Origin of the sequence: Nocardia sp. GTS18 (assembly GCF_013839555.1) — a bacterium.
In the GTDB taxonomy this organism is placed as follows: Bacteria; Actinomycetota; Actinomycetes; order Mycobacteriales; family Mycobacteriaceae; genus Nocardia; species Nocardia rosealba.
In genome coordinates this window covers 112,022-167,711 of record NZ_JACBIU010000007.1, presented here as the reverse complement: position 1 = coordinate 167,711, position 55,690 = coordinate 112,022, and the positions used below count along the sequence as shown (strand labels likewise).

The window sequence follows — 55,690 nt, the reverse complement described above, 5'->3', positions numbered from 1 at the left end:
GCGTGATCAGGATCGAACCGACCGCGGCGATCATCCCGCCCGCGCGCCAGCTGATTCGTTGTGGGCTCACATTGGAGAAGTCGAACGCGGGCGAGATGAAGTTGGCGACGATATTGATGCCGATGGTGGCGATGGTGAAGGTGAGCGCGCCGAGCACGATCGCGAACGTGGAGTCGATGCGGGCGACGGTGGCAACCGGATCGGTGATGAGCTCGCCGTAGACGGGCACCGTCAGCGAGGCGGTGATCACCACGAGCAGGGAGAACAGCAGGAAGTTCACCGGCAGACCGAGCAGGTTGCCGGTCTTCACAGCCGGAAAGCTCTTGCCGTAGCGGGAGAAGTCACCGAAGTTGAGCATCGGACCCGAGAAGTACGACACCACGAGGGCGATCGCGCCGAGCATCACCGGCACCGACGCCCAGCCGGTGTGGGTCACCTCCCCCAGGTTCAGGTCGATGGCACTCCACCCGGCGCGCGAGATCAGGTAACCGCAGAGCACGAACATCACGACATACACGGCGGGACCACAGAAATCGATGAACTTGCGGATGGATTCCATGCCACGCCAGAACACGCACGCCTGCGCCACCCACAACAGCAGATAGCTGCCCCAGCCCAGCGCCGACAAACCGAGAAAGCCGTAGTCGGCGGTGACGGCATACGGCGCCAGACCCGGAAACAGTTTCACCAGAACCACATCCAGTGCGGCTGAGGCGAGGAAGGTCTGAATTCCGTACCAGGCCACCGCGATCAGTCCGCGAATGATCGCCGGGATATTGGCACCGAGCACTCCGAACGCGCTCCGGCAGATCACCGGATACGGAACACCGGTGACCTGGCTCGGTTTGGCGACCAGATTGCAGAAGAAGTAGACGATGACGATGCCGATCAGCAGGGCGACGAGAACCTGCCAACTCGCCAGACCTAGTGCGAAAAGGCTTCCCGCGGTGACATATCCGCCGACGCTGTGCACGTCCGACATCCAGAACGCGAAGATGTTGTAGGTGCCCCACGTCTGCTTGCGCAGCGGTGCGAGATCCTCGTTGGTCAATCGTGGATCGTAGGCGGGCGGATCAGTGGCGGGCGCACCGGTGGCGACGGTGATGGTATCGGTCATGGTCGTTCCCATCGGAAGGGTTCAGCTGCTGCGATGACCGTAGGTTTCAGCAGTTGCCCTGCGGTTTCCCGCGAATTTCGCCGCTATTGCGCCGAAGATATATTCTCCGGCGCAAGCAGACCGGTATCGGTGGGAAGGGTCGCGATCACCGATTCGAGTCGTCGATGGTGCTCCTCGGCCGCGACGAGCAGACGAGCCACATCTCGGGCGAGGAAGGCGTCGAGCATCGCGAGGTGGTCGGTGTGCAGGAGCTCACGGTCGGCGCGGTCGATGTGCACCATCGATTGCACCGGCTCGGTGACATTCCAGGCGGATTCGAGCATCTGCAACAGGCGGAACATGCGCGACGGTCGGGTCAGCGCCACGTGAAAACAGCGTGACTGGCGCTGATACGCCGCCGGGTCGTCGTCGAGGATCGCCTGCTCGAGCAGGTCGTTCACGGCGAGCAGTTCGGCGCGTTCGGCGTCGTCCGCCGACAGCGCGGCCGCGGCGAGCGACGCCGATTCCAGGGTGTCGCGCACGATGTACATCTCCCGCAGTTCACGCGCCGTCAGCTGCGCGACCTGGTACCCGCGCTGCGGGCGGTGGGTGACCAGCCCCTCCCCGATCAGGGTTTTCAGCGCTTCGCGCACCGGGATGTGACTCACTCCGAACAATACGGCCACCTCGCGCAGCGGGATCACGGTGCACGGCGGGACGGCACCGTCGAGGATCACGCGGCGCAGTTCGCCCAGGATCACCTGTGGCCTACCGGGTTCGTCCACCACAAGCCTCGCGAGCAGCGCCGATCGTCGTCTCGAGGACATGCGTGCACGCTATGACCCGAGTATTGCGCCCACGCTGCCGGATGTGACGGTCAGGAAAAGATCACCGTACCGACCGGTCCCATGGGTGATTTGGCATGCTCGGGTGATGGGAGTTTCGACAGCGCAGTCGGTGGATCGCCGTTTCGTCCGTCTGGTCACCGTGTTCGATCAATTGTTCCGTAAGCCTTCGCACGGGGGTGGCGCGCTGTGCGTGTACCTGCACGGCGAACCGGTGGTCGATGTCTGGGCCGGGTACGCGCGCCCGGGTGTGCCGTGGACGGCGGACTCGGTGGCGCTGGCCTTCTCCACCGGAAAAGGCGTGGCGTCCACGGTGATTCACCAGCTCGCCGAGCGTGGCGAGCTCGACTACGACACCCCGGTCGCCGAATACTGGCCCGAGTTCGCGGCGGCGGGCAAGGGCCGCATCACGGTCCGCGACGTGCTCACCCACCGAGCCGGGCTGCACCGATTGCGCGGCCTGATCTCCGGGCCGATCGACACCTTCCTCGACGACAAGGCGGTCACCGCCGCGCTCGCCGCCGCCACCCCGGACCCGCGTCATCTCGTCACCAGTGGTTACCACGGAATCAGCTACGGGCACCTGGCCGCCGAGCTGGTGCAGCGCGTCACTGGTCGCGAATTCGTCGACGTGGTTCGCACCGAACTCGCCGAACCTCTCGACGCGGAGGAACTCTGGTTCCGCGTGCCCACCGGGGAACGTCATCGCATCGCCACCACCTTCCCCCGCCTCACCGCCGCAGGCATGGATTGGGAGCGCGGTTCCGACCTGCTCACCCGCACCCGATTCGCGGCGGCGGCCGAAACCACCCCGCGCGGTTTCGCCGACCTCATCGTCGACCCGCGCGTGCACGACGCGGTGATGCCCGGCGTCAACGGTGTCTTCTCCGCCCGGGCTCTGGCCCGCGTCTACGGCGCCCTGGCCAACGGCGGCGAACTCGGCGGCACCCGCATCCTGTCCCCCGACACGATTCGCCGCGCCGCCACCCGGCAGGTCTTCACCCCCGACTATGTGCTCGCCTTCCGCATCCCGTGGGCGATGGGCTACCACGGCGTGCCCATGAAACCCTCACGCGCCGAGCCGATCTCGGCCTTCGGCCACTTCGGTCTCGGCGGCTCCGGTGCCTTCGCCGACCCGGAAACCGGCCTGTCTCTCGCCTTCGTCACCAACCGCCTCGGCGGCAAACTCACACCCCTCGGCGACGCTCGCCTCACCCGCCTCGGCACCATCGCCCACAACATCGCCAAGGCCGCCCTCCGCGCCTGACCTGGTCAGTGATCACCACGCTCTGGTAGCGGCATCGCCCGAGTGGCAAACGCCATCAGAGCGTGGTGATCGCGCGTCCAGGTCCGTGGGGAGGCGGCGGCTGGCACGATGGGGCGATGGAGAGCGTTGAGTTCGGGCAGGTGGAGGCCGCGGCGCGGGTGGTGGGGGCGGTGGTGCGGCGGACGCCGGTGGTCGGGTCGCGGGTGCTGTCGGAACGGGCCGGGGTGCCGGTGTGGTTGAAATGTGAGAATTTGCAGCGAACCGGGTCGTTCAAGCCGCGGGGCGCGTACAACCGGATCGCGAATCTGTCGCCCGCGGAACGGGCTCGCGGGGTGGTGGCGGCGAGCGCGGGCAATCACGCGCAGGGGGTGGCGTGGTCGGCAGCGGAGCTGGGAATCACCTCGACGGTGTTCATGCCGATCGGGGCGTCGTTGCCGAAGCTGGTCGCCACCCGGGCCTACGGGGCGGAAGTGCATCAGGTCGGCGAGACGATCGACGAATCGCTCGTGGCGGCAAAGGAATTCGCGGAGCGGACCGGAGCTACGCTCATTCACCCGTTCGATCATCCCGATATCGTGGCCGGACAGGCGAGTGTCGCCTTGGAGATTCTCGAGCAGGTGCCGGACGTACGGACCGTGGTGGTGCCGACCGGTGGCGGCGGGTTGCTCGCGGGCGTGGCCATCGCGATGAATCAGCTCGCGCCGCAGGTGGGCGTGATCGGTGTGCAGGCGGCGGAGGCGGCGGCGTGGCCGGATTCGCTGCGGGCAGGCACGCCGATTCGGGCGTCGCGGATGTCGACGATGGCGGACGGGATCGCGGTGGGGATGCCGGGCGCGGTGCCGTTCGATCATGTGTCGAAACTGGTGTCGCGGATCGTCACCGTCGACGAGGAATCGCTGTCCAAGGCCTTGCTGCTGTGCCTGGAACGGGCCAAACTCATTGTCGAACCGGCGGGTGCGGCGGGGGTCGCCGCCTTACTCGGCCCCGAATTGCGTGACCTGCCGGGGCCGATCGTGGTGATCCTGTCCGGCGGAAACATCGACCCACTGTTGCTCACCCGGGTGATCAATCACGGTCTGAGCGCGGCCGGGCGCTATCTGGCGATGCGCGTGACCATCTCGGACCGACCGGGCGCGTTGTCCGCGCTACTCGGAGTGGTCGGCAAGGCCGGGGCGAGTGTGGTCGATGTCGTCCACTCGAGGACCGGGACGTGGCTCGCGGTCGACGAGGTGGAGGTGTCACTCACCGTGGAGATGCGGGGACCCGCGCACCGCGACGACGTGCTGGACGCACTGCGCGACGCGGGATTCCGGGTCCGCGCCGAGTTGTGAGCCGAGCGGGATTCGCGTCGGCGCCGTCCGATGTCAATGCGCGCCACCGAGTTCCAGTGCCAGCACGCCGAGAATGACCAAGCCGATTCCACCGACCTGCACCAGTGACAGCCGCTCACCCAGGAACAGCACACCGATCAGGGCGATGGCGGCCACCCCGACGGCAGACCAGATCCCGTACGCGACACCGATACCCATCCCCCGCTTCAGCACCTGGGACAGGAAGTAGAAGGCCGCACCGTATCCGAGCACGACCACCACCGACGGCGCCGGTTTGGTGAATCCTTCCGACAGTTTCAGCGAAACGGTCGCGGTCACCTCGGATGCGATGGCCAGCGCCAGCAAGAGCAGGGTCATGGCGGCAGACTAACGGGCGCCGTGCTCGATCGGTCACGGACATCCAGCGCATCCGAACCGCGGGAAGGTGCGCGGTCGGCGGCGAACTGTCAGTCGCGCAACCGATCCGAGCAGCCCTCGGGAGGTCTGCGCGGCTGGCTGGTCAGTTCAGCCAGGCGCGGGCTTCGTCGGCGTTCTCGCGAACCTCGTCGAGTTGCTCGGCGACGCGGACGCCCGCGGTGCCACCACGCGCGTTGCGGGAGGCGATCGAGCCGGGCACGGTGAGTACTTCACGCACACCGGCGGTCAACGAGGGGTCGATCGCGGCGAATTCCTCGTCGGTGAGTTCGTCGAGGCCCACACCGCGGGCCTCGGCGGCGCGCACGCACGCACCGGCCGCCTCGTGGGCCACACGGAACGGAACACCTTGGCGCACCATCCATTCCGCGATGTCGGTGGCGAGCGTGAAACCGGCGGGGGCGAGTTCGGCCATGCGGTCGGTGTGGAAGGTGAGGGTGCCGACGAGGCCGGCGATGGCGGGCAGCAGCAGTTCGAGCTGGGCGACCGAGTCGAACAGGGGTTCCTTGTCCTCCTGCAGGTCCCGGTTGTACGCCAGCGGTTGGGCTTTCAAGGTGGCGAGCAGGCCGGTCAGGTTGCCGATCAAACGGCCCGCCTTGCCACGGGTGAGTTCCGAGACGTCGGGGTTCTTCTTCTGCGGCATGATCGACGAGCCGGTGGACCAGGCGTCGGCGAGGGTGACGTAGCCGAATTCCGGTGTGCTCCAGAGGATGATCTCCTCGGCCATGCGGCTCAGGTCGACACCGATCATGGCGAGGACGAACGCGGCCTCCGCGGCGAAGTCACGCGAAGAGGTGGCGTCGATCGAATTGGCCGCCGAGGCAGTGAAATTCAGTTCCTCGGCGATCTGCTCGGGATCGAGACCGAGCGAGGAGCCGGCGAGCGCACCCGAACCGTAGGGCGAGATCGCGGCGCGCTTGTCGAAGTCGCGCAGGCGTTCCAGGTCGCGCAGCAGCGGGTGCGCGTGGGCGAGCAGGTGATGGGCCAGCAGTACGGGCTGGGCGGCCTGCAGGTGAGTCTTGCCCGGCATCACCGCGTCCGGGTGCGCGGCGGCTTGGGCGACGAGCGCGTCGACCACGTCGAGCACACCAGCGGCCACGCGACGCACACCGTCACGCAGCCACATGCGGAACAGGGTGGCCACCTGGTCGTTTCGCGACCGGCCCGCCCGCAGCCTGCCACCGAGCTCGGTGCCGACCCGCTCGATCAGCCCCCGCTCCAGCGCGCCGTGCACGTCCTCGTCGGAATCGGCGGGACCGAATGCCCCCGAGGCCACGTCGGCGGCCAGTGCGTCCAGCCCGGCCAGCATGCCGGACAGATCCTCGTCGGACAGCAGCCCCGCCTTGTGCAGCACCCGGGCGTGCGCCTGCGAGGCGCGGATGTCGTAGGGCGCCAGCGCCCAGTCGAAGTGCGTCGACTTGCTCAGCGCCGCCATCGCCTCGGCGGGCCCGGACGCGAAGCGCCCACCCCAGAGCGCCCCTGCATTGGTGCTGCCGCTCTCCGTCATGGTGTGCTGTCTCCTCCGGGTCGTCGGGCGGTGAACAAATAGTGAGTCTTCAGCTGGTCGGCGGCCATATCGGTGACCGCGCGGCCGCGACTGCGCAGAACTTCGGCGGGATGGGCCCGCGAGACTGTCCAGCCGCGTTCGGTGAACCAGTCGATCGGATCGCTGCGGCCCTCGTCGGAGTACCACAACTGGCCGACATCGACAGTGACCTCCACACCGGCCGCGCGCGCGTCCGCCCGAGCCCGCGCGTCCGGGGCGGCGCCTGCCGAGCGATAGATCCCGACGTAGCTGCCGGGCGCGCTGGCGGCGACGACGTCGGCGAGCAGCGTGTCCTGGGCGTCGGCCGGCAGGTAGCGCAGCAGCCCTTCGGCCAGCCACACAGACGGCGCCGTCGGATCGAACCCGTTGTCCCGCAATGCCGCCGGCCAGTCGTGGCGCAGATCCACCGCGATCTCGCGCCGCTGCGTAGCCGGCGCGTGGCCGGCCAGCGCGCGGCGCTTGAACTCCAGCACCTTCGGCAGATCGAGCTCGAAAACCGTGGTACCGCTGGGCCATTCCAGCCGGTAGGCCCGCGCGTCAAGACCGGCCGCGAGGATGACGACCTGCCGGATACCGGCGGCGGTCGCCGAGCGGACGACCTCGTCGAGGTAGCAGGTGCGCGCGACCAGCGCGGGCACGATCGGGCCCATCGACGCCAGGGCGGCGTCCTCGAGTTCCGGCAGCTCCCCGTTGACCAGCTGGGTCCAGGACGGCGAACCGACCGCTGTCACCAGAACTTCGGCGTACGGGTCGTCGAACAGTGCGTCGGGACGGCGGCTCTCGGCGGCGCGCATCGCGGCGACGCCGAGCGCTGTCGCGCCCACGCTCGATTCGATGTCCCAGCTGTCGTCATCGGTTCGCACACTGCCCCCTTCGGGCCGACTACCGCAGCAGAGCCGACCCGTCGAGCCTAACGCCGCCGGTTACTTCTGGTTCAGGTCGCGACGTGCGGCGACCTTCGAGGACAGGCCGTGGATCTGGACGAAGCCCTTGGCCAGGGACTGGTCGAAGGTGTCGCCCTCGTCGTAGGTGGCCAGGTTGAAGTCGTAGAGCGACTGCTCGGAGCGGCGGCCGTTGACCACGGCGGAACCGCCGTGCAGCACCATCCGGATATCGCCGGAGACGTTCTGCTGGGTGTCCTGGACGAACGCGTCGAGTGCACGCTTGAGCGGGGAGTACCACAGGCCGTCGTAGGCCAGCTCGGCCCAGCGCTGCTCGACCTGACGCTTGTACCGGCCCAGCTCGCGCTCGACGGTGACGTTCTCCAGCGCCTGGTGCGCGGTGATCAGCGCGATGGCGCCCGGTGCCTCGTAGATCTCGCGGCTCTTGATGCCGACGAGGCGGTCCTCGACCATGTCGAGGCGGCCGACACCCTGGCGACCGGCGCGGGTGTTCATCTCCTCGATGGCCTGCAGCACGGTGACCTGGCGGCCGTCGATGGCGACCGGCACACCCTTGTCGAAGGTGATGATGACCTCGTCGGGCGCCTCGAAGTTCACCGTCGGGTCGGCGGTGTAGTCGTAGACGTCCTTGGTCGGCGCGTTCCACAGATCCTCGAGGAACCCGGTCTCGACCGCGCGGCCCCACACGTTCTGGTCGATCGAGAACGGCGACTTCTTGGTGACGTTGATCGGGAGCTTGTTCTCCTCGGCGAAGGCGATGGCCTTCTCCCGGGTCCAGGCGTAGTCGCGGACCGGGGCGATGACCTCCAGGTCGGGCGCGAGCGCGCCGATGCCGACCTCGAAGCGGACCTGGTCGTTGCCCTTGCCGGTGCAGCCGTGCGACACGGTGGTGGCGTTGTGGAACTTGGCGGCCTCGACGAGGTGCTTGACGATCAGCGGGCGGCTGATGGCCGAGACCAGCGGGTACTGGCCCATGTACATGGCGTTGGCCTGGATGGTGGGCAGGCAGTATTCGTCGGCGAACTCGTCGCGCGCGTCGACCACGATGGCCTCCACGGCGCCGCAGTCCAGGGCTCGCTGGCGCACCACGTTCATGTCCTCGCCGCCCTGGCCCAGGTCGATGGCGACGGCCACGACCTCGGAACCGGTCTCCTTCGCGATCCAGCTGATGGCGACGGAGGTGTCAAGCCCACCGGAGTAGGCGAGTACGACGCGATCGGACATGTTTGTTGCGCTCCTTGAACTGGTGTCTGTGGACGGCTCGCGCCGTTGCTGCAAATGATTATGCACGATGATGCAAGCTCATTCATCACCGGGGTGCGACTCCTCGACGGCCGACACCATCTGTGAGACGCTGGTCACAGTAGCTACTCATCCAGTCGGGGTCGAGGAGTAAACATGCAGCAATTACGTGATTTCGCTCAGGCCAACTACGACCTCATCGGGCTCGTCGTCATCGGCGTCGGGAATTTCGCCCTGACCGTCGGCAAGACCCTGTTCGACCTGAGCACCCCCATTCTCCAGGATTTCTTCGCCTGACCCTCGACACCGGAGGCCACCATGGAAGACGCCATCCTGCAATTTCTCATGGAGAACTACGAGCCCGGCGCGGCGGTCGGCCTGCACGTGGGCCGCGTACTGTTCGACCTCAGCTCACCACTGATCCTGGCCGTCCTGAATTTCCTCGCGTCCTGAACGCGGTCGTACCGGCTCGGCGGGCGGTTTGAAGGGTGCGAGATCGGGAAGCACCCTCGCAGGGTAGTGCGCCGTACACGGTGTACGGCACTCTGGGACAGCACTATTCGGCCCGCCAGAAGTGAGGACGAACAAGATGCTTCATTACATCGCGCAGGAATTCTCGACGCTCGGCAACGGTGTGCTCGATGTCGGCCGCGCCGTGGTCGAGCTGGTGCAAGACATCATCGATGTCGCCACACCGGGCCACAACGGTGGTGCGGGTGGCGGGGACTACCCGTTCAACTGATGTTCGCTCGGCGCGGGCTGCGCCGGATGACGCGCCCGCGCCGATAGTGTCCCCGGCATGAGCGACGACGTGCGGCTCAGCGCCGGTACCGCGACAGTCACCATCGCCCCCGACGACGGGGGTGCGATCCACAGCCTCACCGTGGCGGGCACGGAACTGCTGCGCCAGGACCCCGGGACCGGGTGTTTCGTGATGGCGCCATGGGCAGGCCGGCTCTGCTACGGCAAGCTCACCGTGGGTGATCGCACCTACCAGCTACCGATCGACAACCCGCCGCACAGCATTCACGGCACCGTCCGCGACCGTGCGTGGGAAGTCGTTTCCAGGACAGCGAACGAGGCGATACTTCGTTGCCGGTTGACGGCGCCGTGGCCGTTCGCGGGCACGGTCGTCCAGACCTTCACCCTCACCGAGTCGGGCCTGACCCTGGCGATGCGCATCACCACCGACCACGACCCGTTCCCCGCCCAAGGCGGCTGGCATCCGTGGTTCCTGCGCGACGTCGCCCCCGCGACCGGCCCACTCGAACTCGACTTCCACCCGGCCTGGCAGTACGAACGCGGCCCCGACTACCTCCCGACCGGCCGCCACATCCCACCGACTCCCCCGCCATGGGACGACTGCTTCGCCATGCCCGACGGCGTCCGTGCCCGCCTCACCTGGCCGGGATTCCTCGAGTTCACGATCACCAGCCCCGTCACCGACGTGGTCGTGTGGACATTGCCGGAGGAATCCCTCTCGGTCGAAGCACAATCCGGACCACCGGACGGCCTGAACACCGAGCCGAGGATGGTCACACCGAGCAACCCTCTCGATGTGCGAGTCGACTGGACCTGGCGGCAGCTGTCGGAAGACTGATCCTCAGGCCAGGCTTTCGATCTTGGCGGCGAGTTCGGCGCCGGTGAGGGGTTCGCGGGCGATGACGGCGATGGTGTCGTCGCCTGCGATGGTGCCGACGATGTAGGGCAGGGCGGCGCGGTCGAGGGCGCTGGCCAGGAAGTGGGCGGCGCCGGGTGGGGTGCGCAGGACGGCGAGGTTGCCGCTGAAATCGGTGGAGACGAGCAGGTCGGCCAGCAGTTTCGACAGGCGGCCGGTGCCGCCGGTGACGCCGCGGACGGGACTGCCGTCCTCGGGGACGATGTAGACCCCGGCGCCGCCGTCGGCGGCCCGCAGCTTCACCGCGCCGAGTTCGTCCAGGTCACGAGACAGGGTGGCCTGGGTGGTCTCGATGCCCTCGGCGGCCAGTAGTGCGGCCAGTTCGGTCTGGCTGCGCACCGAATGCGCCGAGAGCAATTCGACAATGCGTGACTGGCGGCCGGCGCGGGTGCGGGCGATGGCGGGTGTGCCCTTCTCGGGTGCGCTCATCGCCTGCCCTCCGCGCCGGCCCCGGATCGCGGTCTCACGCGGCGACTTTCGCGAGCAGCCACACCAGCAGCGCCTTCTGGGCGTGCAGCCGGTTCTCGGCTTCGTCCCACACCACACTGTGCGAACCGTCGAGCACCTCGTCGGTGATCTCCTCGCCACGGTGCGCCGGAAGGCAGTGCAGCACAATCGCTTCCGGGTTTGCGGCGGCCAGCAGTTCGGTGTTGAGCTGGAACGGGCGGAACGGGCCGACGCGATCGAGCCCGTCGTTCTCCTGACCCATCGAGGTCCAGGTGTCGGTGACGAGCACATCGGCGCCGGTGGCACCGGTGACGGGATCGCCCGTAACCGCCACTGTCGCACCGGTTTCGGCGGCACGCTTGGCGGCGGCCTCCATGATCCAGGGCAGCGGCTCGAAACCGGCGGGCGCGGCGACGGTCACGTTCATCCCCGCCGTGACACCACCGAGCAGCAGCGAGTGCGCCATGTTGTTGGCGCCGTCACCGAAGAAGGTGAGGTTGAGCCCGGCCAGCGAACCCTTGCGCTCGGCGATCGTCTGCAGATCGGCGAGAACCTGACACGGGTGGAACTCGTTGGACAGCGCGTTCACCACGGGAACCGTTGCGGTGGCGGTCATTTCGTCCAGCCGTGACTGCTCGAAGGTGCGCCACACGATCGCGTCGACATAGCGCGACAGCACGCTGCCGGTGTCGCCGAGGGTTTCCTCACGGCCGAGCTGGGTGTCGCGACCGTCGACGACCACGGCGTGCCCGCCGAGCTGGGCGATGCCGAGTTCGAAGGAGAACCGGGTGCGGGTGGAGTTCTTCTCGAAGATCACCCCGACTCCGCGCGGGCCTTCCAGCGGGCGGTGCGCGAAGGGGTTCTTCTTGAGTTCGGCGGCGAGCGCGAGGATTTCGGCCTGTTCGGCCTGGCTCACGTCGTCGTCGCGCAGGAAATGGCGCAGGGTCACTTGGTCGCTCCCTTGGCATCGGCGGCGGCCTTGTCGAGGATCTCGGGCAGGTCGGCGACGAAATTGTCGGCCTGGGTTTCGGTGAGCACCAGGGGCGGTGCCAACCGGATCACGTTGGGCTTGGCGGGATTCAGCAGGTATCCCGCCTCGCGCGCCCGTTCGTCCACGTGGGCGGAGATGTCGTTGCGCAGCACGATGCCGATCAGCAGACCCGCCCCACGCACGTGGTCGATCTCGGGGTGCTCGAGCAGGGCGATGCCGTCGCTGAGCTTCTTGCCGACCCATTCCACATGGCTCAGCAGGTCCTCGGAGTCGATGGTGCGCAGCACGGCCAGCGCCGCCGCGGCGCAGACCGGATTGCCACCGAAGGTGGTGCCGTGCAGACCCGGGGTGAGCAGCTCGGCCGCCCGTCCCTGCGCCAGCACGGCGCCGATCGGGAGGCCACCACCCAGACCCTTGGCGAGGGTGATCGCGTCGGGCACGATTCCGGCCGCCTGGTGTGCGAAAAATGTTCCGGTGCGGCCGATTCCGGTCTGCACCTCGTCCAGGATCAGCAAAGCCCCTGCCCGCGAGGTGATTTCGCGGGCCTTGGCGAGGTAGTCGAACGGCGGGACCACCACACCGCTCTCCCCCATCATCGGCTCCAGGAACACCGCGGCGGTGTCGGAGTCGACGACGGCTTCCAGGGCGGCGGCGTCACCATAGGGCACGTGCACGACGCCGGGCGGCATCGGCTCGAACGGCGCCCGCTTCGACGGCTGACCGGTGAGCGCGAGCGCACCCATGGTCCGCCCGTGGAACGCCTCCTCGGCGGCGACGATCTTGGACCGCCCGGTGAGCCGCGCGATCTTGAACGCGGCCTCGTTGGCCTCGGTGCCGGAGTTGCAGAAGAACGCCTTGCCCTCGCCGTCACCGAAGTGGGCGAGCAGCTTCTCGGCCAGCTCGATCACCGGTTCGCTGACATACAGGTTCGACACGTGGCCGAGGGTGCCGAGCTGCTGGGTGACCGCCTCGAGGATGGCCGGATGCCCGTGGCCGAGGCTGTTGACCGCGATACCACCGAGGAAATCGACGTAGCGTTTGCCGTCGGCGTCGTAGAGCACCGCCCCGGCGCCGCGCACCAGCGCCACCTTGGGGGTGCCGTAGTTGTTCATCATCGCGGCCGACCACCGCTGTTGCAGTTTCGCCACTTCGCTCATGATTGCGCTCCCGCCGGGGTCACCATGGTTCCGATTCCTTCTCCGGTGAACAGTTCCAGTAGTACCGAATGCGGGACGCGCCCGTCGATGACGTGGGCACTCGGCACACCGCCGCGCACCGCGCGCAGGCAGGCCTCCATCTTCGGCACCATGCCCGCGTCCAGGCTCGGCAGCAACGCGGCGAGAGCGTCGGCGTCGATCCGGCTGGTGAGCGAGGAGCGGTCCGGCCAGTCGGTGTAGAGGCCCTCGACATCGGTGAGGACGACGAGCTTCTCGGCGCCGATGCCCTCGGCCAGCGCGGCCGCGGCGGTGTCGGCGTTGATGTTGTGCACTACGCCGTCGGCGTCGGGGGCGATGGTGGAGACCACCGGGATGCGGCCCGCGTCGATCAGGTCGAGCACGGCGCCGGGGTTGACCTCGGTGACATCGCCGACCAGGCCGATATCGGTGGCCACCCCGTCGACGGCGACAGTGCGCCGGGTGGCGGTGAACAGGTGCGCGTCCTCACCGGAGATGCCGACCGCGTACGGCCCGTGCGCGTTGATCAGCCCGACCAGCTCGCGCCCGACCTGACCGAACAGCACCATCCGCACCACATCCATCACCTCGGGGGTGGTGACGCGGAAGCCGCCACGGAATTCGCCTTCCATACCGAGCTTCTTCAGCATGGCATTGATCTGCGGGCCGCCGCCGTGCACGACAACGGGGTGCACGCCGACGGTGCGCAGGAACGCCATGTCGGCGGCGAAGGCGGACTTGAGGTCGTCGTCGATCATGGCGTTGCCGCCGTACTTCACGACGACGATCTTGTCGCGGAATTTCTGCAGCCACGGCAGCGCGTCGGCCAGGACGTGCGCCTTGTCGAGGGCCGAAAGGCTGTGCAGGACACCGGCGTTCATGAGCTGTACGCCGAGTTCTCTTCGACGTAGCCGTGCGAGAGGTCGGTGGTGCGCACCATGGCGGTGCCCTCGCCCACGTTGAGCTCGATCAGCACGTCGATATCGGCACCGGACAGGTCGACCTCACGCGCGCCCGGAGCGCCGACACTGTCGACACAGACCGGGTTCCCGTTGAACGACACCGCGATCCGATGCGGGTCGAGGGTCACCGGGGCGATGCCGACGGCGGCGAGCACCCGGCCCCAGTTCGGGTCGGAGCCGAACAGCGCGGTCTTGACCAGGTTGTCGCGGGCGACGGCACGGGCGACGGTGAGCGCCTCGTCCTCGGTAGCCGCGCCGGTGACGGTGACTCGCACCCGCTTGGTGACGCCCTCGGCGTCGGCCATGAGCTGAGCGGCCAGGTCGTCGCACACGGTGAACACGGCGGCGTCGAGGTCGTCCTGGGATGGGGCGACGCCGCTCGCACCGTTGGCCAGCAGCAGCACAGTGTCGTTGGTGGAGCAGGAGCCGTCGACGTCGAGCCGGTCGAAGGTGTATTTCGTGGCCTTGCGCAGCGCCTCGTCGAGCTGTTCGGGGGTGGCCACCGCGTCGGTGGTGAGCACGACGAGCATGGTGGCCAGTGAGGGGGCGAGCATGCCCGCGCCCTTGGCCATGCCGCCGACGTTCCACTTGTCCTCGTGATGGAAGGCCGATTCCTTGGGAACCGTGTCGGTGGTCATGATGGCGTGGGCCGCGTCGGAGCCGCCGGTGAGACCACCGCCCATCTCGTGCACGATCTCGGTGATCGCGGGGACGAGTTTGTCCATCGGCAGCCGGTCACCGATCAGGCCGGTGGAACAGACCGCGATCTCACCGGCGCCGGTCTCGATGCCCCAATTGCTCAGTGCGGCAGCGAGTTCCTCGGCGGTCTTGTGGGTGTCCTGGAAACCACCGTGGCCGGTGCAGGCGTTGGCGCCACCGGAATTGAGGATGACCGCGCGCACGTGACCGGACTTCAGCACCTGCTGCGACCACAGCACCGGGGCGGCCTTCACCTGGTTGCGGGTGAACACGCCCGCCGCCGCGTATTCGGGGCCCTCGTTGAGCACCAGCGCGAGGTCGGGTTTGCCGCTGGCCTTGATGCCCGCCGCGATGCCCGCCGCGCGGAAGCCGAGCGGAGCCGTGACGCCCTGGGTGTGGATGAGTTTGCCGTGGTCCGGCGCGTGCGGATCAGGGGTTGTCACGGTGCCACTCCTACGGTGGAAAGTCCTGCGGTCTCGTCGAAACCGACGGCCAGATTCATCGATTGCACCGCGGCGCCCGCGGTGCCCTTGGTCAGATTGTCGATCGCACCGATCACCACGAGCAGGCCGGCGTCGGCGTCGACGGCGACCTGCAGGGTGATGGCGTTGGAGCCGAGCACCGAACCGGTCTGCGGCAGCATGCCTTCGGGCAGCAGGTGTACGAAAGGTTCGTCGGCGTAAGCCTTTTCATAGACCGCCCGGGCCTCGGCGGCGTCCACCTTCACCGGCGCGGTGCAGGTGGCGAGGATGCCGCGCGGCATCGGCGCGAGCACCGGCGTGAAGGACACCGAAACATCCACGCCGCCTGCGGCTTTGAGATTCTGCGCGATCTCGGGGGTGTGCCGGTGCGCACCCGCCACGCTGTAGGCGCGCACGCTGCCCATCACCTCGGAGCCGAGCAGGCCGATGTCGAGTTTGCGGCCCGCGCCGGAGGCGCCGCTCACCGCGACGACGTTGACGGTCGGCTCGATGATGCCCGCCGCCACGGCCGGGGCGAGCGCGACACTGGACACCGTCGGGTAGCAGCCGGGCACCGCGATGCGGCGGGCACCGGCGAGCCGGGCGCGGGCGCCGGGCAGTTCGGGCAGACCGTAGGGCCAGCTGCCCGCGTGGGCGCTGCCGTAGTACTTCTCCCAGGCGGCGGGGTCGGTGAGCCGGAAGTCGGCACCGCAGTCGATGACGACCGTCGATTCGGGCAGTGCCTGGGCGATCGCACCGGACTGGCCGTGCGGCAGGCCGAGGAACACGATGTCGTGCCCGGCCAGGGTTTCGGGGGTGGTTTCCTGCAGGATCCGGTCGGCCAGCGGCAGCAGCTGCGGCTGCAGCGCGCCGAGGGCGGTGCCCGCGTTGGATCCGGCGGTCAGCGCCCCGATCTCGAGGCGCCCGGCTCGGTATTCGGGATGGCCGAGCAGCAGACGCAACACCTCGCCACCGGCGTACCCACTGGCACCGGCAACCGCCACCCGCAATACGGGTCCTCCGGACGTTTCCACCATGTGATGATTATGCACGAGTATGCAAGCTCATTCATGCGCGGGTGTGACCGATTCGGCGCCGCGTGCCCCGAGCAGGCGCGCGACCAGCGGGAACACCAGCACCGTCGTGGCGCCCGCGGCCACCAGTATCGAGGCTACCTCGCTACTCAGCAGGCCGGTGCGGGTCGCGACCTGGGTCACCGCGACGATGATCGGCAGACCGGTTGCCGCGTAGAGGGCCAACTGAACCCGCTCACGACCAGTGGGAAGGTTCAGCCCGTGCGACACGAAACGCTCGCTCAGCCACACCGGCAGACCGCGTGCGATCGCGATGGTGACCACGAACCACACCCACAGCGCCGGGTTACCCGCGACGGCGGACACGTCGATGCCCATTCCGGAGACCACGAAGAACACCGGGATCAGCAGGCCGTAGCCGATGGCCTCGAGCGAGGCGTCCACGTCGGGGTGGCCCGCGGCGATGAGTTTGCGCAGGATCATGCCCGCGGCGAAGGCGCCGAGTACCACGTCGAGGTCGAATTCCTCGGCGATCACCATGAGGACGAGGAGTAGCAGCACGACCCCGCGCACCGGGAGCTGCGAGGTGCCGCCGTCGAGCCGGCCGAGCGCCGATCCGAGGTCGGGCATGCGGTCGAGCATGCGCACCGGGATCAGGCCGACGAGCATCGCCGCGACCACGAACATCAGCACGGTGACGAGCGCCGACATGGAGTCGCGGCTGCTCAGCAGCACCGACATCGCGACGATGGGCCCGAGTTCACCCACCGCGCCGTGCGTCATCACCGCGCGACCGAGCGGCGAGTCGGCGATGCCGGCTTGTTTCAGAATCGGCAGGAGCGTGCCGAGCGCGGTGGAGGTGAGCGCGATGGCCACGGCGATGCGGGTGCCCGTCGACCGATCGGTGGCCAGGGTGACGATCCCGAACGCGAAGACCAGGCACACCAGCCAGACCAGCCAGGCCGTTCGCCCCGACTTCCCCCGCAGCAGCGCCGGGTCGAGTTCGTAACCCGCCAGCAGGAACAACATCCCGAGCCCGAGCTCGCTGACGAGGTCGACGCCACCCCCGGTGCCCGCCCACCCGAGCACGTACGGGCCGAGCACCGCACCCGCGACCAGCAGGATCACCACATCGGGCAGATATCCGCGCAGCAGGCGCGACACCACCGGCGCGATCACCGCGACCAGCGCGATCCAGAACAGCGACACGATCGGCGTCGGCCCGTCGGCACCGGCGGAAGCGAGCAGCTCCATGCGGGTCATCGTGGCACAGCCCACCACCCGATCCCCGGCACCGCGCGCGGGCGATCCGTCACCTTGCCTGCGGTGAACCGGGTTGTAGGTGCGCGAGGAGGAGTTTGATCAGCAGTACCGGGCCGAACCAGAGCAGGGAGGTGGGCACTGTGAGCATTGTCGTGGTGATCGCGACGCCGAATACTGTGGCGGCGAAGGCGATCGGCACGCGCAGCTGATCAGGCACCGAGAGCACGACGACGGCCGCCGCGAGGACGAGGCTGTAGATGGCCGCCGCGACCCACCAACCGAAACCCGGGACCACCAACGCCAGCAGGAACGGTTGGCCGTGGACGGCGACGAACGTGAGGTGATGGCGGGTGGTTCGGCCGGGCCGGTGGAACCAGCTTTTGGCCGATGCTGTCGCATTGACCACGGCGCCGCCGAAGAGGTCGAAGCCGATCAGGGCGACAACCGCGACGATCAGCGCGGAGCCGCCTGCGTTTCGCGCGAGCAGCGCAGCCGTCACCCCACCGATGACCGCGGACGAATAGCACAGGGCTGCTTCGCTTCTCGTCGCTCCCGGCGCGATCAGCCGGTCGGTGATCGTCATCGCCGGATACCTTCCACGCACACTTGCACGAGGGGTTCGGTCAAATCGGTGAGCGCGACGCGGTCGTCGGCCAGCCACTGCACCAGGCACCCTTCGATGGCGCCGACGATCACCGCCGCGTGCGCGTCGCCGATGCCCGCCCGCAATTGCCCCTCGGCGTCGGCCGCGCGCAGCAATTCCGCGACGGCCGCCCGGTAGCCCTCGTAGACAGCGGCCATGTCCAACGGTGTCCTGGCCGACCACACGTCCAGCAACACGCGCGCGTAATCCGGGTGGGCCGCCAGCATCGCCACGGTCGACCGGATCAACTGAGCCAGCCGATCCAACGCGGGCCCGGTTCCCGGCGCGGCGAGTTGTTGTTCCGCGCGCGCCCGGTATTGGTCGAACGCGGCTGTGAGCAGCTCCTCCCGGCTGCTGACCGCGAGGTAGACACTCCCTTTCGCGACCCCGGCCTCCGCCGCCACATCCTCGATCCGCGATGCGGCGAACCCTTTTCTGGCGAAGACCCGGACGGCCGCCTCCAGAATTTCGGTCCGCCGCGCATCCACATCCACTCGCTTCGGCATGGGCTAATAATGACTGACCAGTCAGCCATAGTCCAGAGTCAGTCGGACGCGCGATCACCACGCCGTGGTGGCGGCTCTCGGACAATGCCGCTACCAGCGCGTGGTGATCGGCTGACCAGCGGCGGTCGGTGGCGAGATTCAGCGTTTGGTGACGACTCGTTCGCCCTCGCCGGGTTTCCAGATGGTGATGGCGAGCTGGTCGTCGGCGACTTCGACCGTGGAGGCGCTGGTGAGGTCGGCGATGTAGAAGTGGTCGAATTTCTGGCCGCGGATGTCGAAACCGCTGTCGTCGTAGAGTTTCTGCGCGAAGCGGGCGTGGACGGATTCGTCCGTCAGGTCGGTGACGGTGCCGAAGAGTTTGGCGTCGCCCTCGGTGACATTGGTGTCGACGGTTGCGGTGTGCAGGCAGAAGCGGGGGTCGCGGGCGAGGTCGTCGAACTTGCGCGTGTCCGGCATGCCCGCCAGCACCAGCATGTCCTCGAAGACCATCGGCTCGATCGGGCTGATCCGTGGCCATCCGTCGGCGCGGAGGGTGCCGAGCATGCACAGATTGCCGGTGGCTCGGTGTCTGCGCAGGAACAGCTCGGCGATGCGCGGCGCTTCCTCGGTGAACTGGCTCCAAGTGGTCATACGCCCACGCTACGACGCAACCTTGACATCCTGTGTCAAGGTTCGCGGCTAGTCTCGGGGTATGCGAGCGAGCAGGCTGGTGCAGCTGCTGCTCCTGCTGCAAGCCAACGGCGGGGCAACGGCCGGGGAGCTCGCGCGGGAGCTGGAGGTGTCGGTGCGCACGGTGTACCGGGATGTGGAGGCGCTGTCGGCGGCGGGCGTGCCGGTGTACAGCGAACCCGGGCGCGGCGGTGGGGTGCGACTGGTCGACGGATACCGAACCCGGCTCACCGGCCTCACCTCCGACGAGGCAGACGCCGTGTTGCTGGCCGGCCTACCGGGCGCCGCCGCCGACCTCGGCCTCGGCACCGTCCTCGCCACCGCACAGCTGAAAATGCTGGCCGCGCTGCCACCGGAACTGCGCGGCCGGGCCACCCGCATCGCCGAACGCGTCCACATCGATATGCCCGGCTGGTTCCACCGCCCCGACGAAACCCCCACCCTCGCAACCATCGCCGACGCCGTCTGGCACGACCGCCGCCTCGCGATCACCTACCGGCGGGGTGACGACGTCGTCGAACGCACGGTCGACCCATTGGGCCTGGTGATGAAGGCGGGCACCTGGTATCTCGTCGCGCGCGTCCGCTCCGATATCCGCTCCTACCGGGCAAGCCGAATCGCCACGGCCGCCCCCACCGGCGAAACATTCGACCGCCCACCCGATTTCGACCTCGCCGCCCACTGGCAGGCAGCGGCGGTCGACTTCGGGCGGTCCATGCTGAAAGTCAGCGCACAATGCCGGATCGCCACCGAGCACCTCGGCCTCCTGCGCCTCATGAACGACCCAGCAGCCGTCCACGCCGCACTGGCCTCCCTCGGCCCCACCGCCCCCGACGGCTGGGCCGACATCACCATCCCCTCCGAATCCTACGAAGTACTGACCCACGCCCTACTCCCCCTGGCCGACCACATCGAAGTCCTCGCTCCACCCGAGTTCCGCGCCCACCTACGGACGATCTCCGAGGCCATGGCCGCCCGCTACCGCACCACCTAAATCCGCCATGACCGCCCTCCCAACCCCGCACGACCCGACCTCGAGGAGGGTCCGCCGCGAAGCGGCGCAGCGGCCCGGCCGCGCGAACAGCGCTCGAAGCGCATGCGCCGCAGGCGCGAGTCTCGAGCGCTGTTCGCGCGGCCCCTCAGGGGCCGCGCTCGAGCGCGCCAGCGCTCCAAAAACACAGCCCAATACCGTTGTGGTGCACAAAACACCGCAGTGGTTCCGCACGGGCGAGAGTGCGGCAGGTACACCTACCAGCACCGCCCGAAACAACGACCACTCCCCCAACCCAACCTCACGGCACCCAATCCAAAACCTTTCCCAGCGAACGAAACTGAGCACTGGCCGGAGTCATCCGCAAAGCCGCATCACGAACCGCGACCAACGGCCGCGCGGACAGCTGAGCGACAACCCCGATCGCTCCCGACCGCCGAGCGATCATCTGCGTACGAGGCCGACGCTCGAAGTCATAGCGCCTCAACCCATCAGTCGTACCGGCCAACCGCGAAAGAACAACCGCATCCTCGAGCGCCTGACACCCGCCCTGCCCGAGATTCGGCGTCATAGCGTGAGCGGCATCGCCGAGCAGCGCGAGACGACCTGCGGTGAAGGTCGTCAGCGCAGGCAGTTCATAGATATCGTTGTGCAGCACCGTATTCGGGTCGGCAGCCGCGAGCAACGCCGGGATGGGATGATGCCAGCCGGCGAAGCGAGCACGTACCTCAGCGAAACTGCCGCCGACACCTTCCTCCGCGTCGTAGACCGCGAAGCAGTAGATGCGCCCATCGGGCAACGGCGCCATGCCGAAACGCGCACCCCGACCCCACGTTTCACCGAATTCGGTCAGTGGCTCGGCGATACCGACCACCGCACGCCACACCGTGTACCCGGCATAACGCGGCGCGACCTCCCCGCATACGGCCCGCCGCACGACGCTGCGAATACCGTCGGCGCCGACAACCAGATCTGCAGTGACCTCGCTCATGTCTCGCCCCGAGCCGGCCGAATACACGACCGTCCCGTCCAGATCGGCCCGCTCCACCGAAATCCCTGTCTCCACAACCCCTTCCGGCAGAGCCTCTCGGAGAATATCCAGCAGCGCCGCCCGATGGATCATCACCGGCGCCCCGAATCGACGCCGCATGGTCGCCACATCGGTCCGCGACAGCCATCTCCCACGCTCGTCCCGAATCCCCGCCGACACATCGTCCAACCCCTGCGCCCGCACCGCCTCGCCGACACCGAGTGCGTCCAGCGCCCGCAGGGCATTGGGCCACAGCGAGATTCCCGCCCCGACCTCGGTGTACCGCGCCGCCCGTTCGAGCACCCGCACCGACCAGCCGCGTTCGATCAACCCGAGGGCGACCGCCGTCCCCCCGATTCCACCGCCGACAACAATCGCTGTAGCCATTCCGAACCCTTCGTATCGAGTGACGATCCCTGTCCGGGTACCACTTGCGGAGCGGGAGGGTTCCACACGACGCCCTTCCCGGTGCGATGCCACCGTACTACAGCTGTAGTGAACAATACTACGGATGTAGTGTCCATCACTACGCCCGTAGTATCGATGTGTGGCAACCAAACGCGAACAGATCCTCGACGCGGCCATCGAGGTATTGGGCACGCGCGGCTCACGTGGCATTACCCATCGCGCCGTAGACCAAGCCGCCGACCTACCCGCCGGCTCCACGTCGAACTACTTCCGCACCAGGGAAGCGCTGCTGTGCGGAGTAGCCGAGCGTCTCGAGCAGCGCGATCACGCCGACTGGAGCACCCTGCACCGCGTTCTCGGGCCGCCCACCGTCGACCACCTCGTCGACGCATTGGCCCGGTTCATCACCCACGCGACGACCGCCGACCGCATCCGCACCCAGGCCCGCCTCGCCCTCTTCGGCGAATCCCAAGCGATGCCGACCGTTGCCGAATCGCTGCGACGCGGGCACGGCCGACTACGCGAGCAGGCGGTCGAGCTCGCCGCTCAGGCGGGCATCGGCCCGGTCGATGCCGGAATCCTGGTCGACTACATGGACGGCGCGGTCATCCATCGCCTCACCGGCGCGGAGCACGGCAAAGACCCCCGCGAGGCGCTCGAACGGCTGACTCGAACCCTCTCGTCGCCTGCCCGAAAGGCGCGCTGACGCACCTCGCGACCGATGCACCCGGCTACCCGAACAACGCGCCGATGCGTTTCGCCGTATCCTCGCGACTGAACCCGACGCACTCCGGACATTCATCGACGATCGGGTGTGTACAGCGCAGGACGTGGGCGAGGAAATCGATGGTGCGCGTGAGATCACGCACGCGCGCACCGAGTTCGGCCTGCTTGCCCGCGAAGAGTTCGACCCGCTCCGCACGGGACCGAGCCGCGAACAGGTCCTTGATCTCGGCCAGCGAAAGCCCGGCGCGCTGACAGAGCAGCACCAGACGAGCCCGCACCACCAGGTCATCGCTGTAGACCCGGTGACCGCCCGGCGCGCGGGGCGGAACGAGCACCCCGACGTCCTCCCAATGACGGAGCACATGGGCAGCGACACCCAGTTCGACGGCGACATCACCGATTCGGCGCGGTCCGGCGGTATCGGTCACGTTCGCCTCTTTACTTCAGGTCGACCTGAAGTTTTAGCGTAGCTCCATGACAACCGAACACAGGGGCGAGCGAGTAGCGACGCCGGATATCTGGCAATGCTGCCGCGCCGCGACGACGGCGATCACCGGCGCTGTACTGCCGCGCCGAACCGATCGCCGATTCCTCTCCACACTGCGCGACAACGGATTACCGCGTGGCTCGATAACGGTCGAACTGGTCGCCTTGGCGCAGAATGCCCGCAGCGTGCCCACCGCCGCCGTCGTCGAAGGTGTGTTCACTCCGCGCCGGATCGAATCCGCGATGACGGCCTTCGTTGTGCGGCACCCCCGGGCGACCTTCCTCGTCGACCCGGGCATCTGCGTCGACGTGCGGCGCCGGGCGATAGCCGAACTACCGCGGGTGCTGCGAGTCGCGGTGAACCCACCGAGCGATGTGCTCGACATCCGAGAGTCTTTGCAGCGCAGCGGAATCGATGCCGACGACATCGCCTTCGCGCTGCCCACACACCTGCACTGGGACCATGTCGCCGGACTGCTCGATCTGCCGGACCTGCCGTTGCGGCTGCATCGACCCGAGCACCGGTGGGCGATGACCGGCCCGGGCGCCCCCGTCGGCGGCGTGCGGCAGGCCGTCCGCGATCGCCCGCTCGATTGCTACGAACTCGACGGCCCGCCCGTCCTCACCTTCGCCGCGAGCCACGATGTGTTCGGCGACGGCGCGGTGGTACTGGTCGATCTGGCCGGGCACACACCGGGCAGCATCGGAATTCTGCTCCGCACCGCACGCGGGCCCGTCCTGCTGGCAGGTGATGCCGTCTGGCACAACCTCCAGACCACCGAGCTGCGGCAGAAGTCGGGCTACCCCGGTGCGCTGGCCGACGACGACCGCACCGGGGCCTGGCGAACGATCCATCGCCTGCACGCTGTTCGCGATGCGGTCCGCATCGTCCCCAGCCACGACCACCAGGCCGCGTGCGCATGGACCGAAGACAGCGCAACCGGGCTGCCCACGCAGGACAGCCCGGTTGCCGCCGAACCGCTACACGATCGAGAACAGCAGCGCCGCGACCGCGAAACTCACCACTGACAACACGGTTTCGAGCACCGTCCACGTCTGCAGTGTCTGTTTCACCGTCATGTTGAAGTACTTCGCAATGATCCAGAAACCGCCGTCGTTCACGTGGCTGAGGATGATCGAGCCCGCGGCGATCGCCATGGCGATCAGGGCGATCGACATCTGCGAGTAGTTCTGCTCGGCGACCAGCGGGGCGACGATGCCGCCGGTGGTGACGATGGCGACCGTGGCCGAACCCTGGGCGATCCGCAGGCCGCAGCTGATGAGGTAGGCGAGCACGATGACGGGCAGGCCGGCCGCCGACATCGTGTCGGCCAGGGCGGTGCCGATACCGGTGGCCGAGATGACCTTGCCGAAGAACGCGCCCGCACCGACGACCAGCAGCACCATGCCGACCGGTTTGAGCGATTCGGCCGTGATGACGCTGAGTTCCTGCACGGTGGAGCCACGCCGGATACCGAGCAGATAGAACGCCACGAGCACGGTGATGAGCAGCGCCACGGCGGGCGTGCCGAAGAAGGTGAGCACCTGCAGCAGGGACGAATCCTTGTCCAGCAGTTGGTATCCGAAGGTGGCGCCGAGGATCAGTACCAGCGGGATGGCGATGATGGCGCCGATCAATGCCACCGAGGGTGGCGCCTTGGTGACCACGCCGGTGGCGACGATGCCGCCCTCCTCGTCGTCGGTGTCGGGTTCGAGCGGAACGAATTCCTCGGGAACCGGTACGAAGACGCGCTTGCCGATATAGGTGCCCCACAGGATGCCCGCCGCGATGAAACCCGGTATGCCGCAGACGAATCCCATCACGATCAACCAACCGAGACTCACCCCGAGCAGCCCGCCGAGCGCGACCGGGCCAGGATGCGGCGGCAGGAACGCGTGCGTCATGGACAGACCGGCCAGCATGGGCATGGCGTAGAGCACCAGCGATCGCCCACCGCGCTTGGCCGCGACGTAGATCAGGGGTGCCAGGACGAAGATGCCGATGTCGAAGAACACCGGGATGCCGAAGATGAGACCGAGGATGCCCATCGCGACAGGCGCGCCCTTCTCACCGAACACCCGCAGCAGCTTGTCGGTGAGAACATCGGCACCACCCGATCTTTCGAGGATCGCACCGAGCACGGTGCCGAGCCCGATGATCACCGCGATGTGTCCGAGAATATTGCCGAAGCCGGTCTCGAGCAGCGACTCACCCGCCTTGAGCGGGGTGCCGACGATCTCGGAGACCGGTAGCCCGGCGGCCAACGCCAATAACAGACCGGTGAGCAGCAGCGCGACGAACGGCTCCAGTTTGATCTTGATAATGGCGATGAGCAGTACGGCGATCGCGAGACCGCACAGCACCAGCAACCCGGGGGTGGTGGTGCGCAACCAGTCGACTGTGGCGCCCATGGACAAACCTCTCAATCCAGCGAATGAACGAAACGTGCGGCCCGCGAGCCGATCTCGGACCAGCGCGAGCTCGCGACGTCCAAGGGCGCGACCACCTCGGTGCCCGCGGTGACGGCGATGGCGCCCGCCTGCAGGTATTCCCGCGCGTTGTGCGCGTTGACGCCGCCGGAGGGAATCAGGAACACGTGCGGGAACGGGCCGAGCAGGTCTTTGAGGTAGGCGGGGCCGAGCGAGCGGGCGGGGAAGATCTTCACCGCTGCCGCGCCCAGGTCGACCGCCGCCAGCACCTCCGTGGGTGTGAAAGCCCCCATGATGACCGGAATCTGGTTCGCCACAGCGACTTCGGCAACCTCCGGGCGCACCGCGGGGGTGACGAGGAACTGTGCGCCGACGTCGACGGCCGCCGCCGCCTGGTCGCGGGTGGTGACGGTACCCACGCCGATCACCGCGTCGGCGGCACTGCACGCCTTCGCGATCGCGTCGAGCACACCGAGGGTGGTGAAGGTGAATTCGACGGCACGCAACCCCGCGCCGGCCAGTGCCTCGGCCAGTGCGACGGGATCGGGGACGGCGGGTGCGCGGACGACGGTGAGCGCCCGGTCTGCCCGGATCACCTCCATCGCCCGTGACGACGAGCTCAGCAGCGGATTCATCGGGTCTCCTCTCGCGTGGCGTCCATCCGCAGGGCACGACCGGCGCGGACCCCGGTCGCGGTGCCGTTCTCCACGGCGAATTCGCCGTTGACCAGCACATGCTGGATACCACGCGCCTGCTGACGTGGCTGCTCGAACGTGGCCGTGTCGTGGATCGTCGCCGGATCGAACACCACCAGGTCGGCGGCGAAACCGGGCCGGATCAGTCCGCGCTCGGCCAGCCGCAGCCGGGCGGCGGGACGGCCGGTGAGGTGATGCACGCAGTCCTCGAGACCGAGGACGCCGAGCTCACGGACATAGCGCGACAGGTAGCGCGGGAAGGTGCCCCACGCGCGCGGGTGCGGGCGGGCGCCGACGAGCAAACCGTCGCTGCCGCCCATGTGCCCGGCGTCGACCATGATCGCGCGCACGTTCTCCTCGTGGCCCACGTGCTGCAGGATGGTGGTGGCCAGCTGGTCGCGGACCAGCAGCTCGAAGAACACCTCGACGGGCGCGGTGCCGCGCTCGGCGGCGATCTCGGCGACGGTGCGGCCGACGTGCTCGGCGAGTTCGTCGTTGCCGACACCGCTGATCTGGATGGTCTCCCACTCGACGGTGACACCGTGACACCCGTCGGACCCGTGCACGTCTACATCGGTGGCGATGCGGCTGCGCGCGGCCGGGTCGCCGAGCCGGTCCAGCGCGGCGTCGGGACCGCCCGACATCGCCCAGCTGGGCAGCAATGCCGACAGCGTCGTCGAGCCCGGCAGGTACGGATAGGTGTCGAGCGTGATGTCGCAGCCGTCGGCACGGGCCTGGGCGATCATGGCGAGCAATTCCGGTGCGCGACCGCGATTCACGCCGAAGTTCATGGTGGCGTGGGTGAGGTGCAGGGCGCAGCCGGTGGCCTTCGCCAGACCGATCATCTCGGCGTAGGCCTCCAGCGCGCCCGCACCGTAGGAGCGGGTGTGCGGAGCGTAGAAGCCACCGTAGGAGGCGACGACGGCGCACAGGGCGGCGAGTTCACCGGTGTCGGCATACATTCCGGGCGTGTAGGTGAGCCCGCTCGACATACCGACCGCGCCCTCGTCGAGTCCCTGTGCGAGCAGTGCGCACATCCGGTCGATTTCGGCGGTGGTGGCCGCACGCTGGTCGGCGCCCACGACGAGCAGACGCAGCGTGCCCTGCGGCACCAGGTAGGCCGCGTTGGGCGTGATGCCCTGGTCGAGCCGGTCCAGGTACTGCCCGACGGTGCGCCAGGAGAAGTCGAAATCGGCGGGATTGCCGTTCCAGCCGGCGATCTGCTTGCGCACCAGGGCGAGTGCGGCGTCGTCGATCGGCGCGTAGGACAGCCCGTCCTGCCCGATCACCTCGGTGGTGACGCCCTGGGTGATCTTCGGGATGTGCTCGGGGTGGGTGAGCAGGTACAGATCCGAATGGGCGTGCATATCGATGAAGCCCGGCGCGAGGACCGAGCCCGGCCGCACACCGATCACGCGGGCGTCGGTGTGGATCGAGTCGGCGATCTCGGCGATGCGGCCGTCGCGGACGAGGACGTCACCGTGGGTACGTGGTCCGCCGGTGCCGTCGACGATATCGATGTCACGAAAGAGCAAGGAGGTCATGGTCGTCCGTCAGAAGTAGGTGCGGATGAGGTCGACCACGCGCGGGTGCGCCGTCTCGGCGGAGTCGATCACGGGAATCAGCCGCCACTTGTCGAAGGCGGTACAGGGGTGCGAAAGACCCAACCGAACAACACTTCCCACGGGAAGATCCGCGAACGTGGCACCGGGCAGACGCAGGAAGGTGTGCTGGTCGTTGAGCGCGCTCACATGCGCGCCCGACGGGAGTGCCGCCCCGCCGACCACGAGTTGCGGTGTCGGCAGGCCCTCGTCGAAGGGGAAATCGCGTTTGCCGCCGTCGAGCAGGGCGAGTTCCGGCTCCGGACGCGAGACGACCCGAGCCCAGCCGTGCATCGCCGAACGCAAGCCGGGGTCGGCGGCGGGGGCGCTCAGCGGGGAGATGCCCGCGTAGAAGCCGTCGTCGTGGACGAGGTATGCCCCGCTACGCAACACCACGGTGGTTGATCCCGGCGCGGTGGGCAGCTGATCCGATCCCAGACCGGCCAGTTCCTCCACGACCAGTTCGGGATAGGCACTGCCACCCGCCGAGACGACAGCGGGCCCGGAATACAGCTCGCCGAGTTCGATGTGCAGGGAGGCGAGTTCGCGCAGATAGCCACGAACCGCGGTCAGCGCCGCGGGGGTGCGATCGTGGGCGAGCGCGCCTTCGTATCCACCCACGCCCGCCAGCACGAGACGTTCACTGCCCACCAGGGCGTGCGCGACCGCGAGCGCCTCGGCACGGGTCCGCGCACCGGTACGGCCATGCGCGCCACCCAGTTCGACGAGCACGCGGACCGGCGGACCGGGCGCGGTGTCGCGCAGGATCTTGTCCATCAGTTCGACGGTGGCGACGCTGTCGGCCCAGCAGTAGAACTCGAAATTCTCGTCGCGTGCCGACTCCTCGGCCACCCAGGCCAGCCCGATCGGGTCGACCAGCGCGTTGGCGAGCAGGATCCGGCCGACTCCGAAGGAGCGGGCGAGCTGTGCCTGCCAGGCGGTGGCCAGGGTGATCCCCCAGGCGCCTGCCCGCAGCTGTTCGCGCCACAGCTGCGGCGCCATGGTGGTCTTGCCGTGAGGGGCGAGCGCGACACCACCTGCACTGCTCCAGTCGGCCATCAGCGCTCGGTTGTCGTCGAGGGCAGCACGATCGAGGGTGAGCAGCGGCGTCTGCCAGTGCGTGAGTCGCGGTGTGCCCGTCAAGTATTCGCGGACCATGTGGCCCCACGCGGCGGGTGGGGCGCTCTTGATGTGCGGGCCGAGCAGCTCGGCGGCCAGCGCGTCGACGACATCGTTGTCGATGGTCACAGCATCCCTTTCCCGGCGGGTACACAGCACGATCGGACATGTCCGACGGCTATTGCACTATGTGCAACGTGAGTTGCACCGAATGTTTCTGCTCGTTATTGTGCATGCAGACAGCAGTGACCGCAACCACGAAAGGTCCGACGAGGTGACCCACGTAACAAAGGCGCAGCCCAGGGCGGTCACCGTGGGCGAGGGATTGGCGGTGCTCGTCGCCGAGCCAGGTCCGCTCGAACGCTCCGGAATGTTCGAGCGCTGCGCCGGTGGCGCCGAGGCGAACGTGGCCTCGGTGCTGGCCCAGCTCGGGATATCGGCGGCGTGGCTGTCGCGGGTCGGTGACGACGGGTTCGGGCGCTACCTGACGGCCGAACTGGCCCGTGCGGGGGTGGACGTGGCAGCGGTCGCGGTCGACCCGATGCGGCCGACCGGCATCTACATCAAGGAACGCGGCGGCGGCTCGGACGCGGCACACGACCTACCCCGGAGCGAGAGCCGTATGCACTACTACCGGTCGGGGTCGGCCGCCAGCGCGCTCTCGCCCGCCGACCTCGACGCACCGCCACTGGCACGAGCCGACCTCGTGCACTTCACCGGCATCACCCCGGCACTGTCCGAGTCGGCGTGCGCGCTCACCCGTGGCCTGCTCGACCGTCCACGACACGGTTCACTGGTCAGCTTCGACCTGAATTACCGTCCGGCCGTGTGGGGTTCACGTATCGGCGAAGCAGCCGACGAACTCGCCGCGCACGTGCGTGGCGGCGATGTCGTGTTCCTCGGCGCCGACGAGGCCACCGAGATCTTCGGTACCGGTGATCCGGCGGCCCTACGTGGCCTGTTCCCCGAACCCGGGCAGCTGATCGTCAAGAACGACAAGCACACCGCGATCGGTTTCGACGGTGATCACGTGGTGGAAGTTCCCGCGCTGAACCTCACCGTCACCGAACGTATTGGCGCCGGTGACGCTTTCGCCGGCGGCTACCTCGCGGCGCTGCTGCACGGCGCCGACCTGCGCACCCGCCTGCGCTACGGGCACCTGTGCGCGGCCGCGACCCTCACCGCCTCGGGCGATTCGGCGAAACTTCCACCGTCCCAGGAACTCCGGCGACTGGCCGCGCTTCCCGACGACGCCTGGACGGGGCTCACCTATCCACCGCGAGCAGATGGGACGATCGGGCCATGAGTCAAAGCGTGTCGCGAGCCCTGTCCATTCTGATCGCGCTCGGCGAGGACTCCCAGTCCCTCGACGAACTGGCGGGTCGGCTCGGGGTGCACAAGTCGACCGTGCTGCGGCTGCTGCAGACCATGCAGGCCGAACGATTCGTGGTCCGCGACGCCGTGCACCGCTACTCACTGGGCAGCCGCATGTTCGAATTGGCAAGCCACGCACTGGAAAACCGGGATGTGCGCACGGTCGCCAGGCCGCATCTGAGCGCCCTCGGCACGACCACGGGCCAGACGGTGCACCTGGCCGCCTACGAGTCCGGCGACGCGGTCTACATCGACAAGGTCGATGCCGAACAGTCGGTGCGGATGTACTCGCGCATCGGCAGGCCCGCTCCCCTGCATTGCACGGCCGTCGGCAAGGTTCTCGTCGCCGCGCTACCTCGACCCGAATGGGCCACGGTGGCAGCACGTTTGGACTACCACCCGTTCACCCCACGCACCCTGCGAACGCCGGAGCGATATCTCGCCGAGCTGGAAAGGGTGGCCGCCCAAGGCTTCGCCGAGGACCACGAGGAACACGAGAGTTTCGTCAACTGCATCGGGGTTCCTGTGCGCGACGGCATCGGCAATGTCGTTGCCGCCGTATCGGTCTCGGTGCCCGATGTGCTGCTCGATCACGACCAGGTGCTCGCACTGCTGCCCCAGGTGCGTGCGTGCGCCGATGCCATCTCCACCGAACTCGGCTGGGATCCCCGCCGAGCCGTCCCCGCGAGGAAAGGCTGAACCAATGTCCGACAAGATCGCCGTCCGCACCGCCGACGCTCCCGCCCCCGCCCACACCTTCTCCCAGGGCGTGCGCAAGGGACCGTTCGTCCAGGTCTCCGGGCAGGGTCCGGTCGACCCGGAAACCAACGAGTACCTGCACCAGGGTGACGTGGCCGCCCAGACCACCCGCACCCTGATGAACGTGAAAGCCATCATCGACGCGTCCGGCGCCACCTTCGACGACGTGGTGATGTTGCGCGTGTACCTCACCAAGCGCGAGGACTTCGCGATCATGAACGAGGCGTACGGCGAGTTCGTCACCAAGCACACCACCGACGGAGTGCTGCCGTCACGCACCACCGTGTTCACCGGTTTGCCGCGCGCCGAGATGCTCGTGGAGATCGATGCCGTGGCGATCGTGACCGATTGAGCGACTGCGTTTCCCGCGATGCGAAGGACACCGGAGCGGGGCTCGTGTTGAGATGGGGCGGGCCCCGCCTGGGGCCTGTTCGACCCGTCCTACCCGAGGATCAGCCTATGTTCGTCAAGACCGCCCGTCCGCTCGCCGTCGCCGCACTCGCCCTGTTCGTCACCGCCACCGGTGCGGGCACCGCCTCGGCCGCCACCGCGACGCCCGTCGTCGGTTCGGTGTCGATCTGCACCAGCATCCCGGTCGGGCCGCTCACCATCAGCGTCTGCCTGTGACCTAGGCCTGTCGAAGTAGTAGGTGGGGTGGTGCCGCACAGCGGTGCCACCCCACTTGCGTTCCGGCTCATCGTTCCGCGTCGCGAACCAACAGTGCGATCTGTACTCGATTGGCGAGGCCGAGTTTGGTGAACAGATTGCTGGTGTGCGCCTTGACGGTGGCGACGGTGACCTGTAACCGCGCGGCGATCTCCGGGTTGCCGAGCCCGTCCGCGATGGCTCGGGCGGTGTCGAGTTCGCGTTCCGACAGGGCGGCCAGCCGTTTCCGCGCGGCGTCGCGGGAGTCGCTGCGGGCTTCGGCGGAACCAGGCCCGGTCGCCGCGGCGATCACCCGCGCCGTGACCGTGGGAGACAGCACGGGGTTGCCGGCCGCGACGGTGCGCACCGCGTCGGCGATCCGGGCGGGCGGGGTGTCCTTGAGCACGAAGCCGAGTGCTCCGGCGCGGAGTGCACGGAGTACCAGTTCGTCGGAGTCGAAGGTGGTCAGCATGAGCACCGCGGGCGCGGCCGGTTCCGTGCGCAGGGACCGGGTGGTGTCGACGCCGTCGCGGCCGGGCATCCGCACATCCATCAGCACGACGTCGGGTCGCTGTTCTCGCACCGCCTCGATCGCGGCGTCACCGTCGGCGGCCTCCGCGACGACGGTCAGATCCGGTTCGCCGTCGATGACGAGTCGTAGCGCCATCCGCACCAGCTGGTCGTCGTCGACGATGACGACGCGCACCGGCTCCTGATCACTGTGCACTCATGCTCTTTTCTCGTGGTCGTGCTCCGGCCAGGGAAGTTGCGCGGTGAGAACGTACCCGTTGTCGGAGGTGTGGTGGTGGTCGAGTGTTCCGCCTGCGAGGGTGATGCGTTCGGCGAGGCCGAGGAGCCCGAAGCCCGAGGCCGGTGGCCGGGCGACGGCGGCGACGCCCGCCGAATTCCGGACGCTGACGTTCAGTTCGCCGCCCGGTGTCCCGTCAACGGTGATGCGGACCTCCGCGTCCGGGGCATGCTTGGCCGCATTCGTCAGCCCTTCCTGGATCACCCGGTAGCCCGTCCGCCCCACGGTCTCGGGTGGGGTGTCGGTCACCGTGCTGGCGAGCGTCACGTCCAGGCCCGACGACCGGGCGTCGGCCACGAGTTCCGGGATCCGGTCCAAGGTGGGTTGCGGTGGTTCGGGGCGGTCGGGGTCGGCACGGAGGACGCCGAGGACATCCCGAAGTTCTTCCAGCGCTTGGCGGGAACCGTCGGCGATCCCGCGGATCAGCGTGCGCTTCTCCTCGGCCGAGAGGTCTGCACGATGGTCGAGGACGCCGGCTTGCATGGCGACCAGCGAGATCCGGTGGGCGAGCACATCGTGCATTTCGCGGGCGATCCGGTTGCGTTCGGTGGCCCGGGCCTGGGCCGCCCGGGCACCCTGTTCGCGTTCCGCGCTGTCGGCGCGTTCGCGCAGCGATCGCACTTCGGCGCGGCGGGCGTCGATGGCCACGCCGGTGGCCACAGCGATCCCCGCGGTCGAGACCGTCAGTGCGAGTTGCAGCCAGACCGGGGCGGGCGGGGTGTCGACCGGGTAGAGACCCTGAGCGAACTGCGCCGCCGTCACATACGCCGCAACGACCACGGCGATCTCGACCGGACGGCGACGGGTGGACAGCGAACACAGTGCAAGCAGCGCGGCACCGGTGGCGAGCGCCGACGCGGCCGAGGCGATCACGACCACCAGGGCGATGGCGAACGGGAACCGGCGCCGCAACGGCAGCACCGCCAGGCAGCCGAGTGCGATCAGCGGATCGCCGGTCACCAGCCAGGAACATGTGTCGGCCGTACAGCCTGCGGGCAGTACGGCGGCGACGGAGAACCAGAGGGCGGCGCCGATTGCCGCGGCCGCCGTCAGCCGCCAGGTCTGCTGCCATACCCCGAGTCGTGCCGGGCTGTCGGTGTCCACCCGGCCATTATCGCGACGACGACCGGCTTGGAGCGCCCATCCAGCGGCTGAGATGTGCTCGACCCGGGGCGAATAGCCGACTCGACTTTCGTCGAACACGATCGCCGCCGCCGGGGCGATGTGCCTGCGGCGCGGACTCGACAGACTCGGTCATGTACCAGCCGGACACGAGCCCCCGCTGACGGTCTGCTCGTGGTAGGCGCCATTTCGTCGGGGAGTAGCAACAGATGAATCGACACCGGACCCGGAGCTTGCTTGCCGTGCTCGGCCTCACCGGAGCACTGGTCGGGGCGCCCATCGTGGCCGCGCAGCCGACCGAAGACCTCTCAGCGCAGGTGCGCTGGGGCCCATGTCCGGAGGGGGTCGAAGATCCGGCGGCCGGGCCTGCCCAGTTGCAGTGCGCCATCGTGCCGGTGCCCTCGAACTACAGCGAGCCCGACGGCGCGCACCTCGAGATCATGATCTCGCGGCTGGCGAGTAAGAACCCGGACAAGCGTCGCGGAGTGTTGTTGCTCAACCCCGGCGGTCCGGGTGGTGCGGGCTTGGACCAACCCAAGTTCCTTGCTGCTCATGGGCTGCCGGCCGAAGTGCTGGACAGCTACGACGTGATCGGCATGGATACGCGCGGGGTAGGGCATTCGGCGCCGGTGAGCTGCGGGTTCACCGATGATCAGACGTACTTCGGCAATATCCCGCCGTATGCGGTGAACGACGCGGCGGTCACCGAGCGGGCCATTGTCGCCCAGGGGGTCGCCGAGCAGTGCGCGGCCAACGACGACCAGGGCCGGTTGCGCTCCCTCTCGACGGCGAATATGGCCCGTGACCTCGACCGCATCCGGGCAGCACTGGGTGAGGACAAGGCCAGCTTCCTCGGCTACTCCTACGGCACCGCATTGGGCGCCGCCTACGCCTCGATGTTCCCGCAGCGAGCCGACCGCATCGTGCTCGACAGCAATATCGGCGACACCCACCTCGACCACGACGGGATCCGCCGGTACGGCCGCGGCATGGAGGAGACCTTTCCCGACTTCGCGAAATGGGCCGCCGACCGCCACGACACGTACGGCCTCGGCCGCACACCGGAAGAGGTGCGGCGCACGTACTTCACCCTCGCCGAGCGACTCGACGCGAACCCGGTGGACGGGATGGACGGCAATCTCTTCCGGTTCGGCACCTTCTTCACGCTCTATGGCCCGGCGCTGTACGCGTCGGCGGCCGAGAGCTGGCAATCGCTGCTCGAAACCGGACGTCCAGGTCCGGCGGGCAGCCGCCCGCCGGGCACGGGCGCGCCTTCGCCGTACGACAACGCCTGGTCGGTCTTTCTGGCCGTGACGTGCAACGACGTCGAATGGCCCGAGGACATCGGGGTCTACCAGCGTGCCGTCGCCGAGGACCGGGAACGGCACCCGCTCTACGGCGCGGCCGCCGCGAACGTGATGCCCTGCGCCTACTGGAAGCTCGGGCCCTCCGAACCGCCGGTGCGGATCGACAGCACCGGCCCGGCCGATGTGTTGATCGTGCAGAACCAGCGCGACCCGGTCACCCCGCTACGCGGCGGCGAACTGCTCGACGAGAAGTTCGGTCAGCGGTCCCGGTTGGTCACCGTCGACGGGAGTGGGCACGGGGTCTACGTTCTCGGCGCCAACCCCTGCGCGACCGACATCGTCACCGGCTACCTGGTGGACGGCACCATGCCCGAACACGACACGACCTGTCACGCGGGCTAAGGCCTAGCCCGAATTGCGCAGGGCAGTGGCAAGACCGTTCATGGTGAGCAGGATGCCCCGCTTCACCAGTTCGGAATCGTCACCCCCGCGCAGCCGGCGCAGCAGATCGACCTGGAGCTGATTGAGCGGTTCCAGGTAGGGGAAACGATTGTGGATCGACTCCGCCAGCGACGGGTTGTCGCTGAGGAGTTCCTCGTGCCCGGTGACCGCCTTGTACATGCGGATGGTTCGCGCGTGTTCCTCGCGGATCATCCCGAAGATCGTGTCGCGCAGGTGCTCGTCGTCGACGAGGTCGGCGTAGCGGGCGGCGATGTCGAGGTCGCTCTTGGCCATCACCTGCGCCAGATTCGACAGCACGGTGCGCAGGAATGGCCAGCGCTGGTACAGGTCGGTGAGCCGGGCCAGACGCGCCGGATCGTCACCCACCCAGCCCTCGAGCGCGGTGCCGGTGCCGTACCAGCCCGGCAGCATGACGCGGGCCTGGCTCCAGGCCATCACCCACGGGATCGCCCGCAGGTCCGACACCGAATTGGTGGGTTTGCGCGAGGCCGGGCGGCTGCCGATATTGAGGTCGCCGACCTCGGCGACCGGGGTGGACTGCCGGAAGTACTCCACGAAGCCGGGGGTGTCGTGCACGAGGTGCGCGTAGGCGGCGCGGGCCCGGGTCGCCAGGTCGTCGAGCAGTTCGTAGGCGGGTTCGGCGTCGTCGCCGAGGCCCTCCACGTCGAGCAGGGTGGATTCGAGGGTGCCCGCGATGAGTGATTCCAGATTGCGGTGTGCCGCACCGGATTCGGAGTACTTCGCGGCGATCACCTCGCCCTGTTCGGTGAGCCGCAACGACCCGCGCACGGCGCCGGCCGGCTGGGCGAGGATCGCGTCGTAGCTGCGACCACCACCACGTCCGACGGTTCCGCCGCGACCGTGGAAGAGCCGCAACCGGATTCCCGATTTGCGCGCCACCTCGACCAGGTCCAGTTCGGCGCGGTAGAGCGCCCAGTTCGCCGCCAGGTACCCGCCGTCCTTGTTGGAATCGGAGTACCCGAGCATCACTTCCTGTCGCATCCCGGCGGCGGCGACGAGATCGCGGTACACCGGAACCTCCAGTGCGGCCGCGAGAGTCGCCGCGCCCGCACCGAGGTCCTCGATGGTCTCGAACAGCGGGACGATCCCGACCGGGCTCTGCGGTGAGCCGTCCGGCGTGCCGGGGTCGAGAATCCCCGCCTCCTTGAGCAGCAGGGCGGCCTCGAGCATGTCGCTCACCGAGGTGCACATGCTGATGATGTAGTTCGGGACGGCGGCGGCACCGAAGGTGTCGATCACGTCCTTGGCCGCGCGCAGCACACCGAGTTCCTTGGCCGCCAGCTCGCTCAGCCGCGCGTTCGGGCCGAGAAGTGGCCTGCGCGTGAGCAATTCGGACGCCAGCAGGTCGACCCGTTCGGCTTCACCCAGGCTTGCGTAGTCCGGGTGCACACCGGACCAGGCGAGCAGTTCGGCGACGACCTGTTCGTGCACCTCGGAGTTCTGGCGCATGTCGAGACCCTGCAGGTGGAACCCGAAGGTCTCCACGGCGTGGCGCAGGGCGGCGAGGCGATCGTCGGCGAGCAGGGCGTCACCGCTGTCACGCAGGGAGGCATCGATCGCGTCCAGGTCGTCGAGCACGGCCTGCGGAGTGGGGTACGGCTCGGCGTCGGTGGTGAGACCGTTGTCCGGGAGGCGGTCGAGCGCGCGTCGCGCGGTGGCACTGAGGCGTGCCCGGATGGCATGCAGCGCACGACGATACGGTTCGTCGGCGAACACGGCCGGGTCGTCGTAACCGGCCTCCGCGAGCGCGGTGACCGCTGGGCTCACCCGCACCAGCCGCGCCGACTGCGACAGCGACTTCTCCAGTTCCACCAGCTCGCCCAGATAGCGGCCGAAGGCATAGGCGGCGGCCTGCTCGGCGGCGGTGTGCACGACTTCGGCTGTCACATAGGGGTTTCCGTCACGGTCACCACCGATCCAGGACCCGGGGCGCAGGATCGGTCGCTCGAGCAGGTCGACATCAGGCCAGCGGGAACGCAGGGCCGCACGGACCTCGGCGTTGATCGCGGGGATCACGTCGTAGAGGGTCAGGTCGTAGTAGCGCAGACCCACCGAGATCTCGTCCTGAATCCGCAAGCGCGCCAAGCGGATCAGCGCGGTGCGCCACAGGGTGAGCACTTCACGGCGGATACGGAGTTCGGTGTCGTCCAAACCGGGATCGCCGGGCTCGAGCCTGCGCCGCAGCCGCATCAGGGCGGTGATCTTGGCCTGCACGTCGAAGACCGTGCGCCTGCGGGTCTCGGTGGGGTGCGCGGTGATCACCGGGGACACCAGGGCGTCGGTGAGCTGTTCGGCCACGCTCGCGCCGTCGAGGTCGGCGGCGTCGAGCTTGGCGTAGGTCGCGGCCAGCGAGGAGTCCTGCGGTGGTTCACCCGCCGCCACGTGCGCGGCGCGGCGGCGGTCGCGCTGGATGTCCTCGGCCAGATTGGCCAGCAGCACGAAGTAGCTGAACGCCCGGATCAGTGGCAGCGCCACCTCGGTGGGGGTGCCGTCGAGCATGTCGGCGACGGCACTGCGCTCCACTTCCTCGCGACGCACCCGGAACGCCTCGATGCGGACCCGCTCGATGAGGTCGAACACCTCGGGTCCTTCGTGGTCACGGATGGTTTCACCGAGGATGCCGCCGAGGAACCGGATGTCCTCGCGCAACGGCCGGGTGGCTTCCTGCTCCTGCACGACTCGCGATTGGCCCATGAACAGACAGTATTGCCGCCGACCCACCGAACGCGACCCGGCGACGCGCGGATCACACCTACAGCGCCCGGATCACCCTGGCCGGGTTGCCCGCCGCGAACACGCGGTCGGGCAAGTCGCGGGTGACCACGCTGCCCGCACCGACCACCACGTCGTCGCCGATGGTGACCCCGGGACACACGATGACTCCGCCGCCGAACCACACGTTGTTCCCGATCCGGATGGGAGCCGCCGATTCCCAGCGCTGCCTGCGCTTTTCGTGATCCTGCATCGGATGAAGGGCGGTGAGCAGCTGACAGCGGGGCCCGATCGAACAGTCGTTCCCGATGGTGATCGGCGCGCAATCGAGCAGGATCGCGTCGTAATTGAGGAAGCTGTTGGCGCCGATCTCGATCAGATAGCCGTAGTCGCACTGGAATCGCGGCATGATCCACGACCCCTCACCCAGTTTTCCGAGGAGATCACCAAGGAGCTCGGTCCGCCGGTCGGTTTCGTCGGGCCCGGTGCGATTGAACTCGTCGCACAACCGTTGCGCCCGTTGCCGTTCGGCCACGAGTTCCGGATCGTTGTCCTTGTACAGGTCCCCCGCCAGCATGCGCTGCTTCTGTTCGCCCACCCCGCCGAGTGTAGGGGTGGGCGCACAGGAAGCTCCGCGCCTACTTCGCCGGGTCGACCCCGAAGGTCGCGGCGATGTCGTCGAGTACCGCGTGCGCGCCGGTGAGACCGACCGATGTCAGCCAGACCAGGTCGTCGACCGGGGTGATCTTGCCGCGCAGCTGGTTCCACAGCGGGTTGGCCTCGGCGGCCGCCTTACGCTGTGTCGCGGCGTCCTCGCCGCTGCTGGTGAGGAAGACGTAGTCGGCGTCGGCGTCGAGCAGACGCTCCGGGCTCAGCGTGATCGCGAAGTCGTTCTTCGGATCGGCGGACTTGTCGGGCTGGTTCAGGCCGGTGTCGGCGAAGATGTCACCGATGAAGCTGACCCGCTGCATGAGCCGGTCCTCCTTGCCCATGAAGCGCAGCAGCGACACAGTGGGCGCGCTCCCCCCGTTCTTGGCCTTGATCGCCGCGCCGATCGCGGCGGCCCGGTCCTGATAGGCGGTGAGTTTGGCCTTGGCGAGGTTCTCCTTGTCGACCGCCTTCGCGAGCAACAGCAGGTTCTCCTTCCAGGTGGCGCCGGTGGTCTGGCTGAACACCACCGGCACCGTGCCCGAACCGAGCTTGATGCCACGGAACTGCTCGTACTGCTTCTCGTGACGCACCTTGGCCGACACGATCAGGTCCGGGCGGGCGCCGGCCAGTTTCTCGATGTCGGGGGTCTGGACGCTGCCGATGTTGACCGCGCGGCTGCCGCAGGTCTGCGCCGACGTACCGAGGAACGCGGGCAGTTTGTCGCCCATCGACTGGTAAGTCGTGTACGCGACGAGTTCGGTGTTCAGCACCAGGGCCGCGTCGACGAACGTCTGATCGAGCGCGGCGACGCGAACCGGGCGGGTGGCGATGGTCGCCGGGTCGACGACGGTGCCGACATCCGCGCCCGCCGCGTCCTTGACCGCGCCCTTCTCGATGGTGCGCGGGTAGGCGCCGCCGTCGAGATTGCTCGCGGTGTCGCAGTCGCTGCCCGCGGCGCCGGGGTTCGCGCGTTCTTGGCCGCACGCGGAAAGACTCAGTACAGCGGCGGCGACTGCCGCGGCGGCGGCGAGCCGACGGCTCAGTGGGGTATTCATCGACGTCTCCCGGGTGGTTCGGTTGTCCTCAGGGTTGCTAACGTAGCGAAGCCTTACCTAATTACCAACTACGAAGAGGAAAAGTGACCGCATCGCCGCCCGGAGCCGTGTTCGCCGACACGCGGTCTCGCCGGTTGCTACTCATCGCGGGTCTGCTGGTCGCGGTGCTCGCGGCCGTGCTGCTCAGCATGGCCGTCGGCTCGAAATTCATCGCTCCCCTCGAGGTTCTGCGAGCGCTCGGTGGCACCACCGATACCGAGACCGGTGCCATCGTCAACGGCCTTCGGCTGCCGCGCACCCTGCTGGGGATCCTGGCCGGGCTCGCGCTCGGCATCGCGGGCGCCGTGATCCAGGGCCACACCAGGAACCCGCTCGCGGATCCGGCGCTGCTCGGCATCACCCAGGGTGCGGCGCTCGGCATCGTCGCGGCGGTGATGGTCGGCGGCATCTCGAGCCTGTTCGGCTATGTGTGGTTCGGTTTCGCGGGTGCCTTGATCGCCACCGTCACAGTGTTCGTCATCGGGACGACGGGGCGGGGCGGGCCGACCCCGGTGACGCTCGCGCTGGCCGGCGCCGCCGTCAGCTATCTGCTGCAGGGGCTGATCTCGGCGGTGGTGCTGTTCGACACCGACGTCACCGACATCTACCGCTTCTGGAAGGCCGGGTCGCTGGCCGGAACCAGTCTCGACTTGCTCGGTAAGGCAACACCTTTCGTCATAGCCGGGATCGTGCTCGCCCTGGCCAACACCTCCGCGCTCAACGCGCTCGGCCTGGGTGAGGACACCGCTCGCGCGCTAGGTCATCGCGTCACCCTGGCCCGCACCGTCGGCATCGGCTCGATCGTGCTGCTCACCGGCGCGGTGGTGGCGATCGCGGGGCCGCTCGGATTCGTCGGACTCGTCGTTCCGCACCTCGCGCGCGGCATCACCGGACCCGACTACCGCTGGCTGGTTCCGGTCGCCGGGCTGCTCGGTGTGATCCTGGTGCTGGTCGCCGACATCGCGGGACGAGTGGTGCTGGACAAGGGCGAACTGCCCGCGGGCATCATGCTCGCCTTCGTCGGCGTGCCGTTCTTCATCGTGCTGGTCCGTCGCCGGAAGCTGGTGACCGTATGAGTACCGTGCGGGCGGTCCGGCTGGGGCCGGTGTCCTGGCAGTTGCGGTTGCGCACCACGGCGGTCCTGTTGCTCGGCGTGGCGATGCTCGGTGTCACGAGTTGTGTCGCGCTCGCACTCGGCACCTACACGATGCCCGACGGCGGCCCGGTCACGCCGCTGGATGTGCTCGCGGTGCTCACCGGTGGCGGCGACGACGGGCTGGCATACGTGGTGTGGGATCTGCGGCTGCCGAGGATTCTCACCGGTGCGCTGGTCGGCGCGGCGCTCGCGTTGTCCGGTGCGATCACCCAGGGCATCGCGCGAAACCCGTTGTCCAGTCCCGATATTCTCGGTGTCACCGCGGGCGCGAGCGTCGCCGCGGTCGCGGTGATCGCGCTGTCGGGCAGCCGGGGGCAGGTCAGCGGGGCGGTGGCAGAGGTCGGGGTGCCGGTGGCATCCATGCTCGGCGGATTACTCGCGGCGCTGGGAGTTTTCGTGCTGGCCTGGCGCGGCGGGATCGAAGGGTATCGACTCGTGCTGGTCGGCCTCGGCGCCGGTTCGCTGCTGTCGAGTGTGACGTTCTGGCTGCTCAGTGTCGGTGAAGTCGATGTCGCGACGCGGGCGGTGACCTGGCTGACCGGCAGCCTCAACGGCAGCGGCTGGATCCAGGTGACACCGGTCGCCATCGCCCTGGCAGTGCTGGTGCCGGTGGTCCTCGCGGGCACCCACCTGCTCGGCGCCCTGCACTTCGGCGACGACACCGCCCGCTCGCTCGGCATCCGGCTCAATACCGCCCGCCTGACCCTGCTGGTGCTCGCGGTGCTGCTCGCCGGGGTCGCGACCGCCTCGGCGGGGGCCGTCATCTTCATCGCCCTCGCGGTGCCGCAGGTGGCGCTGCGGCTCACCGGCTCGGCCCAGCCACCGCTGCTCACCTCGGCGATACTCGGCGCGGCCTTCACCGTCGCCGCCGACCTGGTTGCCCGCACGCTGCTGCCCTCGGGCGAGCTGCCCGTCGGAGTGGTCACCGCCGTGCTCGGCGCCCCCTATCTGATCTATCTGTTGATGCGGCGCAATCGCGCCGGGAAAGCGGGCGTGTGATGACCGTTCGGCTCCAGGCCGATGCCTTGACCCTCGGTTACGGGACGACCACCGTCGTCGACGGGCTGGATCTCGAAGTCACCGGCGGCACGATCACCGCGGTGATCGGACCCAACGGGTGCGGAAAATCCACGCTCCTGCGCGCGATGGCCCGGCTCCTGCGGCCCACCGGTGGTCATGTGCACCTCGACGGCAAACGCATCGACCGGATGTCGACCAGGGACGTGGCGCGCGTACTCGGCATCCTGCCCCAATCACCGCTGGCCCCGGACGGTCTCACCGTCGCCGACCTCGTCGCGCGGGGCAGGCACCCGCACCAGCGGTGGTACCGCCAGTGGTCCCAGGACGACGAATCCGCCGTCACCGAGGCGCTGACCTGGACCGACATGGTCGAGTTCGCCGACCGCTCGCTCGACGAACTGTCCGGCGGGCAACGCCAGCGCGCCTGGATCTCGATGGCGCTGGCCCAGAACACCGACCTGCTGCTGCTCGACGAACCGACCACCTTCCTCGACCTCGCCCACCAGATCGAGGTGCTCGACCTGGTCCGGCGGCTGCACGTCGAGGCGAACCGCACGGTGGTGATGGTGCTGCACGATCTCAATCTCGCCGCACGCTATGCCCATCGGCTGGTCGCGATGCGAGCCGGACGCGTGGTTGCCGCGGGCACGCCCGCCGAAGTGCTCACCGAGGACGTGGTGGCGCAGGTGTTCGGGCTACGCGCCAAGGTGATCGAGGACCCGGTCACCGGCACCCCGCTGGTGGTCCCGATCGGACCCGTCGAGGCCCCCACCTCGTAGGGTCGTGGGGTGACATCTGGGCGCACTCGGCACAATTACACCGGCACTTCGGTCGCCGAGCGGCAGGTCGAGCGCCGTGCGCTGTTCATCGAGGCCGGGCTGACCGTCTTCGCGGAGAAGTCGTACGCCAACAGTTCGCTCACCGATGTGTGCGCGGCGGCGGGGCTGTCGCGGCGGCAGTTCTACGAGCAGTTCGCCGGTCGCGAGGAACTGCTCGTCGCGGTGTACGACGTGGTGCAGGGCCGGGCGCGCGAGGCCGTGATCGCGGCGCTCGCGGCGGTCGGCACCGACGATCTGCGCACCCTCATCGAGGCCGCGCTGCGGGCCTACACGACCGCCATCACCGACGACATCCGGGCGGCCAAGGTGGCGTTCGTCGAGATCGTCGGTGTCAGCCCCTCGGTCGAGGAACACCGGGCGCGGGTCCGGGATCAGTGGGGCGAGGTGGTCGCCACCGTCGCAGCCGCCCGCGATGGTGTGCGCACGCCGCCGGGGGGTTGGCGGATGGCGATGGCGGCCTTCATCGGCGCTGTCAACGGCGCCGTGCACCAGTGGAGTCTCGACGATCCGCGCCCGCCCGTCGACGATCTGGTCGATGTCTTCACCACCCTGCTCAATGCCCTGACCTCGCCCACGTAACCCGCGGCTGATTGCGATCCACACCACACTCGTGCCATAGTAGCCGCCATTGAGACGAAGGCGTCTCAATTCCTGTGAGGACTGTGCACGATGAGATCTCCCCTGATTCCGCGCTGGCTCGCCCTGGCCACCAGCGTGCTCGCGGCGGCAACGGTGGTGGCGGCCGGTCCGGTCGCGGCCGAGCCGACGGCGATCCCGCCCGCCCCGGTGATTCCGCTGCCGCCCGAGCTCGACCCGGGCTTCTACCTCCCGCCCGCGGACGTGGTCGCGGCGACCGCACCCGGTGAGATCATCGCGGTCAGGCAGGTCACCATCGCCGACTTCGGGGTGCTGCCGGTCGACGTCGACGCGTGGCAGGTGTCCTACCGCTCCAACAACAGCCGCGACGAAGCGATCCCGGCCGTGGCTACGCTGATCAAGCCACGCGGACAGGCGATCTCACCTCGCAAGCTGCTCTCGGTCCAGCTGGCCGAGGACTCGACCGCCGGCTATTGCGCGCCGTCCTATGCGCTGCAACATCTTTCGGTCGCCCCGGTTGCCGGACAGATCGTGGTGCCCGCCGAATTCCTGTTCGCGCAGGCGGCACTGGCGCAGGGCTGGGCGGTCGTCGTGCCCGACCATCAGGGTCCGCACTCGGCCTACGCCGCCGGACCGCTGGCGGGGCGGATCACCCTCGACGGCATTCGCGCCGCGACCGGCTTCGCGCCGCTCGAGGTAGGGCCCGACGCACCGGTCGGCCTCTACGGGTACTCCGGCGGTTCGATCGCGACCGGGCACGCCGCCGAGCTGCACGCGAGTTACGCACCCGAACTGAACATCGTCGGCGCGGCCGAGGGTGGCGTCGGCGCCGATCTCGGTGCCGCACTGAGCATGGCGAACAACCAGCTCACCTCGGGTCTGGTCTTCGCCGCCGTCCTGGGCCTCACTCGCGAATACCCTGAATTCGCAACCTATCTCGATCAGCGCCTGAACCCGCTCGGCAGGGGGCTGGTGGCGGTCAAGTCGCCGCTGTGTGTGCAGTACCAGTCGGCGCTGCTGCCGTTCCTCGACCTCACCGGCATGATCGGTTCCGACGGCAATCCGCTCGACGACCCACCGGTGGCGGCCATGCTGGACGACACACGCATGGGCAAGTCCGTCCCCGATATGCCACTGTTCCTGTGGCACTCCGCCTGGGACGAGATCCTCCCCCTCGCCGCGACCGACACCCTGGTCGACACCTACTGCCGGGACCCGAACACCTCCCTGACCTACACCCGCGACCACGCCAGCGAACACATCGTCGCCGAGGTCGTCGGCGGCCCCGCCGCCCTGCTCTGGCTGCGTGACCGGCTCGACGGCATCCCCGCCGCACAGGGCTGCACCACCTCCGACGCAGGCACTATGGCCGCCACGCCGGGTGCCCTCGCATTCCTCGGTGACTCACTGGCCGACAAATTCGCGAGCTTCTTCGGCGCCCCACTGGGTAGCCGCTGAAGCATCGGATGTCGTTGCGGCGCGTGCTATTACGCGCAGCGAGACGCCCTGCCCACCGATCCGCGGACCCTGCTCAGCTGACTTCCCGGTGGCGGGGCAGGGCGCGGTGCAGGAGGACCTGCTCGAGGAGCGCTACGAGGACGTCGCGCACGGAGTCACGGTCGCGGGCGTCGCAGTCCAGGACGGGGATCCAGTCGTCGAGGCCGAGAGCTTCGCGGACTTCGGACAGGTCGAAGTGGGGTGTGTCCGGGAAGCGGTTGACCACGACGACGAAGGGAGTGTTGTGGTCTTCGAAGTAGTCGAGGACGGGATAGCAGTCTTCGACGCGGGCGGTGTCGACCACGATCACGGCACCGAGGGCGCCGTCGACGAGGTCGTCCCACAGGAAGACGAAGCGGTCCTGGCCGGGGGTGCCGAACAGGTACAGGATCAGGGAGTGGTCGAGGGTGATGCGGCCGAAGTCCAGTGCGACCGTGGTCGCGGTCTTCTCGGCGTGGCGGCCGGGGTTGTCGACGCCGATCGATACCTCGGTCATCGCGGCCTCGGTGACCAGTGGCTCGATCTCGGAGATGGCGCCGATGAAGGTGGTCTTGCCGACGCCGAAACCGCCGCTGACCACGATCTTCACCGATGACGGCGGCGACGCTGCGCCGCGGATTTCAGAGTGCGCGGACAAGGTCGGTGATCCTTTCGATGGCGGCGGTCGTCAGCTCGGGCGCGTCGCGCACGGTCACCTGACCGGCTGCGGCCAGATCGCTGACGATCACCTTGGCGATACCGGCAGGAACCCGCAGCGCGGCGCCGATTTCGGCGATGGAGTGGGGCTGCTGACACAACCGGACCACGGTGTGTTCCTCGAACCGCAACGGCGCCGACAGCGCGGAAGGTGGGGCGAGAACCAGGGTTTCGAGCCGCAGGCCGTCGAGAACCGGGACGGTGCGGCCCGCGGTGACGACGAACGGGCGAACGAAACGATCGTCGTCGGCTTCGTCGGCCCGCCGGACGACCGGTTGCCCGGCGCTCCAGCTCGCCGGCCGACTCAGCGGGACCATCCGAGGATCTGGCAGGCGGTGGCGGTCGGAATCTCTCATCGGCGCAACGTCTCTCGCAGCTCACCGATCAGCATCGGGTCGAGCAGCGCGCCCGCGCGTTCGGCGAGCACGGCCATCTCGTAGCCGACCAGGCCCACATCGCAGCCACCGTCGGCGATCACGCCGAGGCAGCTCCCGTCACCCAGCGCCGAGACGAGCAGGAAGCCGCGTTTCATCTCGATCAGGATCAACTTCAGACCGTCGAAGTCGTAACTGCGCGAGGCACTTCGGGCCAGGCTCGACAATCCCGACACCATGGCGGCGAGCCGGTCGGCACCGGTGCGGTCCAAGCCTTCGGACATGGCGATGAGCAGGCCGTCCGAAGAAACAGCGACCGTGTCGCGCACCCCGTCGGTGTTGCGCACGAAATTGCCGAGCAGCCAGTTGAAGGTGTGCGGGTCGGCGGTCGGGAGATGGGTGGTCACCGTGGCTCCTTGCGGTCAGCGGATGGGATCGGCTTCGCTTGTCCCGCTACCGCTTTCGTGGCCGGTGCGGAATGCGGCGAGCATGCTTCGGGTCTGGTCGGGGGTACGTTCGGCGAGCGGTGGGCGGTCGTGACGCGCAGGTTCGCGGCGGGGCCGGTCCGGAGGTGTGGCGCGTTTGGCGCGCTTCACCAGGCCATTGCGGGTACGTTCGACCGACGCCTGACCAGGAACGTCGAGGTCACCGCTCACCCCGTCACCCCGAGTGCCGCGCGGTCCCGGCGACAGGTCGAGTCCGCTCGGGACACGGGACGAGCCGTTGCGGGTGCGGTCGATGTCGATCGACGCTCGACCAATCGCGTCGAGTGTGCCCTCGACAGCGAAACCGGCGTCTCGGGCGAAGGGACCCGCCGATGCCGCCTCGGTGCCGACATTGCCGGTCCGAGCAGCCGGGCCACCAGCGGCACGAGTGGGCGTCGCGCTGTTCGGGCCGTCGGGGCCGGTCGTTTCATCGACATAAGACGCTGTGCCGGTGAGGAATTGAATGTAGGGCGAGGGGACGACAGGGGAATCCTGGTCGGCGCCGGGCGGATCGGCGGGAAGAACGATGGGCCGCTGAGCCGGGTGGTGACCGTTCAGCGGATCGACTCGTAGTTGTCGGCCATGATGCTGATCGAAGTTCGGCAGTGACATGCCGTTCAGCGTCGGCGTCGGCGTCGAAATATGGGCACCCTGCTCGTCGGGGTCCGGCACGCGGGCACCGTTCCGGCCCGGGTCCGAGTGCCGGGCACCCTGCTCATCGAGATCCGGCACACCGGCACCGTTCCGGCCCGGGTCCGAGTGCCGGTCGTCGGGGCGACCGGCTCCTTGCCGGCCGGAGGCATTATGGCCAGCGCCGCGTCGAGCGGGTTCCGGTACGCGGCCGGCTCCGCTCGCCGCCACCTCTCCCCGGCTGTGCCGCGCATCGTCAGGCGAGCCGTCGACGTCGTGGCTCCCCGTGGACGGTCGGCTCACTCGAGCACCACCGGATTCCGGTCGCCCGGAGGAGCTTTCGTCGGCGATCAGGCTCGACGGCAAGAGGAGTCGGGCGACGATGCCGCTCACCGGTGAGGTGTTGAGTTCCACGTCGATACCGAGGCGGGCGGCGAGGCGGCCGACCACGTAGTGGCCGAGGTAGCGGGTGGAGGCCACGATGAAGTCCTGCTCGCCGCGTAGGCGGGCATTGGCTTCGGCGAGCTGATCGGTGGACATGCCGACGCCGTGGTCGACGACCGCGAGCAGGTACCCACCGGCCACTTTGCGCCCGTAGATCTCCACCTCGAGGTCGGGTGGGGAGAACGCCAGACCGTTCTCGATGAGCTCGGCCAGTGCGTGGGCGAGCTCGCTGACCACCGTGCCGGTGATCGCGACCTCGTCGACGCGGCGCAGCACCACCCGCCGGTAGTCGTCGACCTCCGAGAGCCCGGCGCGGATGACGTCGGTGAGCGCGATCGGTTCGGTCCAGCGGCGCGGGCTCGCCTCACCGACCAGTACGAGCAGGCTTTCGGCATTGCGCCTCATCCGGGTGGCGAGGTGGTCGAGCTCGAACAGGTTGGACAGCGTTTTCGGGTCGAGTTCCTCGCGTTCGAACTCGCTGATCAGGCCGAGTTGCCTGCGCACGAGATTCTGGTTGCGCCGGGCCAGGTTCGCCATCGACTCGGTGGTGTTGCGCCGCACCAGCGCCTGTTCGGAGGCGAGGTCGAAGGCGGTGCTCTGCACGCGGTCCAAAGCGTCTGCGACAGCACCGATCTCGGCACTCGCACCCGGTGGAGTGCGGACGGGCGCGGGCGGGTCGGGGCGGGTGTCGGCGGATCCGCGCCATGCGGCGATCACCTCGGGCAATCGGGTGGAAGCCACGTCGTCGGCCTCGGCGGCGAGCTCGGCCAGGGGTCGCACGATGGCCCGGACACTCGCGAACACCAGCGCGACCTCGGCGGCGATCGCCAGCAGCGCGGCAAGGGCGAAGGCGGCCAGCACGACGGCCGCGGTGCGGCGCAGGTCGGCGGCGCGGGCCCGCACATCGTCGCCGACGGCCTGCTGCACAGTGCGCTGTGCGTCGATCACCTCGGTCATCTGCGACCACCACACCGCCGGGTCGACCGGAGTAGTCAACGGTCCGGCGGTGGACGCGATGGCGATGTTCTCCGATTCCGCTGCCCGCGTGGCGCTTTCACCGCTCATGACGGCGGTGAGGCGGTCGCGCTGTGTCGGGGTCGCCTCGCGGTCGAATTGGGTGAGCGCGGCGGTGCGGGCCGCGCGGATGTCGAGGAATTGCACGTACTCCCCCGCTACGAACTCCCCCGCCGCGAAAACACCGTTGAGGAAGCCACGTTCGCGCGCCGTGAACTCCTTCGCGTCACCCAGGGCGTAGAGGGCTTGCAGGCCGTGGCGCACGGCGGGGTCGCGAGCCTGATCCAGGCCGAGGGCGAGCCGGTTCAGCGCGTCGATGCCGTCGGAATAGAACTGGAAAGCGGCCTGTCGTGACACGGTTCTGGTGTCGATCTGCGACCGGACGCCGGGCAGCCCGCCGAGCTGACCGAGCGCCGAGCGCACCTCACCCGCGCCGGGCACGTCGGCGGTCAGGGCGGCGCTCAGGGTGCGCAGCGCCGAGTCGGTGGCGGGGCGCTGGTCCCCGACCGCCTGCACCAGCCTCGTGTCACCGCCGAGCAGACCGTTGCTGAGCCCACGTTCACGCTGCACCTGGTGCACCAGATCCTGTGCGGCCAGCGCTACCGCGACCGCGTCCACGGTTTCCCCGCTGCGCCGGAAGGCGGTGATCTGGGTCGACATCGTCACCCCGAGCAGCACGAGCACCAGCACCAGCGACACCGCGAGAATCCGGGCGAGCTGCCCGGAAATGGTGCGCGGCCGGATCAGTCCGCCACCCGCGGCCTGCCGACGGGAATGTGAACGCACCACCTGCTCCTCTGAAACACCACACGCGGTATTTCGCGGCGGCCCACCGAAAGTCAGGTGTCAACTTGCACTGCCCCGGGTACGCGGTCAATCCGGGACGGCGTAAGAACCGGATTCGTGCATTGATCTCAACATGCCGGAAACCAACGGGGCTTTCTGTGTCGGAAAGCTCACCGCTCCCACCGTAATTCGGTGACAGATTCGTTCGCTGCCCGAATTATCGCGCACGGCCTCCACCGTGACGGCGCCCACATTTTCCGCGATAAGTTTCTCGGGAATACGGTTGAGGAACCGGATACGAACGATAGCCGTCCAGCACGAGAATTCGGGCAATTCACCGAAACCGGCCAACTGCCTATTGCACGGCCACCAACGCCGCGGCTGTCACATCCTCGACAGCCATCTGCGCGAACCGTGGTGTGGCCCGGTGCCGATAGTGGTCTACCGAGATCAGGTCCGCACCGCGTTGGATCACCATCGACCCGGCAGCGGTGTCATCACCCGAATCACCCGTCGCGAGGCACGCGTCGTCACCGAAACCCTCATGGGGCCGGAAGGAACCTGCCATCGCGGTGTTGCCGCAACCGAACTCGAGTGCTTCGGCCGCTCGTTCCGTGCCCGATGTCGAGCCGATATCCCCGTAACGGAGCACCCTGACCTGCAGGTAGCCGTAAGCATCCGCGTGGCCGGGCCCGTCGCTGGGTGTCCGATAGGTGCACATCGCGTCCGACCCTGACGAATACGTCGAGTCGGGGTCCGGCACGCCCGCCGGAACCCACCGCTCGAATCGGGCGACACCGATCGCGGCACACAGATCGGCCGGTGCGGGCGCGGACGGGTGCGCCCTGGTCCACTGGTCGAGCGCAACGGGCAGCGCCGCCGACAAAGCGATGACCACAACGACCGCCGCCACCAGGAACAGACAGCCTCTCGGCACCTTCGACCTCGGCTCGACCTCGCTGCGCGGCGGATCGACGCTCACTCGCCGGCGAGAATGCCGAGGACCTGGTCGGAGAAGTAGAAGGGTTCGAGGCGTTCACGCAGGAGCTCGGCGAGGACGCCGTTGCGCTTGGCAGCTTCGATGACCGCAGGCCCGTACCGCAGGATTTCGGTGCTGATGTCCTCGGCGTCGAGGCCGAGTTCGGGGAGCATCGCGGACAGGGTGTGGTCGGCATAGCGGGTGTAGAACACCTCGACGCATTCGCGGACCAGCAGGCCGAAGTATTCCTTCTCCCTGGTGGTGACCGCGATTTCGTAGCAGATCTGGACCAGTTCGTTGAGGTCCTTCTGAGTGAGGTATTCGCGCAGGCCCGCCACCGGTTCGTCGGCGTGCAGGTCCCAGAATTCCATCGCCGCCGAGTGCACGGGGGCGTCGCGCAGCATGTCGCGGATGGCGTTGTTGGTGCGCTTGAGCGCGAACAGCGCGCCCTTGCCCGCGAGGTCACCGACGAAGGTGCTGTCGGCGGCGACCTTCTTGGCGCGGTTGGCCGCGGACTGGCCGAGCGACATCAGCGAGGACACGCCCGGAATCTTCTCGGCGCGTTCACGATTGGCCTGCATGAAATCGCCGATCAGCTTGTCGACGAACCGCGACGCGACGGTCGCCACGAGCGGGCTCTCGGTGAGCCGGTCCAGAATGCGTTCCTGGGCCTGGTGCATGCCGAAGATCTTCTCCAGCAGCGCTTCCACCGGCTCACGGTCGACGACATCGCCGAGGGTGTAGTCGGTGTTGGTGGCGATGTGGTCGTAGATGGCGTCGGAGAAGACCCCGACCGTGTCGGCGATGATCGGCGAACCCCCGATGCGGTCGAAGACCCGCGCCACCGTCTCCTCGCCGTCGGCCAGGGAGACCACATCACCGAAGCGGATGGTGTCGCCGACGGCGAGTACGGCCGCCACGTCGCGGGCGATCACCTCGGCGAACCGTTCACCGGTCACCTCGCCGAGCAGGTAGTCGACCTGCGCGTCGAGCAGTCGTTCGGCGATCTGGCGCGCCTGCGTCATGTATGTCCACCCAATCACGGTTGTCGCTCGGTTGGGAGGACACGAGGCTAGGCGCCGGAATCGTTGTCCCGCATCGCCTTCCGGATCTGATCCAGACGCTCGCGCGCGGCCTTGCCCCGCGCCTCCCATTGTTCGTCGGCGCTGCGGCCCGCCGGGGTCTGCCGGTCGAGTTCACCCATGCCCTTGGCGGTGCCGAAACGCTGCTCGACCTTATCGCGAACCGCGTCGAATGTCGGCACTCCTGAAGTGGAATATCCGCCGGTCACAGCGTTCGCGGCGGGTCCGGAACCGTCGAACGGTACCGGCGGTACCGCATGAACATCTCCGACCTGCTCCGATGCGACAGGTTCCGCGTCGACGATCTCGGCCTCGGTGTCGAGCATCACAGGCGGACCGACCTCGGCATGACCGCCCTCCACCTGAGCCAGCGCGGCGGCGACGGCGCCGAGCCCCGGCCTGCCCGCCACCGCCGCGCGCAACAGCGATACCAGCTCGGCGTCGGGCAGCGCGGCCAGCCGGCCGAGGATCTCGCTCGTTTCGCTCATACCGCCAGGCTACGCAGCCGTGCTCACCTGTCGAGGAACTCGCTCCACTGCGCGATGAGCTGTGGCCAGCGCGGTCCGAGCGTGTCGATGACATCGTTGTGCCCCGCCCCGGGAACCACGATCAGCTGCTTGGGCTCGTTCGCGGCGGCATACAGCCGTTCGGCGTGGCGCAGCGGCAGCAGTTCGTCGTGTTCGCCGTGCATCATCAGCACCGGCGCCCGCAACGCGGAAATACGGCGCAGGTTCGGGTAGGCGTCGGGAACGAGCGGTGCGGGCAGGAACGGATAGACCGAGCGGGCGGCGTCACGCATACCGCTGAAGGTCGACATCAGGACCATGCCCGCGGGCGGGTACTCGCCCGCCAGCTCGAGCAGCACCCCACCACCGAGCGATTTGCCCAGGTAGACGACCCGTGCGGGGTCTACCTCCGGCTGTTCGAGCAGAGCGGTGCGCGCCGCACGCGCATCCAGGTAGGTGCCGTGCTCGCCGGGTGCGCCGGTGCTGTGCCCGAAACCGCGGTAGTCGAAGGCGAGCACGTCGAAACCGGCGGCGACTAGCAGCGCGATGATCGACACCCGGTCACCGATGGTGCCCGCGTTGCCGTGGGCGTAGAGGATGTGGGCGCGCGGGTGTTCGGCCCGTACGAACCAGCCGTGCAGGTCGATGCCGTCGGCGGTGCGCATGTGCAGGTCGCGGTAGTCCAGGCCGAGCGCGGCCGGGGTCTGCGCGAGGTGCCGCTCGGGGTGGTAGACCAGTGCGTTGAGCACCCTGGTCGCGGGGTGCCGCATCACTTTCCGCGTCCTGCTTGAAACCCGAAGTCCCAGTTGTAGAGTCGCGCGATCTCCATCACGCCGCCGCCCGGCTGCCCGGCGGGTGGTCGGACGAAGACGCCTTCGCGGCGAACCACGAGTTCACCGTTCACGTTTTCGAGCACCGCGAGCACGGCGTCGCGGGAGTTGTCGGTGCACCCGTCGAGCGTCATCTCGATCGGCGCCGAATTCACCGGGTGCAGGGTGACGGTGGCGTGGACGTTGCGGAAATCGCTTGCCCCGTCGTAGATCGAGGCGAATACGAGGATGCGGCGGAAGAACCGGGTGTAGTCGAGATTGATCGACAGGTTCTCACCGGTGATGCTCGCGCCGGTGCGGTCGTCCTGGTCGAGGTGGATGAACGGCGGTTCGTAGAGCGCGCCGAAGCGCCGATCGAGCGCCCGGACGGACCCGATCGCGCCGTTGACCAATTCGAAGAAGCAGCACAGGTCGAGGTCGATGTTCTTGCCACGCAGTTTGCCGAAGATGCGGCCGGTGGCGGCCATGGAGGTCCAGTTGAGATTCACCCGCATCACACCGCCCGTGGCGCCGTGCTTGGTGAGCGAGACGCTCGGAGATTCCTTGGTGAGGGAGATTTTCGCGAGGTTCACCGGCGGGCCGGATGATGTTGCGGGAGTCGGGAATTGAGCGCCCGGATGCGGTGCGGCGAACGGCTGGCCCGGATGCGGTTGACCGGATGGCGCGGCGAACGGCTGGCCATGCGGAACCGGATTCTGCTGACCGGGCGGCGCGGCGAATGGTTGAACCGGCGACGGAACAGCGGGCTGCGCCGGCGGGACAGGTCGAGATGGGCTCTGTGGGGGAATGTGTGGCTGCGTCGGCACCACCGCTGACTGCGGATGGGCTGCGGGGCTCGGGGGCGGGGTGAAGGGCTGGTCGACCGGGGCATCGTCGACTGTGATGCCGAAATCCGTTGCGAGCCCCGCTAGTCCGGTGTCGTACCCCTGGCCAACGGCGCGGAACTTCCACGCACCCTGGCGGCGGTACAACTCGCCGAGGACGAACGCGGTCTCGGTGGTGGCGCCGGTGCTGTCGAAGCGGGCGACCTCCCCACCGGTCGCCGCGTCGAGTACCCGGATGCAGAGTTCGCGGAACCGACCGAAGGTGCCGCCGTCGGCGGAGGCGGCCAGCACGATCTTCTCGATCTGCGGTTCCACCTGCGCCAACTGCACCGTCAGGGTGTCGACAACCGTCGGGCCTTGGCGTTTCCCGACGTGACGCACCGCCCCGGAGGGGTGCACGGCCTGGTTGTAGAACACGAAGTCGTCGTCGGAGCGCACCTTCGTCCCGGCGAGCAGCAGGGCGGACGCATCCGCGTCGGGCACCCCCGGCCCCGCCTGCCAACTCACTTCGACCCGGACCTCGGCGGCAGGCACCACGACATTGGCGCCTTTCATCATCGACACGCTGCCAACCTATCCCGCCCCGCCACCGGCTCACCACCGATCCGGTTACGGCTTGGCGAACTCGGTGATGAGCACCGGGTACTGCTCGGCGCCGTGACCGGCTGCGATCGCCCTTTCGGCCATCGCCTTCAACAGTTTGGGCAGCTCGGCGTTCACCCCCAGCGCTTCGCATTCCTCGACGAGGTGCGTCATGGACGCGGCGTCGGTCGACAAGGCCGCGACCTCGGCGGGATAGGCGCCGTTGTCGATCTGTTCGGCGTATCCGGGCAGCCAGGTGGCCACCCCGGTGGCGATCTGCGCGGCGAACGGCGCGAAGGTGCGTGCGTCGACACCAGCGGTCCGCAGCATCGCGGTGCCCTGCAACCAGGCGTTGAGCACGCTCCACATCATGGCCAGTCCGGCGCCGTCGTAGAGGGCGGCCAGACCGTGATCGGCGCCGAGATGGGTGACGGTGCCCAGTGCCGCGAGTACCGGTGCGGCAGTGTCGAAGTCGGCCTGGGCGCCGCTGTGGAGGAGGACGGCGTCGGCGGTCCCGATCGTCGGCGGAACGGCCATGATCGCGCCGTCGAGATACCGGCCGCCACGCTGCTCGGTCCAGCGGGCCGCCACCCTGGCCTGGGCGGAGTCGCCGGAGGTGAGGTTGACGACGAGGGTTCCGGTCAGGTCGGCCTGCTCGAGCACCGCGTAGACCGCCTGGTAGTCGGTCAGGCAGACCACGATCACCGGGGCGGCGCGCACGGCGTCGGCGACGGTGTCGACGCGACGGGCGCCGCCTGCGACCAGCTCTTCGGCGGCGGAGGGCGTGCGGTTCCAGATGGTGGTCGGGTGCCCGGCGGTGAGGAAGGCGCGGGCCAGCGCCCGGCCCATCAGACCCAGGCCGAGCACGGTGACGGGAGTGGTTGTTTCGCTCATGGCACCATCGTCAACGTTGATACCGGTGTGAAGGTCAAGTGAGGATGTCGTGCGAATCGGCGAATTGAGCAGGCGAACCGGCGTGCACGCCCACCAACTGCGCTACTACGAAGCCCAGGGGCTGCTGGAGGCGAACCGCCGTTCGAACAGCTATCGCGACTACGACGAAAGCGCAGTGCTACGGGTGACCCAGATCAGGCACTTGCTCGCCGCGGGCCTCTCCTCGGCCGACATCGCCTACCTCCTGCCGTGCGCCCACGGAGAGGTTCCAGACCTGCCGGGCTGCCCGGAATTGATCAGGGCGATGCGGTCACGACTCGCCCGCATCGAGGAACAGATGGCCGCGCTCGCCCGCTCCCGCGACGCCCTCACCACCTATATCGGTGCGGCGGAGGAGATGGGCGGCGAACACTACCCACCGATGACGGGAGCCGAGGCCCTACCGGCCTGAACACGCCTGGACCACTCGCGTCCGGCTGGTGCCACCAATACTTCCCGCGGACGGCTGAGGCCGCCCGGGAGAACCGGGCGGCCTCAGTCTCGGCTTGGGAATCAGGCGCGCAGTTCGGCGCCGACCGCCGCGGTGGCCGAGGCGACGGCGGCATCGCGGGCGGCGCTCGCCTCGTCCTCGGTCAGGGTGCGGTCGGGTGCGCGGAAGCGCAGGGCGTAGGTGAGGGACTTGCGACCCTCTCCCGCCTGGGTGCCCTCGTAGACGTCGAACAGGGCGATGTCTTCGAGCAGGTCACCACCGCCGGTGCGCAGGGCCGTCTCCACCTGGGCGGCGGGCACGGCTTTCTCCACGCTGATCGACACGTCCTGCAGCACGGCAGGGAACGCCGAAAC

General features: G+C 68.5%; 59 protein-coding genes (2 of these 59 cut by a window edge). 20 read left to right on the top strand and 39 right to left on the bottom strand.

What is annotated here, in order from left to right; translation table 11 throughout:
* On the bottom strand, window positions 1–1,117 hold the 5' portion of the coding sequence (locus HYG95_RS10350) for an NCS1 family nucleobase:cation symporter-1 (RefSeq protein WP_181697759.1). Its footprint begins 371 nt before the window's first position; 1,117 of the gene's 1,488 nt are visible here — the first part of the coding sequence; its start codon is at window positions 1,115–1,117; its stop codon lies off the left edge, out of view.
* A gap of 83 nt (window positions 1,118–1,200) precedes the next feature.
* On the bottom strand, window positions 1,201–1,923 hold the full coding sequence (locus HYG95_RS10345) for a GntR family transcriptional regulator (RefSeq protein ID WP_181697758.1): 723 nt from the start codon (window positions 1,921–1,923) through the stop codon (window positions 1,201–1,203).
* 106 nt (window positions 1,924–2,029) lie between these two features.
* Between HYG95_RS10345 and HYG95_RS10340 the strand changes: the two genes are divergently transcribed.
* Together HYG95_RS10340 and ilvA are read left to right on the top strand one after the other, a co-directional pair.
* A complete protein-coding gene (locus HYG95_RS10340; RefSeq protein WP_181697757.1) occupies window positions 2,030–3,208 on the top strand; it encodes a serine hydrolase in 1,179 nt (392 codons plus the stop codon).
* Between the two features lie 116 nt (window positions 3,209–3,324).
* Window positions 3,325–4,539, top strand: a complete 1,215-nt coding sequence (gene ilvA, locus HYG95_RS10335) for a threonine ammonia-lyase (RefSeq protein ID WP_181697756.1) — start codon at window positions 3,325–3,327, stop codon at window positions 4,537–4,539.
* Between the two features lie 33 nt (window positions 4,540–4,572).
* Here ilvA and HYG95_RS10330 read toward each other — a convergent pair whose 3' ends face one another.
* The 4 genes from HYG95_RS10330 to HYG95_RS10315 all read right to left on the bottom strand — a co-directional run bounded on the left by HYG95_RS10330 (window position 4,573) and on the right by HYG95_RS10315 (window position 8,625).
* Window positions 4,573–4,896, bottom strand: coding sequence for a multidrug efflux SMR transporter (locus HYG95_RS10330; RefSeq protein ID WP_181697755.1), 324 nt, complete (start codon window positions 4,894–4,896; stop codon window positions 4,573–4,575).
* Window positions 4,897–5,038: 142 nt separating this feature from the next.
* Entirely contained in the window at window positions 5,039–6,460 is a 1,422-nt protein-coding gene (argH, locus tag HYG95_RS10325) for an argininosuccinate lyase (protein ID WP_181697754.1), read from the bottom strand.
* Complete coding sequence (locus tag HYG95_RS10320) at window positions 6,457–7,362, bottom strand: SAM-dependent methyltransferase (RefSeq protein ID WP_370465744.1); 906 nt, start codon at window positions 7,360–7,362, stop codon at window positions 6,457–6,459. The genes argH and HYG95_RS10320 overlap by 4 nt, the downstream gene beginning before the upstream one ends.
* 60 nt (window positions 7,363–7,422) lie before the next feature.
* Entirely contained in the window at window positions 7,423–8,625 is a 1,203-nt protein-coding gene (locus HYG95_RS10315) for an argininosuccinate synthase (protein ID WP_181697753.1), read from the bottom strand.
* Between the two features lie 174 nt (window positions 8,626–8,799).
* Here HYG95_RS10315 and HYG95_RS10310 point away from each other — a divergent pair, with 174 nt between their 5' ends.
* The 4 genes from HYG95_RS10310 (at window position 8,800) to HYG95_RS10300 (ending at window position 10,243) form a co-directional block, all read left to right on the top strand.
* Window positions 8,800–8,940 (top strand): hypothetical protein, encoded by a 141-nt coding sequence (locus tag HYG95_RS10310; protein WP_166655845.1) that lies wholly within the window; start codon window positions 8,800–8,802, stop codon window positions 8,938–8,940.
* Window positions 8,941–8,961: 21 nt separating this feature from the next.
* Window positions 8,962–9,096, top strand: a complete 135-nt coding sequence (locus HYG95_RS24790) for a hypothetical protein (protein WP_255284058.1) — start codon at window positions 8,962–8,964, stop codon at window positions 9,094–9,096.
* A 136-nt stretch (window positions 9,097–9,232) separates the two neighbouring features.
* Window positions 9,233–9,385, top strand: a complete 153-nt coding sequence (locus tag HYG95_RS10305) for a hypothetical protein (protein ID WP_157102182.1) — start codon at window positions 9,233–9,235, stop codon at window positions 9,383–9,385.
* Between the two features lie 57 nt (window positions 9,386–9,442).
* Complete coding sequence (locus HYG95_RS10300) at window positions 9,443–10,243, top strand: aldose 1-epimerase (RefSeq protein WP_181697752.1); 801 nt, start codon at window positions 9,443–9,445, stop codon at window positions 10,241–10,243.
* 3 nt (window positions 10,244–10,246) lie between these two features.
* Here HYG95_RS10300 and HYG95_RS10295 read toward each other — a convergent pair whose 3' ends face one another.
* From HYG95_RS10295 to HYG95_RS10250, 10 genes are all read right to left on the bottom strand, one after another.
* Entirely contained in the window at window positions 10,247–10,750 is a 504-nt protein-coding gene (locus tag HYG95_RS10295) for an arginine repressor (protein WP_181697751.1), read from the bottom strand.
* 34 nt (window positions 10,751–10,784) lie between these two features.
* Window positions 10,785–11,717, bottom strand: coding sequence for an ornithine carbamoyltransferase (gene argF, locus HYG95_RS10290; protein ID WP_181697750.1), 933 nt, complete (start codon window positions 11,715–11,717; stop codon window positions 10,785–10,787).
* Complete coding sequence (locus HYG95_RS10285) at window positions 11,714–12,916, bottom strand: acetylornithine transaminase (protein WP_181697749.1); 1,203 nt, start codon at window positions 12,914–12,916, stop codon at window positions 11,714–11,716. Before HYG95_RS10285 ends, argF begins: the two co-directional genes overlap by 4 nt.
* Window positions 12,913–13,815 carry an acetylglutamate kinase gene (argB, locus tag HYG95_RS10280; RefSeq protein ID WP_181697748.1) on the bottom strand — a complete coding sequence of 301 codons (903 nt, stop codon included), beginning with the start codon at window positions 13,813–13,815 and terminating at the stop codon, window positions 12,913–12,915. The genes HYG95_RS10285 and argB overlap by 4 nt, the downstream gene beginning before the upstream one ends.
* Window positions 13,812–15,038 carry a bifunctional glutamate N-acetyltransferase/amino-acid acetyltransferase ArgJ gene (argJ, locus tag HYG95_RS10275; protein WP_181697747.1) on the bottom strand — a complete coding sequence of 409 codons (1,227 nt, stop codon included), beginning with the start codon at window positions 15,036–15,038 and terminating at the stop codon, window positions 13,812–13,814. Before argJ ends, argB begins: the two co-directional genes overlap by 4 nt.
* A complete protein-coding gene (gene argC / locus HYG95_RS10270) occupies window positions 15,035–16,093 on the bottom strand; it encodes an N-acetyl-gamma-glutamyl-phosphate reductase (protein ID WP_181697746.1) in 1,059 nt (352 codons plus the stop codon). The genes argJ and argC overlap by 4 nt, the downstream gene beginning before the upstream one ends.
* Window positions 16,094–16,120: 27 nt before the next feature.
* Window positions 16,121–17,344 carry a cation:proton antiporter gene (locus HYG95_RS10265; RefSeq protein WP_181697745.1) on the bottom strand — a complete coding sequence of 408 codons (1,224 nt, stop codon included), beginning with the start codon at window positions 17,342–17,344 and terminating at the stop codon, window positions 16,121–16,123.
* A gap of 58 nt (window positions 17,345–17,402) precedes the next feature.
* Window positions 17,403–17,936 (bottom strand): hypothetical protein, encoded by a 534-nt coding sequence (locus tag HYG95_RS10260; protein WP_181697744.1) that lies wholly within the window; start codon window positions 17,934–17,936, stop codon window positions 17,403–17,405.
* The gene (locus HYG95_RS10255; RefSeq protein WP_181697743.1) at window positions 17,933–18,502 is read right to left on the bottom strand and encodes a TetR/AcrR family transcriptional regulator; all 570 of its coding nucleotides are present in this window, start codon (window positions 18,500–18,502) and stop codon (window positions 17,933–17,935) included. Before HYG95_RS10255 ends, HYG95_RS10260 begins: the two co-directional genes overlap by 4 nt.
* A 138-nt stretch (window positions 18,503–18,640) precedes the next feature.
* Window positions 18,641–19,132, bottom strand: coding sequence for a pyridoxamine 5'-phosphate oxidase family protein (locus HYG95_RS10250; protein ID WP_181697742.1), 492 nt, complete (start codon window positions 19,130–19,132; stop codon window positions 18,641–18,643).
* A gap of 61 nt (window positions 19,133–19,193) precedes the next feature.
* On the opposite strand from HYG95_RS10250, the gene HYG95_RS10245 reads away from it, so the two are divergent.
* Entirely contained in the window at window positions 19,194–20,165 is a 972-nt protein-coding gene (locus HYG95_RS10245; protein WP_181697741.1) for a YafY family protein, read from the top strand.
* Window positions 20,166–20,463: 298 nt separating this feature from the next.
* On the opposite strand, the gene HYG95_RS10240 is transcribed toward HYG95_RS10245, so the two are convergent.
* Window positions 20,464–21,579: an FAD-dependent monooxygenase gene (locus tag HYG95_RS10240; protein ID WP_181697794.1), complete on the bottom strand. Its 1,116-nt coding sequence runs from the start codon at window positions 21,577–21,579 to the stop codon at window positions 20,464–20,466.
* Window positions 21,580–21,739: 160 nt separating this feature from the next.
* On the opposite strand from HYG95_RS10240, the gene HYG95_RS10235 reads away from it, so the two are divergent.
* Window positions 21,740–22,306, top strand: coding sequence for a TetR family transcriptional regulator (locus HYG95_RS10235; RefSeq protein ID WP_181697740.1), 567 nt, complete (start codon window positions 21,740–21,742; stop codon window positions 22,304–22,306).
* A gap of 25 nt (window positions 22,307–22,331) precedes the next feature.
* Here HYG95_RS10235 and HYG95_RS10230 read toward each other — a convergent pair whose 3' ends face one another.
* Window positions 22,332–22,754, bottom strand: coding sequence for a MerR family transcriptional regulator (locus tag HYG95_RS10230; protein WP_181697739.1), 423 nt, complete (start codon window positions 22,752–22,754; stop codon window positions 22,332–22,334).
* Window positions 22,755–22,800: 46 nt separating this feature from the next.
* On the opposite strand from HYG95_RS10230, the gene HYG95_RS10225 reads away from it, so the two are divergent.
* A complete protein-coding gene (locus HYG95_RS10225) occupies window positions 22,801–23,841 on the top strand; it encodes an MBL fold metallo-hydrolase (RefSeq protein WP_181697738.1) in 1,041 nt (346 codons plus the stop codon).
* On the opposite strand, the gene HYG95_RS10220 is transcribed toward HYG95_RS10225, so the two are convergent.
* Genes HYG95_RS10220 through HYG95_RS10205 form a run of 4 tightly spaced genes read right to left on the bottom strand, consistent with a single transcriptional unit; the run spans window position 23,794 to window position 28,786 of the window.
* Entirely contained in the window at window positions 23,794–25,224 is a 1,431-nt protein-coding gene (locus HYG95_RS10220; RefSeq protein ID WP_181697737.1) for a GntP family permease, read from the bottom strand. The genes HYG95_RS10225 and HYG95_RS10220 overlap by 48 nt on opposite strands.
* A gap of 11 nt (window positions 25,225–25,235) precedes the next feature.
* The gene (locus tag HYG95_RS10215) at window positions 25,236–25,877 is read right to left on the bottom strand and encodes a bifunctional 4-hydroxy-2-oxoglutarate aldolase/2-dehydro-3-deoxy-phosphogluconate aldolase (protein ID WP_181697736.1); all 642 of its coding nucleotides are present in this window, start codon (window positions 25,875–25,877) and stop codon (window positions 25,236–25,238) included.
* Window positions 25,874–27,481, bottom strand: coding sequence for an amidohydrolase family protein (locus tag HYG95_RS10210; protein ID WP_181697735.1), 1,608 nt, complete (start codon window positions 27,479–27,481; stop codon window positions 25,874–25,876). Before HYG95_RS10210 ends, HYG95_RS10215 begins: the two co-directional genes overlap by 4 nt.
* Before the next feature lie 9 nt (window positions 27,482–27,490).
* Window positions 27,491–28,786: an amino acid deaminase gene (locus HYG95_RS10205; protein WP_181697734.1), complete on the bottom strand. Its 1,296-nt coding sequence runs from the start codon at window positions 28,784–28,786 to the stop codon at window positions 27,491–27,493.
* 145 nt (window positions 28,787–28,931) lie between these two features.
* Here HYG95_RS10205 and HYG95_RS10200 point away from each other — a divergent pair, with 145 nt between their 5' ends.
* From HYG95_RS10200 to HYG95_RS10185, 4 genes are all read left to right on the top strand, one after another.
* Window positions 28,932–29,963: a sugar kinase gene (locus HYG95_RS10200; protein ID WP_370465742.1), complete on the top strand. Its 1,032-nt coding sequence runs from the start codon at window positions 28,932–28,934 to the stop codon at window positions 29,961–29,963.
* Window positions 29,960–30,730, top strand: coding sequence for an IclR family transcriptional regulator (locus tag HYG95_RS10195; protein ID WP_181697732.1), 771 nt, complete (start codon window positions 29,960–29,962; stop codon window positions 30,728–30,730). Before HYG95_RS10200 ends, HYG95_RS10195 begins: the two co-directional genes overlap by 4 nt.
* Before the next feature lie 4 nt (window positions 30,731–30,734).
* Window positions 30,735–31,142 carry a RidA family protein gene (locus HYG95_RS10190; RefSeq protein ID WP_181697731.1) on the top strand — a complete coding sequence of 136 codons (408 nt, stop codon included), beginning with the start codon at window positions 30,735–30,737 and terminating at the stop codon, window positions 31,140–31,142.
* 107 nt (window positions 31,143–31,249) lie between these two features.
* A complete protein-coding gene (locus tag HYG95_RS10185; RefSeq protein ID WP_181697730.1) occupies window positions 31,250–31,417 on the top strand; it encodes a hypothetical protein in 168 nt (55 codons plus the stop codon).
* Between the two features lie 67 nt (window positions 31,418–31,484).
* On the opposite strand, the gene HYG95_RS10180 is transcribed toward HYG95_RS10185, so the two are convergent.
* Complete coding sequence (locus tag HYG95_RS10180; protein ID WP_181697729.1) at window positions 31,485–32,162, bottom strand: response regulator transcription factor; 678 nt, start codon at window positions 32,160–32,162, stop codon at window positions 31,485–31,487.
* Window positions 32,163–33,347: a histidine kinase gene (locus HYG95_RS10175; protein WP_181697728.1), complete on the bottom strand. Its 1,185-nt coding sequence runs from the start codon at window positions 33,345–33,347 to the stop codon at window positions 32,163–32,165.
* A gap of 227 nt (window positions 33,348–33,574) precedes the next feature.
* On the opposite strand from HYG95_RS10175, the gene HYG95_RS10170 reads away from it, so the two are divergent.
* A complete protein-coding gene (locus HYG95_RS10170) occupies window positions 33,575–35,074 on the top strand; it encodes an alpha/beta hydrolase (RefSeq protein WP_181697727.1) in 1,500 nt (499 codons plus the stop codon).
* Window positions 35,075–35,077: 3 nt separating this feature from the next.
* Here the strand turns inward: HYG95_RS10170 and ppc are convergent, their stop codons facing one another.
* The 3 genes from ppc to HYG95_RS10155 form a co-directional block, all read right to left on the bottom strand.
* Window positions 35,078–37,849 carry a phosphoenolpyruvate carboxylase gene (gene ppc / locus HYG95_RS10165; protein WP_181697726.1) on the bottom strand — a complete coding sequence of 924 codons (2,772 nt, stop codon included), beginning with the start codon at window positions 37,847–37,849 and terminating at the stop codon, window positions 35,078–35,080.
* Between the two features lie 58 nt (window positions 37,850–37,907).
* On the bottom strand, window positions 37,908–38,444 hold the full coding sequence (locus HYG95_RS10160) for a sugar O-acetyltransferase (RefSeq protein WP_220139292.1): 537 nt from the start codon (window positions 38,442–38,444) through the stop codon (window positions 37,908–37,910).
* A gap of 61 nt (window positions 38,445–38,505) precedes the next feature.
* Window positions 38,506–39,573, bottom strand: coding sequence for an ABC transporter substrate-binding protein (locus tag HYG95_RS10155; protein ID WP_181697724.1), 1,068 nt, complete (start codon window positions 39,571–39,573; stop codon window positions 38,506–38,508).
* An 83-nt stretch (window positions 39,574–39,656) separates the two neighbouring features.
* Here HYG95_RS10155 and HYG95_RS10150 point away from each other — a divergent pair, with 83 nt between their 5' ends.
* The 5 genes from HYG95_RS10150 to HYG95_RS10130 all read left to right on the top strand — a co-directional run bounded on the left by HYG95_RS10150 (window position 39,657) and on the right by HYG95_RS10130 (window position 44,682).
* Window positions 39,657–40,688 (top strand): iron ABC transporter permease, encoded by a 1,032-nt coding sequence (locus tag HYG95_RS10150; protein WP_220139266.1) that lies wholly within the window; start codon window positions 39,657–39,659, stop codon window positions 40,686–40,688.
* On the top strand, window positions 40,685–41,767 hold the full coding sequence (locus HYG95_RS10145) for an iron chelate uptake ABC transporter family permease subunit (protein ID WP_181697723.1): 1,083 nt from the start codon (window positions 40,685–40,687) through the stop codon (window positions 41,765–41,767). The genes HYG95_RS10150 and HYG95_RS10145 overlap by 4 nt, the downstream gene beginning before the upstream one ends.
* Window positions 41,767–42,567 carry an ABC transporter ATP-binding protein gene (locus HYG95_RS10140; protein WP_181697722.1) on the top strand — a complete coding sequence of 267 codons (801 nt, stop codon included), beginning with the start codon at window positions 41,767–41,769 and terminating at the stop codon, window positions 42,565–42,567. The genes HYG95_RS10145 and HYG95_RS10140 overlap by 1 nt, the downstream gene beginning before the upstream one ends.
* A gap of 9 nt (window positions 42,568–42,576) precedes the next feature.
* The gene (locus tag HYG95_RS10135; RefSeq protein WP_181697721.1) at window positions 42,577–43,206 is read left to right on the top strand and encodes a TetR/AcrR family transcriptional regulator; all 630 of its coding nucleotides are present in this window, start codon (window positions 42,577–42,579) and stop codon (window positions 43,204–43,206) included.
* 90 nt (window positions 43,207–43,296) lie between these two features.
* Window positions 43,297–44,682: a lipase family protein gene (locus HYG95_RS10130; protein WP_255495142.1), complete on the top strand. Its 1,386-nt coding sequence runs from the start codon at window positions 43,297–43,299 to the stop codon at window positions 44,680–44,682.
* Window positions 44,683–44,755: 73 nt separating this feature from the next.
* Here the strand turns inward: HYG95_RS10130 and HYG95_RS10125 are convergent, their stop codons facing one another.
* The 11 genes from HYG95_RS10125 to HYG95_RS10075 form a co-directional block, all read right to left on the bottom strand.
* Window positions 44,756–45,358, bottom strand: a complete 603-nt coding sequence (locus HYG95_RS10125; RefSeq protein WP_220139265.1) for an ATP/GTP-binding protein — start codon at window positions 45,356–45,358, stop codon at window positions 44,756–44,758.
* Window positions 45,342–45,773, bottom strand: a complete 432-nt coding sequence (locus tag HYG95_RS10120; RefSeq protein ID WP_181697720.1) for a DUF742 domain-containing protein — start codon at window positions 45,771–45,773, stop codon at window positions 45,342–45,344. Before HYG95_RS10120 ends, HYG95_RS10125 begins: the two co-directional genes overlap by 17 nt.
* Window positions 45,770–46,198: a roadblock/LC7 domain-containing protein gene (locus tag HYG95_RS10115; RefSeq protein WP_181697719.1), complete on the bottom strand. Its 429-nt coding sequence runs from the start codon at window positions 46,196–46,198 to the stop codon at window positions 45,770–45,772. The genes HYG95_RS10120 and HYG95_RS10115 overlap by 4 nt, the downstream gene beginning before the upstream one ends.
* A 15-nt stretch (window positions 46,199–46,213) precedes the next feature.
* A complete protein-coding gene (locus tag HYG95_RS10110) occupies window positions 46,214–49,150 on the bottom strand; it encodes a nitrate- and nitrite sensing domain-containing protein (RefSeq protein WP_181697718.1) in 2,937 nt (978 codons plus the stop codon).
* A gap of 87 nt (window positions 49,151–49,237) precedes the next feature.
* A complete protein-coding gene (locus tag HYG95_RS10105) occupies window positions 49,238–49,501 on the bottom strand; it encodes a hypothetical protein (RefSeq protein WP_181697717.1) in 264 nt (87 codons plus the stop codon).
* A 4-nt stretch (window positions 49,502–49,505) separates the two neighbouring features.
* Entirely contained in the window at window positions 49,506–50,132 is a 627-nt protein-coding gene (locus HYG95_RS10100) for a hypothetical protein (protein ID WP_181697716.1), read from the bottom strand.
* Window positions 50,129–51,154, bottom strand: coding sequence for a hypothetical protein (locus HYG95_RS10095; protein ID WP_181697715.1), 1,026 nt, complete (start codon window positions 51,152–51,154; stop codon window positions 50,129–50,131). The genes HYG95_RS10100 and HYG95_RS10095 overlap by 4 nt, the downstream gene beginning before the upstream one ends.
* 47 nt (window positions 51,155–51,201) lie before the next feature.
* Window positions 51,202–51,699, bottom strand: coding sequence for a hypothetical protein (locus HYG95_RS10090; RefSeq protein WP_181697714.1), 498 nt, complete (start codon window positions 51,697–51,699; stop codon window positions 51,202–51,204).
* Between the two features lie 23 nt (window positions 51,700–51,722).
* Complete coding sequence (locus HYG95_RS10085) at window positions 51,723–52,487, bottom strand: alpha/beta hydrolase (protein WP_181697790.1); 765 nt, start codon at window positions 52,485–52,487, stop codon at window positions 51,723–51,725.
* The gene (locus tag HYG95_RS10080; protein ID WP_255495163.1) at window positions 52,487–53,929 is read right to left on the bottom strand and encodes a TerD family protein; all 1,443 of its coding nucleotides are present in this window, start codon (window positions 53,927–53,929) and stop codon (window positions 52,487–52,489) included. The genes HYG95_RS10085 and HYG95_RS10080 overlap by 1 nt, the downstream gene beginning before the upstream one ends.
* A gap of 51 nt (window positions 53,930–53,980) precedes the next feature.
* The gene (locus tag HYG95_RS10075) at window positions 53,981–54,847 is read right to left on the bottom strand and encodes an NAD(P)-dependent oxidoreductase (protein WP_181697713.1); all 867 of its coding nucleotides are present in this window, start codon (window positions 54,845–54,847) and stop codon (window positions 53,981–53,983) included.
* A gap of 49 nt (window positions 54,848–54,896) precedes the next feature.
* Between HYG95_RS10075 and HYG95_RS10070 the strand changes: the two genes are divergently transcribed.
* A complete protein-coding gene (locus HYG95_RS10070) occupies window positions 54,897–55,298 on the top strand; it encodes a MerR family transcriptional regulator (protein ID WP_181697712.1) in 402 nt (133 codons plus the stop codon).
* Between the two features lie 101 nt (window positions 55,299–55,399).
* Here HYG95_RS10070 and pheT read toward each other — a convergent pair whose 3' ends face one another.
* A protein-coding gene (gene pheT, locus HYG95_RS10065) for a phenylalanine--tRNA ligase subunit beta (protein ID WP_181697711.1) crosses the window boundary here: on the bottom strand, window positions 55,400–55,690 show its final stretch. The gene runs 2,211 nt beyond the window's last position; 291 of the gene's 2,502 nt are visible here — the last part of the coding sequence; its start codon lies off the right edge, out of view — the gene reads right to left on this strand; it ends in the stop codon at window positions 55,400–55,402.

Excerpts from the sequence above, each read along its gene's own strand:
- HYG95_RS10345 (WP_181697758.1), bottom strand. The coding sequence starts at position 1,923 with ATGTCCTCGAGACGACGATCGGCGCTGCTCGCGAGGCTTGTGGTGGAC.
- HYG95_RS10340 (WP_181697757.1), top strand. The coding sequence starts at position 2,030 with ATGGGAGTTTCGACAGCGCAGTCGGTGGATCGCCGTTTCGTCCGTCTG.
- ilvA (WP_181697756.1), top strand. The coding sequence starts at position 3,325 with ATGGAGAGCGTTGAGTTCGGGCAGGTGGAGGCCGCGGCGCGGGTGGTG.
- HYG95_RS10330 (WP_181697755.1), bottom strand. The coding sequence starts at position 4,896 with ATGACCCTGCTCTTGCTGGCGCTGGCCATCGCATCCGAGGTGACCGCG.
- argH (WP_181697754.1), bottom strand. The coding sequence starts at position 6,460 with ATGACGGAGAGCGGCAGCACCAATGCAGGGGCGCTCTGGGGTGGGCGC.
- HYG95_RS10315 (WP_181697753.1), bottom strand. The coding sequence starts at position 8,625 with ATGTCCGATCGCGTCGTACTCGCCTACTCCGGTGGGCTTGACACCTCC.
- HYG95_RS10310 (WP_166655845.1), top strand. The coding sequence starts at position 8,800 with ATGCAGCAATTACGTGATTTCGCTCAGGCCAACTACGACCTCATCGGG.
- HYG95_RS24790 (WP_255284058.1), top strand. The coding sequence starts at position 8,962 with ATGGAAGACGCCATCCTGCAATTTCTCATGGAGAACTACGAGCCCGGC.
- HYG95_RS10305 (WP_157102182.1), top strand. The coding sequence starts at position 9,233 with ATGCTTCATTACATCGCGCAGGAATTCTCGACGCTCGGCAACGGTGTG.
- HYG95_RS10300 (WP_181697752.1), top strand. The coding sequence starts at position 9,443 with ATGAGCGACGACGTGCGGCTCAGCGCCGGTACCGCGACAGTCACCATC.
- HYG95_RS10295 (WP_181697751.1), bottom strand. The coding sequence starts at position 10,750 with ATGAGCGCACCCGAGAAGGGCACACCCGCCATCGCCCGCACCCGCGCC.
- HYG95_RS10285 (WP_181697749.1), bottom strand. The coding sequence starts at position 12,916 with ATGAGCGAAGTGGCGAAACTGCAACAGCGGTGGTCGGCCGCGATGATG.
- argB (WP_181697748.1), bottom strand. The coding sequence starts at position 13,815 with ATGAACGCCGGTGTCCTGCACAGCCTTTCGGCCCTCGACAAGGCGCAC.
- argC (WP_181697746.1), bottom strand. The coding sequence starts at position 16,093 with ATGGTGGAAACGTCCGGAGGACCCGTATTGCGGGTGGCGGTTGCCGGT.
- HYG95_RS10265 (WP_181697745.1), bottom strand. The coding sequence starts at position 17,344 with ATGGAGCTGCTCGCTTCCGCCGGTGCCGACGGGCCGACGCCGATCGTG.
- HYG95_RS10260 (WP_181697744.1), bottom strand. The coding sequence starts at position 17,936 with ATGACGATCACCGACCGGCTGATCGCGCCGGGAGCGACGAGAAGCGAA.
- HYG95_RS10255 (WP_181697743.1), bottom strand. The coding sequence starts at position 18,502 with ATGCCGAAGCGAGTGGATGTGGATGCGCGGCGGACCGAAATTCTGGAG.
- HYG95_RS10250 (WP_181697742.1), bottom strand. The coding sequence starts at position 19,132 with ATGACCACTTGGAGCCAGTTCACCGAGGAAGCGCCGCGCATCGCCGAG.
- HYG95_RS10245 (WP_181697741.1), top strand. The coding sequence starts at position 19,194 with ATGCGAGCGAGCAGGCTGGTGCAGCTGCTGCTCCTGCTGCAAGCCAAC.
- HYG95_RS10240 (WP_181697794.1), bottom strand. The coding sequence starts at position 21,579 with ATGGCTACAGCGATTGTTGTCGGCGGTGGAATCGGGGGGACGGCGGTC.
- HYG95_RS10225 (WP_181697738.1), top strand. The coding sequence starts at position 22,801 with ATGACAACCGAACACAGGGGCGAGCGAGTAGCGACGCCGGATATCTGG.
- HYG95_RS10220 (WP_181697737.1), bottom strand. The coding sequence starts at position 25,224 with ATGGGCGCCACAGTCGACTGGTTGCGCACCACCACCCCCGGGTTGCTG.
- HYG95_RS10215 (WP_181697736.1), bottom strand. The coding sequence starts at position 25,877 with ATGAATCCGCTGCTGAGCTCGTCGTCACGGGCGATGGAGGTGATCCGG.
- HYG95_RS10210 (WP_181697735.1), bottom strand. The coding sequence starts at position 27,481 with ATGACCTCCTTGCTCTTTCGTGACATCGATATCGTCGACGGCACCGGC.
- HYG95_RS10195 (WP_181697732.1), top strand. The coding sequence starts at position 29,960 with ATGAGTCAAAGCGTGTCGCGAGCCCTGTCCATTCTGATCGCGCTCGGC.
- HYG95_RS10190 (WP_181697731.1), top strand. The coding sequence starts at position 30,735 with ATGTCCGACAAGATCGCCGTCCGCACCGCCGACGCTCCCGCCCCCGCC.
- HYG95_RS10185 (WP_181697730.1), top strand. The coding sequence starts at position 31,250 with ATGTTCGTCAAGACCGCCCGTCCGCTCGCCGTCGCCGCACTCGCCCTG.
- HYG95_RS10170 (WP_181697727.1), top strand. The coding sequence starts at position 33,575 with ATGAATCGACACCGGACCCGGAGCTTGCTTGCCGTGCTCGGCCTCACC.
- ppc (WP_181697726.1), bottom strand. The coding sequence starts at position 37,849 with ATGGGCCAATCGCGAGTCGTGCAGGAGCAGGAAGCCACCCGGCCGTTG.
- HYG95_RS10160 (WP_220139292.1), bottom strand. The coding sequence starts at position 38,444 with ATGCTGGCGGGGGACCTGTACAAGGACAACGATCCGGAACTCGTGGCC.
- HYG95_RS10155 (WP_181697724.1), bottom strand. The coding sequence starts at position 39,573 with ATGAATACCCCACTGAGCCGTCGGCTCGCCGCCGCCGCGGCAGTCGCC.
- HYG95_RS10145 (WP_181697723.1), top strand. The coding sequence starts at position 40,685 with ATGAGTACCGTGCGGGCGGTCCGGCTGGGGCCGGTGTCCTGGCAGTTG.
- HYG95_RS10140 (WP_181697722.1), top strand. The coding sequence starts at position 41,767 with ATGACCGTTCGGCTCCAGGCCGATGCCTTGACCCTCGGTTACGGGACG.
- HYG95_RS10130 (WP_255495142.1), top strand. The coding sequence starts at position 43,297 with ATGAGATCTCCCCTGATTCCGCGCTGGCTCGCCCTGGCCACCAGCGTG.
- HYG95_RS10120 (WP_181697720.1), bottom strand. The coding sequence starts at position 45,773 with ATGAGAGATTCCGACCGCCACCGCCTGCCAGATCCTCGGATGGTCCCG.
- HYG95_RS10095 (WP_181697715.1), bottom strand. The coding sequence starts at position 51,154 with ATGACGCAGGCGCGCCAGATCGCCGAACGACTGCTCGACGCGCAGGTC.
- HYG95_RS10090 (WP_181697714.1), bottom strand. The coding sequence starts at position 51,699 with ATGAGCGAAACGAGCGAGATCCTCGGCCGGCTGGCCGCGCTGCCCGAC.
- HYG95_RS10085 (WP_181697790.1), bottom strand. The coding sequence starts at position 52,487 with ATGCGGCACCCCGCGACCAGGGTGCTCAACGCACTGGTCTACCACCCC.
- HYG95_RS10080 (WP_255495163.1), bottom strand. The coding sequence starts at position 53,929 with ATGATGAAAGGCGCCAATGTCGTGGTGCCTGCCGCCGAGGTCCGGGTC.
- HYG95_RS10075 (WP_181697713.1), bottom strand. The coding sequence starts at position 54,847 with ATGAGCGAAACAACCACTCCCGTCACCGTGCTCGGCCTGGGTCTGATG.